Annotated in this window: 54 protein-coding genes and 1 pseudogene; 21 read left to right on the forward strand and 34 right to left on the reverse strand. The window is 52.1% G+C overall.

Annotated elements, in window-relative coordinates:
• Window positions 1–230: 230 nt before the first annotated feature.
• The 19 genes from DPQ22_RS02420 to DPQ22_RS02505 form a co-directional block, all read right to left on the reverse strand.
• Window positions 231–701 carry a hypothetical protein gene (locus DPQ22_RS02420; protein ID WP_150212997.1) on the reverse strand — a complete coding sequence of 157 codons (471 nt, stop codon included), beginning with the start codon at window positions 699–701 and terminating at the stop codon, window positions 231–233.
• Complete coding sequence (locus tag DPQ22_RS02425; protein ID WP_150212998.1) at window positions 698–1297, reverse strand: regulatory protein GemA; 600 nt, start codon at window positions 1295–1297, stop codon at window positions 698–700. The genes DPQ22_RS02420 and DPQ22_RS02425 overlap by 4 nt, the downstream gene beginning before the upstream one ends.
• Entirely contained in the window at window positions 1294–1434 is a 141-nt protein-coding gene (locus tag DPQ22_RS08760; protein ID WP_190323103.1) for a hypothetical protein, read from the reverse strand. The genes DPQ22_RS02425 and DPQ22_RS08760 overlap by 4 nt, the downstream gene beginning before the upstream one ends.
• Window positions 1431–1652 carry a hypothetical protein gene (locus DPQ22_RS02430; protein WP_150212999.1) on the reverse strand — a complete coding sequence of 74 codons (222 nt, stop codon included), beginning with the start codon at window positions 1650–1652 and terminating at the stop codon, window positions 1431–1433. Before DPQ22_RS02430 ends, DPQ22_RS08760 begins: the two co-directional genes overlap by 4 nt.
• Entirely contained in the window at window positions 1636–2079 is a 444-nt protein-coding gene (locus DPQ22_RS02435; RefSeq protein ID WP_150213000.1) for a hypothetical protein, read from the reverse strand. Before DPQ22_RS02435 ends, DPQ22_RS02430 begins: the two co-directional genes overlap by 17 nt.
• Window positions 2006–2545 (reverse strand): hypothetical protein, encoded by a 540-nt coding sequence (locus tag DPQ22_RS02440; protein ID WP_150213001.1) that lies wholly within the window; start codon window positions 2543–2545, stop codon window positions 2006–2008. The genes DPQ22_RS02435 and DPQ22_RS02440 overlap by 74 nt, the downstream gene beginning before the upstream one ends.
• The gene (locus DPQ22_RS02445; RefSeq protein WP_150213002.1) at window positions 2529–3026 is read right to left on the reverse strand and encodes a class I SAM-dependent methyltransferase; all 498 of its coding nucleotides are present in this window, start codon (window positions 3024–3026) and stop codon (window positions 2529–2531) included. Before DPQ22_RS02445 ends, DPQ22_RS02440 begins: the two co-directional genes overlap by 17 nt.
• A gap of 3 nt (window positions 3027–3029) precedes the next feature.
• Window positions 3030–3800, reverse strand: a complete 771-nt coding sequence (locus DPQ22_RS02450; RefSeq protein WP_150213003.1) for a DUF5131 family protein — start codon at window positions 3798–3800, stop codon at window positions 3030–3032.
• Window positions 3801–3847: 47 nt separating this feature from the next.
• Window positions 3848–4246, reverse strand: coding sequence for a hypothetical protein (locus tag DPQ22_RS02455; protein ID WP_150213004.1), 399 nt, complete (start codon window positions 4244–4246; stop codon window positions 3848–3850).
• A 25-nt stretch (window positions 4247–4271) separates the two neighbouring features.
• Entirely contained in the window at window positions 4272–4589 is a 318-nt protein-coding gene (locus DPQ22_RS02460; RefSeq protein WP_150213005.1) for a hypothetical protein, read from the reverse strand.
• Window positions 4586–4885 carry a hypothetical protein gene (locus DPQ22_RS02465; RefSeq protein WP_150213006.1) on the reverse strand — a complete coding sequence of 100 codons (300 nt, stop codon included), beginning with the start codon at window positions 4883–4885 and terminating at the stop codon, window positions 4586–4588. The genes DPQ22_RS02460 and DPQ22_RS02465 overlap by 4 nt, the downstream gene beginning before the upstream one ends.
• 63 nt (window positions 4886–4948) lie before the next feature.
• Entirely contained in the window at window positions 4949–5554 is a 606-nt protein-coding gene (locus tag DPQ22_RS02470; protein WP_246681442.1) for a DUF3164 family protein, read from the reverse strand.
• 106 nt (window positions 5555–5660) lie between these two features.
• Window positions 5661–5900 (reverse strand): hypothetical protein, encoded by a 240-nt coding sequence (locus DPQ22_RS02475; protein WP_150213007.1) that lies wholly within the window; start codon window positions 5898–5900, stop codon window positions 5661–5663.
• A 12-nt stretch (window positions 5901–5912) separates the two neighbouring features.
• Window positions 5913–6227 (reverse strand): hypothetical protein, encoded by a 315-nt coding sequence (locus DPQ22_RS02480; protein WP_150213008.1) that lies wholly within the window; start codon window positions 6225–6227, stop codon window positions 5913–5915.
• Window positions 6214–6597, reverse strand: a complete 384-nt coding sequence (locus DPQ22_RS02485) for a LysR family transcriptional regulator (protein WP_150213009.1) — start codon at window positions 6595–6597, stop codon at window positions 6214–6216. The genes DPQ22_RS02480 and DPQ22_RS02485 overlap by 14 nt, the downstream gene beginning before the upstream one ends.
• A complete protein-coding gene (locus tag DPQ22_RS02490) occupies window positions 6590–7156 on the reverse strand; it encodes a hypothetical protein (protein WP_150213010.1) in 567 nt (188 codons plus the stop codon). Before DPQ22_RS02490 ends, DPQ22_RS02485 begins: the two co-directional genes overlap by 8 nt.
• On the reverse strand, window positions 7156–7926 hold the full coding sequence (locus DPQ22_RS02495; RefSeq protein WP_150213011.1) for an AAA family ATPase: 771 nt from the start codon (window positions 7924–7926) through the stop codon (window positions 7156–7158). The genes DPQ22_RS02490 and DPQ22_RS02495 overlap by 1 nt, the downstream gene beginning before the upstream one ends.
• Window positions 7927–7953: 27 nt before the next feature.
• Entirely contained in the window at window positions 7954–10152 is a 2199-nt protein-coding gene (locus DPQ22_RS02500; RefSeq protein ID WP_150213012.1) for a DDE-type integrase/transposase/recombinase, read from the reverse strand.
• A 13-nt stretch (window positions 10153–10165) separates the two neighbouring features.
• Window positions 10166–10489 (reverse strand): helix-turn-helix domain-containing protein, encoded by a 324-nt coding sequence (locus tag DPQ22_RS02505; protein WP_150213013.1) that lies wholly within the window; start codon window positions 10487–10489, stop codon window positions 10166–10168.
• A 148-nt stretch (window positions 10490–10637) separates the two neighbouring features.
• Between DPQ22_RS02505 and DPQ22_RS02510 the strand changes: the two genes are divergently transcribed.
• The 10 genes and pseudogenes from DPQ22_RS02510 (at window position 10638) to DPQ22_RS02550 (ending at window position 18788) form a co-directional block, all read left to right on the forward strand.
• Window positions 10638–11426, forward strand: coding sequence for a helix-turn-helix domain-containing protein (locus DPQ22_RS02510; protein WP_150213014.1), 789 nt, complete (start codon window positions 10638–10640; stop codon window positions 11424–11426).
• A 3-nt stretch (window positions 11427–11429) separates the two neighbouring features.
• A complete protein-coding gene (locus DPQ22_RS02515) occupies window positions 11430–12149 on the forward strand; it encodes a hypothetical protein (RefSeq protein ID WP_150213015.1) in 720 nt (239 codons plus the stop codon).
• A 482-nt stretch (window positions 12150–12631) separates the two neighbouring features.
• Window positions 12632–12880, forward strand: a pseudogene (locus tag DPQ22_RS02520) (phage protein Gp36 family protein); the annotation flags it as partial.
• The gene (locus DPQ22_RS02525) at window positions 12880–13458 is read left to right on the forward strand and encodes a hypothetical protein (protein WP_150213017.1); all 579 of its coding nucleotides are present in this window, start codon (window positions 12880–12882) and stop codon (window positions 13456–13458) included. The pseudogene DPQ22_RS02520 and the gene DPQ22_RS02525, both read left to right, overlap by 1 nt.
• On the forward strand, window positions 13442–13633 hold the full coding sequence (locus tag DPQ22_RS02530) for a DUF2635 domain-containing protein (protein WP_210244010.1): 192 nt from the start codon (window positions 13442–13444) through the stop codon (window positions 13631–13633). Before DPQ22_RS02525 ends, DPQ22_RS02530 begins: the two co-directional genes overlap by 17 nt.
• The gene (locus tag DPQ22_RS02535) at window positions 13626–15122 is read left to right on the forward strand and encodes a phage tail sheath subtilisin-like domain-containing protein (protein WP_150213018.1); all 1497 of its coding nucleotides are present in this window, start codon (window positions 13626–13628) and stop codon (window positions 15120–15122) included. Before DPQ22_RS02530 ends, DPQ22_RS02535 begins: the two co-directional genes overlap by 8 nt.
• A gap of 120 nt (window positions 15123–15242) precedes the next feature.
• Entirely contained in the window at window positions 15243–15611 is a 369-nt protein-coding gene (locus DPQ22_RS02540) for a phage tail tube protein (protein WP_150213019.1), read from the forward strand.
• Between the two features lie 18 nt (window positions 15612–15629).
• A complete protein-coding gene (locus DPQ22_RS02545; protein ID WP_150213020.1) occupies window positions 15630–16073 on the forward strand; it encodes a hypothetical protein in 444 nt (147 codons plus the stop codon).
• Window positions 16074–16078: 5 nt separating this feature from the next.
• Complete coding sequence (locus tag DPQ22_RS08765; RefSeq protein WP_190323104.1) at window positions 16079–16222, forward strand: hypothetical protein; 144 nt, start codon at window positions 16079–16081, stop codon at window positions 16220–16222.
• 118 nt (window positions 16223–16340) lie between these two features.
• Window positions 16341–18788 carry a phage tail tape measure protein gene (locus DPQ22_RS02550; protein WP_150213021.1) on the forward strand — a complete coding sequence of 816 codons (2448 nt, stop codon included), beginning with the start codon at window positions 16341–16343 and terminating at the stop codon, window positions 18786–18788.
• Here DPQ22_RS02550 and DPQ22_RS02555 read toward each other — a convergent pair.
• The gene (locus tag DPQ22_RS02555; protein ID WP_150213022.1) at window positions 18785–18988 is read right to left on the reverse strand and encodes a helix-turn-helix domain-containing protein; all 204 of its coding nucleotides are present in this window, start codon (window positions 18986–18988) and stop codon (window positions 18785–18787) included. The genes DPQ22_RS02550 and DPQ22_RS02555 overlap by 4 nt on opposite strands.
• A 545-nt stretch (window positions 18989–19533) precedes the next feature.
• Between DPQ22_RS02555 and DPQ22_RS02560 the strand changes: the two genes are divergently transcribed.
• The 4 genes from DPQ22_RS02560 (at window position 19534) to DPQ22_RS02575 (ending at window position 22972) form a co-directional block, all read left to right on the forward strand.
• Window positions 19534–20787 (forward strand): DNA circularization N-terminal domain-containing protein, encoded by a 1254-nt coding sequence (locus DPQ22_RS02560; protein WP_150213023.1) that lies wholly within the window; start codon window positions 19534–19536, stop codon window positions 20785–20787.
• Window positions 20784–21125, forward strand: coding sequence for a hypothetical protein (locus DPQ22_RS02565; RefSeq protein ID WP_150213024.1), 342 nt, complete (start codon window positions 20784–20786; stop codon window positions 21123–21125). The genes DPQ22_RS02560 and DPQ22_RS02565 overlap by 4 nt, the downstream gene beginning before the upstream one ends.
• Window positions 21122–22330 carry a phage baseplate assembly protein gene (locus tag DPQ22_RS02570; RefSeq protein WP_150213025.1) on the forward strand — a complete coding sequence of 403 codons (1209 nt, stop codon included), beginning with the start codon at window positions 21122–21124 and terminating at the stop codon, window positions 22328–22330. Before DPQ22_RS02565 ends, DPQ22_RS02570 begins: the two co-directional genes overlap by 4 nt.
• Before the next feature lie 84 nt (window positions 22331–22414).
• A complete protein-coding gene (locus DPQ22_RS02575) occupies window positions 22415–22972 on the forward strand; it encodes a phage baseplate assembly protein domain-containing protein (protein ID WP_150213026.1) in 558 nt (185 codons plus the stop codon).
• Here DPQ22_RS02575 and DPQ22_RS02580 read toward each other — a convergent pair whose 3' ends face one another.
• Window positions 22973–23530, reverse strand: a complete 558-nt coding sequence (locus tag DPQ22_RS02580) for a hypothetical protein (protein ID WP_150213027.1) — start codon at window positions 23528–23530, stop codon at window positions 22973–22975.
• Between the two features lie 281 nt (window positions 23531–23811).
• Here DPQ22_RS02580 and DPQ22_RS02585 point away from each other — a divergent pair, with 281 nt between their 5' ends.
• The gene (locus tag DPQ22_RS02585) at window positions 23812–24102 is read left to right on the forward strand and encodes an antA/AntB antirepressor family protein (protein ID WP_150213028.1); all 291 of its coding nucleotides are present in this window, start codon (window positions 23812–23814) and stop codon (window positions 24100–24102) included.
• Between the two features lie 525 nt (window positions 24103–24627).
• Here DPQ22_RS02585 and DPQ22_RS02590 read toward each other — a convergent pair.
• From DPQ22_RS02590 to DPQ22_RS02620, 7 genes are all read right to left on the reverse strand, one after another.
• On the reverse strand, window positions 24628–26694 hold the full coding sequence (locus DPQ22_RS02590) for an AIPR family protein (protein WP_150213029.1): 2067 nt from the start codon (window positions 26692–26694) through the stop codon (window positions 24628–24630).
• A gap of 54 nt (window positions 26695–26748) precedes the next feature.
• Window positions 26749–27603, reverse strand: a complete 855-nt coding sequence (locus tag DPQ22_RS02595; RefSeq protein ID WP_190323105.1) for a PD-(D/E)XK motif protein — start codon at window positions 27601–27603, stop codon at window positions 26749–26751.
• Entirely contained in the window at window positions 27593–30355 is a 2763-nt protein-coding gene (locus DPQ22_RS02600; RefSeq protein WP_150213031.1) for a Z1 domain-containing protein, read from the reverse strand. The genes DPQ22_RS02595 and DPQ22_RS02600 overlap by 11 nt, the downstream gene beginning before the upstream one ends.
• Window positions 30348–31820, reverse strand: a complete 1473-nt coding sequence (locus tag DPQ22_RS02605) for an ATP-binding protein (RefSeq protein WP_150213032.1) — start codon at window positions 31818–31820, stop codon at window positions 30348–30350. The genes DPQ22_RS02600 and DPQ22_RS02605 overlap by 8 nt, the downstream gene beginning before the upstream one ends.
• Window positions 31821–32258 carry a very short patch repair endonuclease gene (locus tag DPQ22_RS02610; RefSeq protein WP_150213033.1) on the reverse strand — a complete coding sequence of 146 codons (438 nt, stop codon included), beginning with the start codon at window positions 32256–32258 and terminating at the stop codon, window positions 31821–31823.
• Window positions 32251–33792, reverse strand: coding sequence for a DNA cytosine methyltransferase (locus DPQ22_RS02615; protein ID WP_150213034.1), 1542 nt, complete (start codon window positions 33790–33792; stop codon window positions 32251–32253). Before DPQ22_RS02615 ends, DPQ22_RS02610 begins: the two co-directional genes overlap by 8 nt.
• Window positions 33793–34220: 428 nt before the next feature.
• Window positions 34221–34490 (reverse strand): hypothetical protein, encoded by a 270-nt coding sequence (locus tag DPQ22_RS02620; protein ID WP_150213035.1) that lies wholly within the window; start codon window positions 34488–34490, stop codon window positions 34221–34223.
• 387 nt (window positions 34491–34877) lie between these two features.
• On the opposite strand from DPQ22_RS02620, the gene alr reads away from it, so the two are divergent.
• The 5 genes from alr to DPQ22_RS02645 all read left to right on the forward strand — a co-directional run bounded on the left by alr (window position 34878) and on the right by DPQ22_RS02645 (window position 46940).
• Window positions 34878–36131, forward strand: a complete 1254-nt coding sequence (gene alr, locus DPQ22_RS02625) for an alanine racemase (RefSeq protein ID WP_150213036.1) — start codon at window positions 34878–34880, stop codon at window positions 36129–36131.
• A 528-nt stretch (window positions 36132–36659) separates the two neighbouring features.
• The gene (locus DPQ22_RS02630; RefSeq protein ID WP_150213037.1) at window positions 36660–38621 is read left to right on the forward strand and encodes an autotransporter assembly complex protein TamA; all 1962 of its coding nucleotides are present in this window, start codon (window positions 36660–36662) and stop codon (window positions 38619–38621) included.
• Between the two features lie 34 nt (window positions 38622–38655).
• Window positions 38656–44244, forward strand: coding sequence for a translocation/assembly module TamB domain-containing protein (locus DPQ22_RS02635; RefSeq protein ID WP_190323106.1), 5589 nt, complete (start codon window positions 38656–38658; stop codon window positions 44242–44244).
• 189 nt (window positions 44245–44433) lie between these two features.
• Window positions 44434–45753: a glycosyltransferase family 4 protein gene (locus DPQ22_RS02640; protein ID WP_150213039.1), complete on the forward strand. Its 1320-nt coding sequence runs from the start codon at window positions 44434–44436 to the stop codon at window positions 45751–45753.
• A gap of 23 nt (window positions 45754–45776) precedes the next feature.
• The gene (locus DPQ22_RS02645) at window positions 45777–46940 is read left to right on the forward strand and encodes a glycosyltransferase family 8 protein (protein ID WP_190323107.1); all 1164 of its coding nucleotides are present in this window, start codon (window positions 45777–45779) and stop codon (window positions 46938–46940) included.
• Between the two features lie 362 nt (window positions 46941–47302).
• Here DPQ22_RS02645 and DPQ22_RS02650 read toward each other — a convergent pair whose 3' ends face one another.
• Complete coding sequence (locus DPQ22_RS02650) at window positions 47303–48211, reverse strand: 2,3,4,5-tetrahydropyridine-2,6-dicarboxylate N-succinyltransferase (RefSeq protein ID WP_150213041.1); 909 nt, start codon at window positions 48209–48211, stop codon at window positions 47303–47305.
• 370 nt (window positions 48212–48581) lie between these two features.
• On the opposite strand from DPQ22_RS02650, the gene DPQ22_RS02655 reads away from it, so the two are divergent.
• Window positions 48582–49364: an LOG family protein gene (locus tag DPQ22_RS02655; protein ID WP_150213047.1), complete on the forward strand. Its 783-nt coding sequence runs from the start codon at window positions 48582–48584 to the stop codon at window positions 49362–49364.
• A 106-nt stretch (window positions 49365–49470) separates the two neighbouring features.
• Here the strand turns inward: DPQ22_RS02655 and DPQ22_RS02660 are convergent, their stop codons facing one another.
• From DPQ22_RS02660 to DPQ22_RS02675, 5 genes are all read right to left on the reverse strand, one after another.
• Entirely contained in the window at window positions 49471–49728 is a 258-nt protein-coding gene (locus DPQ22_RS02660) for a hypothetical protein (RefSeq protein WP_150213042.1), read from the reverse strand.
• 9 nt (window positions 49729–49737) lie between these two features.
• Window positions 49738–50241: a hypothetical protein gene (locus DPQ22_RS02665; protein ID WP_150213043.1), complete on the reverse strand. Its 504-nt coding sequence runs from the start codon at window positions 50239–50241 to the stop codon at window positions 49738–49740.
• Between the two features lie 495 nt (window positions 50242–50736).
• A complete protein-coding gene (gene rhuM / locus DPQ22_RS09105) occupies window positions 50737–51060 on the reverse strand; it encodes a RhuM family protein (RefSeq protein WP_246681440.1) in 324 nt (107 codons plus the stop codon).
• Window positions 51036–51818 (reverse strand): RhuM family protein, encoded by a 783-nt coding sequence (gene rhuM, locus DPQ22_RS02670; protein WP_246681441.1) that lies wholly within the window; start codon window positions 51816–51818, stop codon window positions 51036–51038. Before rhuM (DPQ22_RS02670) ends, rhuM (DPQ22_RS09105) begins: the two co-directional genes overlap by 25 nt.
• A gap of 63 nt (window positions 51819–51881) precedes the next feature.
• Window positions 51882–52520: HEPN domain-containing protein (locus DPQ22_RS02675; protein ID WP_150213044.1), on the reverse strand; the 639-nt coding region annotated here is incomplete at its 5' end.

Below are 52520 nucleotides of genomic sequence, written 5' to 3' on the forward strand. Positions count from 1 at the left end.
GGCGTATCAATCGCCGCTATAGCCAAAATCTTGGGGGTGGCAGCAAACTCGGCCAAAATTTGCCGTTGCCGCAGCGCCTTCGCGCCGCTCACGCGCGGGGCAATTTTCTGCAAAATATCGGCAGTAACAATCGGCATGGCAAACCTCGGCATAAAAAAAGCACCTGCTGCAAACAGGTGCCATTCTATAATTTTGCCTATCACTGCATAACGGGCATTATGCCCTCTGTATCACAGTTTTTGCAGATAATCCTCTATCTCTATTTGCCCGGGCAGTGCCTGTCTTCTCCGGCCGGCGCGGCGCGGTCGGCAGCTCCCGTTCTTTATTTTGCGCACTTGACGCTGCGATATGGTTAGCGCCAAGGCAATATCGCGCTGGCTATAATGCAAAGCCTGCAATTCATGCACCATATAATCCAGCCCTTCCAGGCTGAACATATTACGCGGCACTTCCAGCGTTGCACCGCCAAAAGCAGCGCATAGCTTTTGTGCATTATCGCGGCCGATCACGTTAAAGTCACTGTCATCGGCAATTTTACGCGGAACATAAATGCGGCAGCCCGGCCAATAATAGACAAGTTGCTTTGCTGTGTATATGCCGCATATCTCTGCCACTTCCCGCATTGTCTTGGTTAAACAATTCAGCGGTATTTCCGGTTTTTCAACATGAATAGCCGCAATTTGTCGTGCCAATGCTTTCATTTCTGTCCTCCTCTGATTTGCTTCCGTATCAGCTCCCCCAGCCGGGCAATTTCATCATTCAGCCTGGTTGCAATTACTTTTGGCGCTTCATATATGCCCAAAATCCGCCTTTGCGCCGCCAATACCCGGCGCTGCAGCGCTTCTGTCCGCGCTTTGCCGTGAGGCGCGTCTACCGCCCAATCAACGCCTGCCTCGCGGGCGCAAATGGCCTTGATCGCCTCAATAATCTTTGCCACCTCTGCCCCGTCCGTCAGAAATTGCGTGTGCTCCAAGCCAGTCTGACGCTTGGCAAAAGCAATCAGCGCCTTGTCATCACGATTGCGCAAAACGCCCAGATTATAGCCATTCAACCACATTGCCCGCAGCAGGCCGGCATATTTGCCGCTCACAGTGGCACTTCTCGGCCGGGCCGGCTTGGCCATGCCCGGCAGCCGGCGCAGCGCCAAAATCACCTTATGCGCCTGCTCGTAATTCATAGCGGCGCAGCTCTCTTTGCCGCATTCGCGCGCCATAAAAGCCCGCCGCGTATCTTCGTCCATGCCCGCCCGTTTTGCTTCCACATGGATAGCCGCAATCTGCCGGTTCAGTGCCTTCATTTTTGTTTCCCCAAGGCATAAAGAAAAACCGCAACCCCAAAGCCGTAATCATAGGGAGAAGAGCAGCCCAGATACCGCACAAAGAAAAACATGGGGATCGCTGTCGCCAGCGCTATCAGAGTTTTTTCCAGTGTCATGCCTCTTCTCCAGTCCATTCGGCGATAATATCTGCCTGCAATTCACTCACTAAAGTGCTTAGTGCGCCGATAATGAGCAACTGGTCAGAGCGTTCCAGCGCGCGGAATTCCGCCGGCATAAGCCGCACCCCGCCATCAGGGTGTCGGAAAATGTTCAGGTGATAGAGCAAATCTTCATGCGGCCTGCCTATCGGCCTTATATTATTCACCTGTTCCATTTTCCTTCTCCCTTTCCTTGCCGGCATTAAGACTGTCGAACAAACGGCGCATAGGCCCCTGCATTTTCAAATCAAGGCCGTCCAACAAAGCTTCTAGTTCCTTTCTGGTCAGAACCTTTTTTTCTTTTGGCTTTGCCGGCGGCAGCTTTTGCGGGCGAACAGCTCGCGCTGCCGCGGCGCGCTGACTTGCTGCAACCTCTTTCACTTCAGCCGATATTTCCTCTACAGACGGTGCAAATCCTCTATTCTTGCGCGGCACTTCAGCCCGCAAAAAGCGCATCACCGCTTCTTCTACTGCCTCTACCGGATAAGGTGCCAAGGCCATACCGGCACCGTTCATAAAAATCTCGTAATCAATAGCCTCTGTCTGATGGTAAGCGTTGAGGATAAGGACGATGGCATTCAGTTTCCGCCGATCTATCGCCATTATCTGCCTCTCGCTGTATTAGCCTTGCCGCGGCATCACTTGCCCGGCCGCGCATATATTTACCGCCATGCTCGGCCTGTTTCGCCTTTGCCGCCGCCGCTTGTGCCTGTGCTTTGCTGGCGGCTACCCAATTTTCGTCAAACCCCCGCCAGCCCTGGCTGGTCATGTGGTCAATACAGGTAGTGACAGACCAGCCAAACATCTTTCTGGCAGCGGCAAAATGCTTGACCAGGCCTTCTGCCGCGCGGCGTGTCAGCGGCATTTTTTTTGCCTTACGGTGGCTGATAAGGTCATCGGCGTCTTGGGCCGACATCATTGTTAGCAAATATTCCCGCACATCATCATTTTTGCCGGCTTTTGCCGGCAGAGCCACTTTTCCGGCAATAGGCGCGAGCACGCCGTCATGCACTAATCGGTCAATATCGGCATTTTCCGCCGGCGCCGGGCCTTTATAAAGCTGCTCCATTGCGACCCCCTTTCATGAATAATAGCCAATGGAACGGGTATTTAATCCGCCCCATATGGCCGATAATTGGCTTTTGCGGCGCCAGCGGCAGGATTTTGCGCAACGGAATATCCTTTTCCGACCATTTAAATACAAGCACACCGTGGATTTTGAGAACGCGGAAGCATTCGGCAAAGCCGCGCCGCAAATCGTCTTGCCAAAGGTTTTTGTCCTGCCGGCCATATTTGAGCGCAAGCCACGATCGCGGCCCGGCCTTAACCAGATGCGGCGGATCAAACAAGACCAAATAAAAGCTTTCATCGGCAAAAGGCATTGCCCGAAAATCCATTTGCACATCGGGATCAATAGTCAGTGTCCGGCCATCGCAAAGCGTATGGCTCTCCCGCCTTATATCGGCAAAAAGCACATCAGGATTGTCTTTGTCAGCGTGCATCATGCGCGCCCCGCAACAAGCATCAAGTATTGGTGGCAAATGCGTCATTGCTTATTCCCCCACCGGCTGGAGCGGAAAATCATGGTGCAAGACACCGTCCAGCAGCCCTTTTTGCTGGCCTTCAGGGATATGCTTCCCCCATTGTTTAAAGAAAAACGGTATGCCCGCTTGCGCGCATTTATCGCGCAAATCACGCGCCCATGCGGCTTCCATCGGCCGCGCATTCAAGCCGCTTTCTCCGCCGACAATAACCCAGTCAATGCCGGATAAATCCGCATCGGCAACGGGGCCAAGAAGCGGCTCAAATGAGATAAAATGCCGTGCCCCAGAGCATTTACGCAGTGCTTTTGTTCTACAAAGCGTTTCACTATTCTCTATGCTCGTCCCAAGCCAAACATTCAGCAAAAACGGGAAAGCAGGCGGGTATGTATAAAACAAAACTTCGGTCATGCGCTCTGGGCGCTTTGTTAATATTTGATATATATGCTGCGGCGTTGCCGCCATTATCGCCCAAATATCGGCAATAAAATTCACTGGCACATCGGGGTGAAAAAGGTCAGACATGGAATTGACAAATATCCGGCGCGGTTTTTTCCACTTGAGCGGAACAGATAATGACTTTTTGTTGCAGCGGATTTTGCCTGTCCATTTGGCGCGGCCGCCGCTTTTGCGGGTCAGGCCGGCATATTTGCGGCTGCCCATTGCCGCAAGGCGGGAGGCCATCTGCATAGCATAGCAGTTTGTGCAGCCGGGCGACACAATACTGCACCCGGCCACCGGGTTCCAAACCGCGTCTGTCCATTCAATGTTAGTTCGTGCCATTGTCATTCTCCAACTGCCATTTGATAAGCAGGCCCCGATATTCGCCGTCACAGTCTGCTTTTTTTGCAAAAAAAATCTGCCATCTGTCCTTGCGCGTTCCGACCAGGCTTCGCCCGGAACCCGTCAGCCATAGCAAAGCGTGCAATAGCAAAATTGTCACCTACAGGCTCTCCGTAACCAGTCGGATTATCTGCTTGATAGATGATTATGTCGCGTATGTAAGCGCCAGAGGTCGGGATATAGCCAATCAAGATTTTAATAGGCGTGACACTTGTGCAGATTGCTTCCCCCAGCTTACGGCAGGACTTGGTGCGCTGTCCGGTATAAAGCTGCAACCTGTCTCCCGCCCTAGCATGAGAGCGTTTGCCGAGACGCCTTATCGTCTGGCATTTCTCACCACTCGCCACCAAATCGGCGAATTGCTCTTTAAAATTGTAAACGACCATTGCCGCTTCCCTTTTCTTTGACATTTCAATGGAGGTGCGGACGCCCCAGCTTTGCCCCTTGTTGCTGTTTTTCAGCGTCCAAATAATGGAGCAAGCCGTTCGCCATAACGATGGCGATAAGCGCTTTTTCAGCCAGTGCCAGCTCAAAGATTTTTCCTTGATAGGTTTCATGTAAGAGGAGGTGGATAGTATCTTTTATTGAACGCACCAACGCCGCTTCAAAACCTTCATCTTCACAATCCTTTAAAAATACAGGCATCAAATCGGCCTGCATTTGCGCCCGCACCTCGTGCATTTTCGCGCAAATCATGCGCAATTTTTCCTCTGTCTGCTCTTTGTTCATTTTTGCGCCTCAAGGTTTATGCCGCCTGCGCCCGAAACAGATGACCAAACACCGCTTAAACGGAAACGGTATATGTCCTCTATTGTATAAGCGGCAGCCTTTTTCCGATATTTCAGCATTACAGTCAGCCCATCTTTGCGAGGATAAAAGCGGATAGCGGATATTTTAAACTCCCAGCCATCGGCTAAGAGAGCGGCATGCTTAGGTTGCAGCACTTCAATATTCGCCACCACCCATATTTTTGCTCTCTCGGCCGGAAATTTGGGCTGTTTGATAGGCCGTTTTGCCTTACGCATTTTTCATCTCCTGCAACTTCCTCTAAGAGGGCGTTTTCCTGCCCTTATTAGGGGCAGGCAATCTCACAGCTTCGCCAAATCAATGCTGATGGCTTTCCAACTGTCTTTAATACCGGCGCGCTCATAAAAGCGGATATATTCGCGGGACAACACCACCCGCATAGCATCGCGGATTGCCTGCATGGCGCGCTGCCAGCGCTCATCGTCAATATCCAGGCGCAACAGCATGAATATTTCGGAGCGATTGACCTTGCCTTCTTTATCTGTGTTGAAAGCGCGGGTGATAATGGCGCGAACTTCAGGGCGGCTGTCAGCCGTCCATTCATTCATGCACTCGTCCAGCAAGGCTTTCGCCACCTGCAATTCGCTTCCGAAATCAATGACATCAGCAACTTGCACCACCACTTTTTGCAGGCCATCATAGCTCATATATGTGCGGTTGCCTTTGCGTCCGCCTTTGGTTGCGCCATATTCCTGCTCAATTAGGGCATCAAAGCTGCCTAAATATTCAGCTACATGGCCTTTGAAACGACCAATCTGGGCAGACAGGTCTTTGGCATAAAAAATCTCGCGGCGGACAACCTCATCTTCTAACTTGTGCTGCGGCTTTACTATTTCCAAGGGAACCATACGGCCTTCCGCGTCCACCATATATTGCCTGCCATTCATGGTCACAACGCCTTTGACGGCGGCTTCACAGCTTGCCTCTTCCCGCGCCTTACTGATAAGCGCGCGCGCCTCTGCCATTCCTATTGCTGCTTTTTGCTGTTCCATTTCATTTCACCTTTCTGGCTGCGTATTCAATTTTCCAATTTTCTGATGCCGGAATTTTGCATTTCGCTGCATCTTCGGCGGCGTCATAATCAATTCTCCTGCCTCTTTGTTTTTTCCGCATATTTTTCTGCATGAGCGATAGGCGCAGCGCCTCTTTCGCATCGGCGGCAGAAAGACGATCAGCATTGCGCCAGCCGACTGCACAGTCTCTGAATCGATAGGTGATTGAATAAACCTTCATACTACGCTCTCCTCACTCTGCCGCCAGCACCGGCCGCGCCACGATAGGGAACAGCACGACATTCTCGGAAAGCAAGCTCGCCTGCATCTGTGCCACTGTCCGCTTTGCCGGCAGCGGCAGCGCGGCGTCCAGCCGGGCAAGAGCGCGGTCAAGCTGTCCTCTTGTCAGCGCCAAATCGCCAGCCTGCTGTCGTAAAATCTGAACAGTTCCTAAAATCGCCTCCCGCAATATTCGTATTTCCTGCGGGGTAAAAAAAGTTCCCGTGGTTTCAAACTGCAACATCTCATCAGCAAATTCGTCTAATGCCTGCACTTTATTCTTCGTCATAGCCCGTCTCATTACCTTCTCCCATCATGCGCACCGCTTCGGGGTTAAATTTACAAATCCGGCAAGCCTGCCAATGCTTTACCTCGGCCCGGTTACTAGTCGGGCAGCGGCGCTCGCGGAACAGCCGGCATTCTATCGCCGTTAATTCCTTACCCAGATGCGGGCAGAGCATTATTGCGTTGAGGCGCTCCATAATCGCCGCCCGCATTTTGCCAGTGCCGCCCACATATTTGCCGGCCAAGGCAGTGCTGACCGCCCCGCGCGAATAGCCGATTTTATCAGCCACGGCCTTGATACTGCCCAGCTTCTCAATGCCGGCGCGCAACAGGCTCAAAGCCTCATTATCAAGCTGCTTCCATGCCTTAGCCATTGCTGCCCGCCCCTTCATTCAGATCGACAAGCCGCCCTTTGCTCCATACAGGCGCGCGCGGCCCTGTATCTTTAATCAAACGGTAGATTTTAAAACCGTTGGAAGTTTCAGCCTGCCCAGCCTGTCGCTGCGGCAGCTCTGTTAAATAACCACTGCCCGCCAATTTGCGGATATAGGCCTGAATATTGTCATACGGGGTCGCTTCTTCCCCCGTGCAAGCCAAGATAGCCAGATCAGAGACAGTAAATCTCCGTATCAGGCGGATAGCGCGCCAAATACGCTGCCTTTGTGTGTCAGCATAAATTTTCGGCCTACCTATCGTCCCTTTTGGCCCGCTTTTCAGCATTTCGCCTTTGTCCAAAAAAGCAGAACCCGGTGCCGTGAGACTAAAACCCCCCTTATCTTCCCGGCTTAAAAAGCCGCGTAAGATAAGCTTGCTTGCTGCCTTCGCAATATATTTACGACCGATAGGCAAATGCTCTGCCAAAGCGTCAAGGCTCAAATGCCCCTTGCCAACCGCGCCCAAAACGGCAATCTGATGCGTTGCTATTCCGGCCATCACACAATCTCCGGCACATATATTGGCTGCCCGCTTTTGCGGTCATTCACCAGCAATTTGCCGGCCATATCGGCAAGCTGCATCGGCTTCTCCGGCGTGTAATCACCGCGTTTGCCGGCACGCTCAATATTGGCAATCGCCTCTTTAATTTCGCGATTATAGCCATGGGTGATTTGATGGATAAAAGCGCTCAAATCCTCGCCTACCGGCACTTCGCATATCTCACGCATAAAGCGTTGGACATCGATAAGCTCGCCCTGTTCAAACCGCACATATTGCGCGATACGGCTTGCTACTTGCGGCAACATGGTCAGATTATCGCGGATCTTGCCCATGCCGACCAAAACAAAGACAATGTCGCCCATATCGCTAAAATCGCGAATGCTCTCCATAATCCGCTTATTGCTGCTGATGTGGTCAGCCTCATCAATGATGATGCAAAAGGTCTTGCGCCGCGCTGCCATCATGCTTTGCCGTGCCAGCATTGCTTCCATGCTCTGCTCAAACCGGCTGGCATAGCTGTGCGCCGGCTGAATGCGGAATTCATTCAGCAAATCAGCGAGGAACCAGCCCGGCGTCCATTCCTTCTTGGCGCGCAGATAGATGCTCTCATTCTGCACCGCCCAGCGGTAAAGCGTGGTGGTTTTGCCTAAGCCCGGTTTCCCGTCTACCACCATCAGGCAGGCTTCCTGCGCGCCGCGCCGCTCTAAAGCAGTCAAGGCTTCGGCAAAGCGGTTTGCGTTTTCCGTATTGACAAAGACATTCTTCATTTCTATCCTGACCTTTCCTCTGTGCTCTCAAGCGGCAGCGCTTGCCCTTGCTATCTCCACTAATGCTTGCAGGTTTACGCCATTGCTTGAGAGCCAATCTTTCATGGCATGGGTTGCCAGCAAATCTTCCCTGATATTCGCTCTGTCCTGTGCCGTTGCCCGTTCCGGGTTGGCGATAAGCCACAGCGCATAATCAATATCTCCCTTAAAATTCGGCCGGGCATTTGGGTCGGCGGCCACATTTTCTGCCCGCGGCGCCGGCAAAACCTTAACCGCTTCCAGCGCCGGCACGGGCGACACGATTTGCGGCAGCGGCCGCGTGGTATGCGCCGCAATCACCATGGTGCGCAATTCGGCATCAATCACATCGGCCTTCCTGCCCACCCGGGCGCGCCGGCCTTTATGGCGCTTTTCGGCCGCTTTCTCGGCTGCCGTCATCGGCACCATGCGCGTCTTATGCCCGGCAAAAGCCGCTTTGCCGATAAGCGCGCCCGGCCGCCGCTCACCGTCTATCATGGTGATAGCGCGGCAAATAACGCTGTCGGCATTAGTCGGGTCATAAGCGATAATCACCTCTTCGCCGTGATAGCTCTCCAGATCGCCGCAGAAATACTGGTTATCAAACAACTCAACCACGCCGCGGCGGGTTCGCCTAATTTCCCAAATCAGCCGCAATTCCGCCAGTTCTGCCGCGTCCACTATATCGGCCGTCCAACCTTGCGCTTCCGCCAGCCGCCACGCTTCATTGGGGCTTAAATGCCGCTTTTTGCCCGTTTCCGGGTCTATAATAGCGTCCAGCGAGCGGTGCGGCCGGGCATTATAATCGGCAATCATATCGGCACAGGCTTCCATAAAAGCTGCCCAGCTCGGCAAAGTGGCTGATATGCCGGTCTCGGCCAGCTCTTTACGCGTTACCTTATGCACGGCCTGCGCCGCTTCCTTGTCCATATCGCCGCCCAAATAAGTCGGCATTGTCCGGGCAAGGTTCGTCCAATGCCGGTTAAACCGTTCAATCAAGCCCTTGGCCTGCGAATTGTAAGGCAAAGCGTGCATCGGGGTGATACTTAGCCGCTCCAGAAGCCCGGTTAAGCTGTCTTCCATCGCCGCGTTTTTGTAGCCCGGCCCATTGTCGGTATAAAATATCGCCGGTATGCCGGCCTTGCTCACCGCCATTAACAACGCGTCCGCCACCGCATTGGCACTCTCATCAAGCGCCGCGCTCCAGCCCACTACCCGCCGGGTTTTTGCGTCAATAATGGTCGTTAGCTCGGGGCGGAAAGGCCGCCCATGCGCCGGGTGCGCAATTTCCGCATTAAAGGTCTTGCCGTCAGCCTGATACATTTCTGCCGGCATCATGTCGCTTGTGTCGCGGCTTATATAGCTCTGCATCTTCTTCAGCTCCCGCGGCCCCATGCGCCCCTTATTGCGTTCAAGCATGGTCATTTTGCCCATTGCCGTTCTTATCTGCCCAATGCTTGGCAGCTTCGCCCGTGGCTGTTCCTGCCGCCACATATCCAGCGCCTGTTGCATGCTCGGCTTGCTCGGCAAGCCGTAAAAGCGATAAAAAGCCCGTATCCAGTGCGGCACCCCGCCGGCCTGTCTTTTGGCCGGTGCCAGTGCAGCAATGGCGCAGCCGCTCTGGCGATAGCGCTTTATCCAGCGCATAACCGTGCGGGCGCTCAAGGGCGCGCTGTCCTCGCGGCTCTTATCATTGGCTTTAGCCGCCATACGCACCATTTGCTCTGTTGCCGTGCCGGCGCTCAAACCTGCCAGAAACTGCTCAATCATCACGCTCACCGCAATATCCTGCCACACTGCCTGCCGTTCAATTTCGCGCACCAGCACCAGCCGCGCTTCCATCACTTCCCGCTGCCGGGCTGTCAAATCCGCCGTGTTCTGCAGCGGCGCAATTTCTTTGCCCCCTGCCCCGGCTTGCGTCAGAACCGAAAGCGCGGTCATGTTTTCTGACGCTTCTTTTTGTCCAAGCCGCAAAAACTCTGCCTGTAAGGCTTCCTGTGCGTGCAAAGGCAATAATGAAAAGTGATATTCCCAGCCGCCGCCGCCTTCCCGCCCGGCGCGTATCCGCGCCAGAGCCGATTGCCGCCAACCTTCCCGCAATGCCAATTTTTTGATACCGAAGCGCGTTGTAGGCATATCAGCAATCACCAACCGCGCCACTGCTTCGGCAATCTCGGCATCTGTGTAATATTGCTGAAAGGCGCTCATCTCTTATTACCCGTCAAATAGCCATTTTTTGCTTTTCATTAACCATCACGCCAGCACTATTCACAGCGTCAGATTTTTTCTCTTTTAAAAATTTCTTATAAGCGTTAGAAATGACGCGGGGTTTTCTGGCCAAATATCGCTGTGGCCATAAATCCTCTGGCCTCTGCTCGATGAAGGCGGCAATAATTTCTTGAGCCTTACGGTGAGTGACGTGCTTCACTCGGCGGCAAGTCGAATCTGATAAGCAGTTCTCTCGTGCGAGTTCAGTCAAATTCGAACCACGGCGATGCACCTCTGCTTTGATTGCTTCCCAATCAAGAATGGGGGCATTTCGCATTCTGCATACCCTTCAAGGTGGCTAAAATGCCGCCTTTTAAACGGCATTAAAATAACATTCATTGTCCCCAATTAGGGATAACGAATGTTAAATTATGTAAAGTATACTTATCTGTCAAGTGGAGTTATCTTTCTTTTAGGAGAAGGCTGTGGAAAATATCGCAAAGCGGCTTATTGAGGAGAGAAATAGGATTGGCTTTAATCAAACAGCTTTCGCACGATTGCTAGGTATATCGCGGATTGCCCTAAGAAATATTGAGGCGGGAGAAAGCGTTTTTAAAATCGATGTTTTGCAAGCAGCCGCTGCCGTTGGTGTCGATATCCAGTATGTAATCACAGGCATTCACTCACAAAACACTTCTGATATAGAAGAAAAAATCGGTTATGAGCGCCAAGCTGTTAATATACATGGCAATATTAGCGGTGTTGGTATCATGACGGGCGGAAATGTGCGTATCGTCCAGACAAATATTCATAAGACGACCACGAAAGCTATCCCTAACCCCGGGAAAGAGCATATCAGCGAAGAGCAATGTGTTACACTAAGGCATCTGGTAGATAATGTAGTAGAGGCTGAACAAGCCCTAAAAAAAAGCCCTAAGACTTACAATGCGATCTGGAGCAGCGTAAATCGCCATTGTGGGGTTTCTACTTATCGCATGATAAAATCGGAAGATTTTGAAAAAGCTAGAAAATACCTTACAATGTGGATAGGGCGTTTAATGCGCTCAAAGTCTGCTCCTGTAAAAACAGGTGATGCTTGGCGGAAACGGCATTATACTTATATAAAGGTAAATTCTAAATCACCAAGCGATGAATCTGCTGTCAAAGCTTATATGAAGCGTAAATTCAAAGCTGAAAGCCTCACAGAACTTGATAATGACCAGCTTGAAGCGGTTTATAGGTATGTCGCAGGCAGGAAAAGCGCCAGAAAGTGAATTATGAAAAGTGTTAAAATAAGCGCCATTGCTACAGTTATTGCCTTGGCGTCACCTATCGCGTATGCACAGCAAGCTTTCAAGCTTAACACATCTGATTTCCTTGGTATTTATAAAAATCTAATCGGAAAATCGGTGGAAATAACTGACTGTCAGGCAAAAAGCATGGAGACACACTCTCAAGGTAGCCTAGAGTGTGTTTATGGTGAAGGTCTCGGACGCTTTATTATTTATGTTCCTACAGATAAAGTTCCGAACGACCAGCTCGCTTTCGGCCAGCGATATTGCACAGATACAGTTATTAGACGGCCCGAATGCAAAGCTACAATCCAGGGCCTAGCTGTAAAATTCCGCTTCCCGGGTGATCGTATTGACGCCGAAATTCGTGCGTCTTCTATTGAATGGCACTCGGAAGGTCTGCCGCGCCAAAAAATAACAACGGCCGATTTTATTAAAACCTATCGGCAATATGGCGGTAAGCCTGTTGAGATAACAGATTGCCACTTTGCCAAAGGCAGCAGTCCGTTCTGCAAAATTAAGGGGGATCTATGGATAGACACGGATCTAGTCCCGGAAGCAGAGCTTGCCACCGCCCTTAAATGCGCAAAAGCCTATAAATGCGTGGTATCCATATCAGGCTGGCCCATGGCTATGGACACAGCCGGCATTCGGGCAACTTCTATAGTTATCACTCAGCAGGAAGAGAAAAAGAGCTGGTGGTGAGTCACACTATATATTGTGTCAACCACAATATTAGGCGCGCAACCTTATCCATCTCTCTGTTTAAATCATCAGTCAGCGCTCAATTTCTATCACCTTGTTTATATTTACTTTTTCAAGGTTGCAACTTAGCCTGCTCTTTTTGTGCTAAAGTTGCAACCTCAAATGCTAATTTGCAAATTCATTTGTCAAAATGCGCTAAAACTTTTGGCAAAACATCTGACCAGCAACGCAAAGCCCTCATGCGCTTGGCTGCATAAACCCTGGGGAAACCATAATGAACAGGTTTGATTTCATTCTGCACGCGTTTTGAGCAGCTATTGGGCACATTCCGCGCAGCTTTGAGCACTTTTGCACAGGCGAATGCTTATGCTGTTTTTGGCAATTTTTTCTCAAAATCTCTTTTTTATTATTAAATATCAATATCATATTATTTGACAAATATTCCCTCACTTTTTGACAAATGATCCAGCCCCTTACAGCAACAGCCGCCGGCGGATCTTGTCCGCGCCGCTTGCATCATCGCCCGTTATGATCTGGCCAAATCCGGCCGCAGCGGGCCAACAGAAACAATGGCAGAGGAATTTAAAGGTGTCATAAAATGGCTGCAAGATGTGCAAAAGGGTATCGCGCAGCTTGATGCGCCGAAAGCCGGCCTTGCCGGAGAAAGCAGCGGCAGCCGTTTTTCTGACAGAGAGCCGATTTTTACGCCCGACAATTTGCGGTGGTCATAATGGTTGCGTCTTATAATACGCCGATCCGCCGCATGTCTCCCGTTATTGAAGAGCGGTTGCGGCTGGTTTTTCCCAAAAAACTGTTCCAGATAGACCGCGCCCCGGCCATTATGACGGTGAAGGAATATGAGCGCATTACCCGGCAATCACCATTTATCGGCCTTGCCTTCCTGTCAATTCAGGTTGGTGCTGCCAGCGGCCGGGAAATGCTTTGCCAATATCACTGGCGGCTTATCTGCGTGCTCAAAGCCACAGGCAGACTGGATCGCCGCTTTAAAGGCGATGCGCGCGATATGGGCATGGACGATATAATGGACGTGGCTATCGCCTGCCTGCATGGCCATAGCTTCAATGAGCTTGGCGCTTGTGAGGTGACAAGCGCCGATAGCGTCTTTCTGGAAAGCAAAGCAGCAGAATTTGCTGATGAAGATACGATAATGGCACATATCAATTTTGTTATTTCATCAACCTTGTCGGCCGCAGATCTGCGGCTGACAGATCCGGAAGATTTTAAAGGCCTGAATGTGTCATGGCTGGTGAATGGTGAAAAAGGAAGTGAAAATGCAGAAAAAGCTTAAACCTGCCGGCAGCCTTCCGGTGCTGATGGAAGATGGTGAGATGTTCCCCGCTGCCGGGGCGGAAGTGGAAATGTCGCAATATTACCGCCGCCGGCTCAAAGACGGCGATCTGGTGGAAATAACGGGCGGTGCCGCGCGGCCGGCTCGGACAGAGAAGGATAAGAATAATGGCTGATTTTACTTTTGACGAAATCCCGCTGGACTGGGTTGAGCCGGGCACTTATTTAGAGGCGCGGCCCAATTACGCACAACTTGGCCTGCTGCCTTACCCGGTCAAAAATCTGATTATCGGCCAGATTTTATCGACAGGCTCTTTAAAAGAGGGCGAGATTGTTGAAGTGGTTAATGCCGATGACGCTATTGCGCTTTTCGGCGCCGGCTCCAGCGGGGCGGAAATGGTCAAGGCGTTTAGAGCGGGCAACAGCACCCAGCCTCTTTATGTAACAGGTCTGCTTGATGATGTCTCCGGCGTTGCCGCTACCGGCAGCCTGGCATTTAACGGCACAGTCAGCGCAGCTTCCGTGCTGCGTTTTAAAATTGGCGGCCGGTCGGTCAAGATTTCGGTAGCGGCTAAAGATGATATGCCGGCTATCGCTACCAAACTTGCGGCGGCGATTAGCCAAGATGATGCTATGCCGGTAAAGGCAACGGCAGCGATCGGCACGGTGAGCCTAACCGCCAAATATACCGGAGAGCTGGGCAATGATATAGATTTCCGCGTAGATAGCGCCGCGGCGCCCTTGCCGCAGGGGCTTGATGTTACTATCACTCCCATGGCCGATGGCGCCGGCAATCCCGACATTAACAAAGTGCTGGATAGCTTGGCGCAAAACTGGTTTACCTCACTATCAGTGCCGTGGACGGACAAAACCAATATGGAAGCGCTGGCCCTGTGGCTGGACGAACAGTTCAAAGCCATGAGCAAGCGCGATTGTCTGGGCTTTGTCGCCAAGCGGGCCGGCTTTAGTGAGGCAGTGGCATGGGGCAAGCTCACCAATTGCGCCTTCCTCTCCGCCGCGCCGCTGAAAGCCTCACCGACATCGAGCTGGGCACTGGCTGCCAGCCTGCAAGGTATTGCCGCCAAACATTTGGCCGATGACCCGGCGCGGCAATTGCGCACTCTGATGCTGCCCAATGTGCAGGCGCCGGATAGCGCTGACCAGTGGACAGAGCAGGAACGCGATTTGCTTCTGCGTAGTGGCTGCTCCTCACTCACCTGCACGGCCGAGGGTGCAGTCACCATCAGCCGTATTATTACGACTTACAAGCATAATAATTTGGGCACGGCCGATCGCGCCTGGCTGGACATTATGACATCAGCGACAGTCAGCCGTATCCGTTATGATTGGGCGGCTTTTATCACCCTTAATTATCCGCGCTGCAAGCTGGCTGACGATGACGATGTGGCTGCTTTTGCCGGCCGGCTGGATAGTAACGGTCTGCCCGATAATGCGGTGGTGACCCCCGGCCGCATGAAGGCAAGCTGGGCCGGGCGCTGCGCTCTTTACGCCAATCAAGCATGGATTATCGACGTGGATCAGACGATCCGCGACAGCATTTTTGAACGCTCGCCGAGCGATAAAAACCGTATGCAAAGCCGTCAGCGCATTAACATTATCGGCAATTTGATGGTTTTTGCCGGCAGTCTGGAATTCCGGGCTTAGTAATTTGCGCTCACGGCAGCAGGGCAAGCCCTGCGCCTGCGCGGGCGCGCCAAATGATTGGCGGCGGCCATTTGGCCTTGCGGGGCAAGTGCCCCGATACAAACAGAAAGGATTGTAATAATGGCACAAACAGTCGGCATTGTGGATATTTATTGGCGCGGCCAATATATCGCCACGGAAAAAGGCGGCACTCTCCGCCTTGGCGGTTTGAAGAACAATGCGGTCACTTACGGCCGCCGCGTTGATCGGGCGCAGGAATATCAGGGCGCGGAAATCAACGCCACCACCAATTTGCGGCGCGGACAAAGCTTTGCCAGCCTGTTTGATGTTGATGAGGGCGAGCTGCAAGTGCTCTGCGATACGGGGCAGACTTATGTCTTTGAAGACGCCTTTTACGAAGGCGATCGGCCGCAAATTACCGGGGGCGAAGGCGGCAAGCTGGCGCTTAAATGGGCGGCCAGCGCCGGCAAGGAAGTTTTGAAAAATTAAGGAAGTAAGGAGCAGGAAATGAAGGAAGTAATTATGGACGCAGAGCTGGTGACAGCAGCCGGGATTGAGCCGCAGGCAGATATTGTCATTGATGAAACAGCGGCTGCCGGTGCGGCGGTGGTTGATGAGGCAGCGGGTGATGAGGCTTTGCCGGCGCGGGCAATCCGCAATGCCAACGGCACAATCACCTTGCCTTTGCGCTTTCCCGTATCTGTTAAAGTAAAAAAAGCCAATGGCACAATCGCCGAAGAAAAATATGACCGGCTGACTTTCCATTACCTGACCGGCGCGGACGTGCGGGCGATTATGACCGCGCCGAAAGACATGGCCAATATCACCACTTTCAGTCGTGCTACCAAAATCAACCAGGCGGTTATGAATGTGCTGTTTGACCAGCTCCATGTGGCCGACATCAATGACGGTGTAAAAATCATGGCTTTTTTTACCGAGGGGAAGGCCTGAAAAATATGATGGTGCTGATGGGCGCACTCGCTGAGATTGCGTCCTTCAGCGCCGCCGAGATTGAAGGCATGACGCTTACGAAAATGCAATTTTGGGCAGAATGCCTGAATCTTTATCATGAAGAAGTAAGGCAGCAAAACGGGGCATAGCCCCGGCTAAGGCCGACCGGCCGCCGGCGGCTTCAGCGCCGCCCCCGCGGAGGCGAGGCGAAGCCTCTGCCGGTGTTATCATAGATGCGCGCAAGGTGTGCAACGCAAGGAGATCATAATGGCCGGCAACAGGGATATGAAGCTCAATATCCTTGTGAATTTGAAAGATCAGGTATCCGGCGGTCTGAATAAAATTACGGCCAATATACGCAAAATAGGCGCTGCGGCCGGCATTATTGCCGGCATCAGCTTTATGGCACCGCTTAATGAGGCCGCCGCTTTTCAGCAACAGCTTTTAGATATTGCCGGCACGGCAGAATTGTCGGGCAAACAGGCCTTTGCCTTTGTTGATCAGGCTAAAACGCGCTATGAGGCCATGGCGCTGGAAATCGCGCAATCGTCCCGCACCATAGCCGAAGGTGCCGGCAGCATGATTGCTGCCGGCATTAGCCGGGCGGACGTAGATGCCTCTATCCGCGATATTGGCAAGGCCGCTACCGCTGCCAATGCCGATTTTGCCGATATGAGCCGTGTCGCTACCAGCATGATGATGAACTTGAAGCTGCCGGCCAACCAGGTAAAAGACGCATTAGGCGCTCTGGTGGTGGCCGGCAAAGACGGTTCATTCGAACTTAAGGACATGGCGCGCGAATTTCCCAACCTCACAAGTGGCATGGCCAATCTGGGCATAAAAGGCCGCGAAGCGGTCAATACCCTATCGAGCATGGCGCAAATCGCCATGAAATCCGCCTCAATGCCCAGCCAGGCGGCCACTAATCTCGGCGATTTTATTTCGCAGATCCAAAGCCCGCGGGTGGCAAAATCTATGGCCAAAATGGGTGTAGATATTCAGGCCGTAATGATGGACGCTTCGGCCAAGGGCATTAACCCGCTCGAGGCGGCGCTGCAAAAAGTCAGTCAGGTCGCGGGCGTCAGTGGTGAAACCATTAGCAAATATATGAAAGAGGCGGAAGGCCGCGGCCTCAAAGGCGCGGAAGCAATGGGCTTTGTCCGTGAGCAGTTGGAGCGGATCGGCGCCGGCGGCAATCTTTCTAAAATATTCGGCAATCAACAGAGCCGCGATTTTGTCATCGCCATGCTCGGCAATATGGACGAATATCTGAAAATCAAGAAACACGTGGCCGAGGCCACCGGTGCCAATACAGAGAAGGATTCTGCCACCCAGATAAAGGGCCTCAATCGCCAATTAGTGATTTTTAGCGAGATCGGCACACAGGCGGCGCGCGAAGTGGGCTTTGCTTTTGGCGCCTGGTTGCCAATGATCAATGACCTGTTCGGCGGCTTGTTGAAAAAATTCCGGCAATGGGACGCTGACAGCGGCGGTATGCTCAAAAAAGCGCTGTCGCTCGGTGCCGGCATTACCCTGCTGGCGGCCGGGCTGGGCGCAATCAGCCTTGTTTTGCCGATTGTCACCGCCGGCTTTAGTGCCCTGGCCGGGATTTTCGGCGCGTTGCTGTCGCCTGTCGGCCTGCTCATTGCCGCTCTGGCCGGTGCCGCTTATTTGATTTATGAGAATTGGGAAACAATCGCCCCCATGCTGGCCGGCTGGTGGGGCAGCATAAAAGAGAGCAGCCTTGCTGCCTGGGCGGGCATTAAAGGGGCATGGAGCAAGCTTGTCCCCTATATGAGCCAGCTTTGGAGCAAAATATCGCGTGATGCCGGGCGGGCATGGCAGGCGATAGTGCCTATAGCGGAGCGCGCCTGGGGAGCAATTAAAAACGCGGCGGCCAATATTTTTGCCGGCATAAACTGGGATAATGTCGGTGCAACCGTCTTGCGCGCTTATGAGGCCACCATTCGCGCACTTGGCAATGCCTGGGAGTGGCTCGGCCGCGTTTGGGAAGATGCCAGGCCTTATATGGAAGGCATCGGCCAGAGCCTCACCCGCACTTTCGGCACTATGGGCGGGGTGGTGCAGAATGTTCAGGGCATTGCCGGCGGCCTGCTCGATCTGGCCGGCGCTATCGCCAAATGGCTGGGTTTTGGCAATGATAAATCCGGCGTGCCGGAATTTCTGGGCGATATTATCGGCTTTTTGGGGCAGCTCGCGGCGCTGGGGCTGGAAGGTGTGGCAAATGCGCTGCAAATAATCAGCGGTGCCTTGCGCAGCCTTATAGATTTGCTCAACGGCAAAGCGCCTGACTGGGAGAATTACTTTCCAAAAGGGCTGGTTTCCTTTGTCAATAAGCTGGGCACCGGCATCAGCAATATCAGCAAGGCGATGCACAGCCTCACCGGCGAGACTTTTGTCGGGCGGGATATGGTAGAAGTAAAACCCGGCGATATGGCGCAAATCAATGCCCGGGCTGATGCCGGCCAGGCCGCGCTTCAGCAAATGCCCGGTTATGATACTAACCGAACCGCCGGTGATTTTTTCCGCCAGAATGGCGGCATTGACGGCCTGCCCATGCCGGCGCCGGTAAAGATTGACAATAAAGCCGAAATGACAGTCAAAGTTTTAGGCGGCCAAGCCGAAGTCAGCGGCCGCTTTAATGGCGAGCCGATCAACGCCGTTGACGGCGGCCGTATGATTGCCCGCCCTTAATCGCCATAGGGCTTTAACCCGGCGGCAATCGCCGCACAGGCAAGGGCAATAGCATGCGGAATTGCCGCCGGCTTGCCGTTGCCTGTTCGGCCACGCTCATAGTTTTCTACTGTTATCGTGGTCAAATGTAATGTTGCAGCGGCCTTTGCCTGGCTAAAACCCATTTCTTTGCGCCAAGACTTGAATTTTTCTTTATCCATTGCTATTATATCCAGATAAAGGAAGGTGAAGACTGATTGGCCTAATCGGTTCGGGGGTTTTACGCCCCGAACCTTTTAAGTTAGAATTTCAAAATCAATTCAATGTGCCAGCAAAGAATTTTCATTTGAAACCTAACATATTTAGGCTTTCTCAATAGTCTCACCTTCCTTTCTGCTTTGTAAGAGAACTATCTCTCTTACAAAAACAACTTACCTAAAATATTTAGGTAACGCAAGCGCAAATTTGCATTTTTTTCAGAAAATTTCTTTTTTGTTTGCGCGCGCCGGCGGCCAACCCGCGCGTGTTTTCTGCCTTATCCGCGCCTTGGCGCGGATAGGTTTTTGCCTGTGGCTGCGCCATAATCGGGGGCATAAGCCGGCGCGGTTTCCTCCCGCTTCTCGCGCCGGCTTTTCCACCTCACAAAAAGGCGCGCCTGATAATGCTTTATATTTTGAATGGGCTGATTATTTTGTCATTTTTAGCATGGGCCGGCTGCCTGTTCTGGGGTGCTGTGGCGTTTATTCGGGCAGACAGGCGGCGATAAATGGCACTACCACCCCCTTTGCCCGGCCTGATGCCGGCCAGCTTTCGCGGCATCGGCTTTTATGCGCCCGATGTCTCAAGCGAAGTAGGCCGCCGCATTGCCGCGCATTATTTTCCCGGGCTGGATATTGCCGCCTATGATGATCACGGCAAAAGCCCGGAAAAAATCACCATAGAGGGTATGTATGTGGGTGATGATTATATCGCTCACGGCAAGGCGCTTAAATCCGCCTTTGAGCAAAACGGCACCGGCACATTGATGCACCCGTGGTGGGGTGCTATCCGCGCGGTTATTGTCGAGCAGGCCACCGTCAGCTATTCGGCGGCCGAGCTGCGGGTGGTGCGTTTTTCCGCCACATTTGAAAAGGCCGAAGACAATATATTAGGCAAGCTGTTTGGTGCCCTCGGCTTGGGAACAGTGCCCAAATTACTGTCATCGGCTTTAACTCTGGCAAAACAGGCGCAATTTGCCATTAGCCTGGTAAGCGGCAACACATTGTCGCGCTTGTTATCGGACGCGGTCAGCCGCACTGCCGGCACATTTGCCGGCGCTATTGGCGGCCTTGCCGGCGCGCCCGGCACAATATTAAGCGGCTTTTTGCCAAAAGTGCTGCCCACTTCCGCCCCCGCCTTTGGCCAGATGATTGAGGGCGTGGCCAATAATCTGATCAAGGCCACGGTAAATACAGCCATATCGGCCGTGGCGCCGGCTGCCGGCGCGGTTGTGCCGGCGCCGCTTTTATCGGCCGATGCGGCGCTTGGCGCCGCTCTGGCTGTGGCCGACAGCCTGACAACCGCCAGTGCCCAGGCGGTGAGCACGGTAGATCGCGCTTTATTGGCTGCCGGCAGCGGCACTATGCTGGCCGCGGCGGGGCAGTTGGCGACAGATATTGCCCCAGTGAGCCGCAAAGCGGCGCTGGCCACGCGCAAGCAGATAGCTGACAGCCTCAATGCCTATTCAGACACCCTTCAAAGCCTGTTTGAAACGCCTTTGGCCGATGCCGCCAGCCGCCTTTATCGCGCCGCCGGCGCGGTCAAGCCGGCGGCAATAAATGATATTAACGAGACTATCGGCCGTTTGCCGGCCACTGTGTTGCTGGAGCTTGATCGCGGTGCCGATGCCTGGCTGATCGCCAATATGCTTTATGGCGACAAGCCGCAGGAGCTTGAGGACACCTATGCCGATCTTATCAGCCGCAACAGCCTGCGCCACCCGGCCGCCATTCCCGCCGGCAAAATAGAGGTGCTGCCATGATGCCGCAAGCTCCATTATCGGCGAAAGAAATAGCAAAAGAGTTTCGCCGGCGTCAATTTAAAGAATTTGATGAGGCTTTATGCGGACTGGACAGAGGCAAACAAAAAGCAGATTTTATCTTGCAGCACGACACTCTTTACCGCTCATATCTTTCAGCCGGGCAGGAACTTGCTGCTCACCGTCTGGCTTTGGAAATACTTATGCCGCAGCCGGAATTCGGTAAAAAGAATGCTGAATTTTCTAGAATATATTCGGGTGATGATTTAATCCAGCACATTGCCGATATGTTCCATGTTCTGCCGTGCCATGCAGCCGAGCGTTTGGAGGTGCTGCCATGAGAGCTATTCAGCTAAAGATTGATGGCCAAGTCTATGAACAGTGGACAAGCGCTGAGGTGTCAAGGGATTTGAAGAATTTCGCCGGCACTTTCCGCTTTACCTGCCGCGACAGCTTCCGCGCGCAAGCCACATTCCTTTACGCCTCTTCCATTCCACCGGTTTTTCAGCTCCGCCCGGGGGCAGAGGTGGAAATCACCGTGGAAGGTGAGCTGGTGCTTAAAGGCTTTATTGAAACAGTCAGCCCCAGTATTGATGAAAATGAAGCCAGCGTTACCATTAGCGGCAAGGACAAGGCGGGCGATCTGATTGATTGCGCGGCTTCGGAAAAGGGCGGCGATTTCAAAAACAGCAAGCTGGAAGATGTGGCAAAAAAGATTGCCGGGCCTTACGGGCTTTCGGTGCGGGCGGAGGTAGATACGGGTGAGATTTTCAGCCGATACGGGCTGGACATGGTGGAAACCGGGCTGGCGGCGCTGGAAAAGGGCGCCCGGCAAAGGCAGCTTTTGCTGCTGTCAGATGGCGTGGGCGGGCTGGTTATCACCCGCAGCGGTGCGCAACGCGCCCCAGCAGCACTGAAACTGCCTGGCAATGTCAAAAGCTCCAGCGGCACTTTTACGCATAAGGGGCGCTACAGCAAGACCATTGTCCGCGGCCAGGGCGAAAAGGCCGGCGGCAAAAGGCTGGACGGCAAAGCCGCGCCGCTCGGCGCCGGCAAAACTGTCAAGCCGGAAGATCGCAAGCCGGGCGATGGCAGCGCGACAAAAATTGAGGCGGCCGGCGTCTGTGCTATTGGTGAAGCGGTTGATGACGAAGTCAAGCGCTACCGGCCGCGCGTGCATCTGGCTGCCACCAAAAGCGATACAGCCGCTTGCAAATCAGAGGCCGACTGGCGCAGCCGTTCTTCCCGCGGCGCCGGCGAGGAAATGCGCTATGTGGTGGCGGGCTTTAAGGCTAATGGCAGCCTTTGGAAGGTTAATCAGATGGTTTATGTGTCTGACGCCTATCAGGTGCTGGAGCGTGATATGTTGATTTGTGGCACCAGCATGCGTGAGGACGATAGCGGTCAAACCACCGAAATCACTATTGTCAGCCCGGAAGCTTTTGATAATAAAGATGTCGGCGGCCGGCGCAAAAACAAAAAAGCAAAGGGCAAAACCGGCACAGGCGGCGCGCTGGACGGCACCGCCAGGCCGCTGGGCGGGTAAATTTCTTACGATTAGCCACGCGCGGGTAATCTTTATCGTGACGCGCGCCGGGTTGGCGGGCGGCGGCGCGCAAAAGGAAAAAATATGGATAATGAAACGGCCGGGAAAATCCGCGGCATGATCCGCCGGGTGGTGGTCACCAAAGTAGATGATAGTGGCGGCACCCAGACAGCCGCGGCCACAATCGGCCAGGGCGTGGAGTTGGCGGCGGTCGAAGTTTTGCAGCCTTTCGGCCTGGCCGGCCATGCACCGGTAGACGGCGCAACGGCTCTCTGCCTGATGGCCGGCGGCGATGAAGGTGACCCCGTGCTGCTCCCCATGGCCAACCCGTCAAAGCGCTTTGGCGGCTGCGCAGAAGGCGATGTCGCGCTTTATAATAGCGGCGGCGATTATGTAATGCTGCGCGCCGGCGGCACATTGGAAATAGTAATCGGCGCCGCTGCTGTTTTAGAGCTGCCCGCCGGCATGGTAATCAAAGCCCCTGCGGTGAAAATTGAAGGCGGCCGCCTAAAAGTGGATAAAGACATTATCTGCCATGGTGATGTGAGCGATAAAAAAGGCAGTATGCAAGAGATGCGCGATACTTATAACGGCCACAGCCACCCTTCAGATGGCACCCCACCAAATAACAAGATGGAGTGATTATTTCTTTTCTATAGCAGTAGTCACGGCGTTTGTGCCGTTTATATTGGCCTTGTAAGTAGTTATAATAAACCCTGTATTATCAGGAAATTTTTCTATTTTTGTCTCTTTTGCCACTGTGGCTTTTGCTATTTCTTGAGAGATATTGTGGCGCTCATTCATACTGAGTTTTGGGTCAACCAGCCCTACCATCGCCGCAGTGGCAAAGCCAAAACTAACAATATCCACATCGGCAATTTTTTCAGCTTTTGCCCAATTTTCCCAGCTTACGGTAAAAATATTTGCTTTATCGCCTTTTTTATCAGATGCCGCTAAAAAATGCACATTATCAAGCGCAACGCCGGCCATATTGATGCTGTAAAGGCAGCTATAAACACTGTCTTTGCTGCTCCCCGTTGTACAGAGTATTTTCTTTATGGCTAAATTCGGTGCTCCTGCTACGATCGCCTGTTTGCGAAAAGCGCTTACAACATTTTCAGGTAAGCCATTATACCCGGCTGCCCCCGCCGCACCCACCATAGCCAAAATCGCCGCTCCGGCCAGCAAAATTCTCCGCATTTGACTCTCCTCTAAAAATATTTGCGGTAGGCTATAAAAAACCACTTGCCAAGACAAGTGGAAAATGCAATAAAGGGGGCACTAAAAGCAGCAAGCGGAAACCGCACCCGTCAGACCAGCGGTTTTTTTGTGCCTTATGCACAGACAGCCAAAAATTTGGCCGGGTGGAGAAGCCTTAATATAATACCCGCAAGGGAAATAAGGCTCGGCGTCTTGTTGCGCTAGTTGACACCCGGCTGCCCGTTTGGGCAGCTTCAACACTAAACAGCAAGGAGGTCACTATGACCAATGCAATATTTATCCCCATCACCCAAAAGCAAATAGAGGGCGAGGCCGTGCAAACGGTGGACGCAAGGGCGCTGCATGAATTTCTTGGGGTGAAAGAAAAATTTGCGTCTTGGATTACCCGGCGCATTACTGATTTTGATTTTCAGGAAAATGCGGACTTTTTACCTTTTTCCGAAATTTCGGAAAAAGGGCTTTTCCGCCGTCCGCGGCAGGAATACGCTCTTTCGCTGGATATGGCAAAAGAGCTGGCAATGGCTGATTGCGATATATATTTAACAATATGAATATTTTTATTAAATTCCAACTCATCGCGCACCACACAACTGCTAAATAATATAACCCGCTGTTTTGCCATATGTCACCTTATTTTCTTGACAAGAAAACGCATGGCCGCTTTATTTGAAAGCCCTTTGAATGGGTTTTATAAATTCCAAAACCTATTGTCCGGCTACAGGGGGGGGCTTATTCTCTGAAGGGAGATAAGTCACGCCTATTTGAACCCTGCGTAAAGCTGCCTGGGAGGAATATGCAACGCAATTAAGCGCGTGTTCGGCCCTGACTAGTCAAGCCAATGTTCAAACACGTCTCCGGGCAGATTTCACAAGATAATTCTTCAGAGCGACACGGAATCAAAAAAGTTACTTCTGCCGATTGGCTCCATGAATGGGCCAGGGCGCACACTCTTTTTAGGCACGGCATAAATTCTTTGGGTGCGCGTTCCGCACCTGAAATCAAGATAAATGCAGAGAAATAAAGGCTCTTAGCCCTGCGTACCCAGAAAATAAAACCTGTTAGCTAAAGTAAGTAAATTAGAAATTTATTCCTTCGAGTTTTACTTTATTTAATATCTCGAGCAGAATCGTGGACTGTTTATCCGATGGAATTTTGCCTGGCATCTGAACCGCAATCTGAAGAATCCCAAGTTCCTTGGGTGTGAAAAGTTTTCGTTTTGTGCCTTCAAGTGCGATTGCCTTCCAGCGCTGCGCAGAAATTTCAAAAACCTTTTTCTGTGCTTCTATTCCGGTATCAATTTTCTGTACCTTGGCTGCATATTTTACGTCATGCTTCGCCTCATCTTTTGAAATCAGTGAATCAAGGAATTGCTCCGTCAGCAGAGCTTTCAGCTCTTTTATGCGACCTTGAAGCCTATCCCAGCAGGCTTCTTTTTTACACCACTCTGAAATGTTGGAAATACCAGCGGGCGGTTTCATTATATCATCATACACAAACTTGGCTGTGGTCAGCAGCGCATCTGTCGTTACTTCGTTAATATCCTGTGCATCCCACACCTTCAGAAAATCAAAAGATTTTCCCATACCGCACACCAGCTTTGAAATTATTGCCAGTGTATAAGCCACGATATTGGCGCGGTAGCCGCCATTATACCAAGTCTGGCCTGAAATCATCTTTTCAAGGCGTTTGAAAATAATGCCACGCGCTACCACACGCTTGAAATAAAACTCATTAAAGCCATCAGGTGATTTGGCCCACTCCCGGCCGATGCGCCGTGCATACTGGGCAAAGTTTTTCTGAGCGCCATAATTTACATGCGTTGGCTTTTCATCCCATACGTTTTCAAATTTCGCCATGTCAGTTTTAGAGAACATCTGCGAGGTTGGGAATTCAGCCAGAAATTTCTTCTTATCAGCCTTTGAAACCTTCGCCTGCGCGTCTGCATACTGACCTCTGGCGCGTTCATAAAACCATTTTGATTCTCTGATTGCCCCGCGTAGTACCGGAGCCCACAGGCGGCGTGAAAATTCCTCCATTCTGATATGGAACGGATGGTTGGAAAAGAAGTCAGCGGCATTAACTTTGTTCTGCGTATTGGCATATTCAGACATGCGTGGGATTACTTCTTCACCTTTTTCACTGTCCACCACTGACAGCTTCATCTGCACGAAAATTTTATCCAGTGATGCCTTATCCTTACGGTTCGTATGGAAAAGCGAGGCTGTAGTCTGCCCGCCGTTAACCACTTGAAGGTCTTTAATCTCTAGAATAAACATGCCTTCACCGTTCTTATCAATTACGACTTCACGCGCTGTTGCGGTAATGCCGTTATTGTATGCGAAAAACATGCTGGGGTCATTCATGATAGTGCTGCGAATGCCTTTGTTGACCTTGCCCCGCGCCTGAAGGAAGCAGCGCACGTTTTGTTCAAGCAGTCTGTCACCATATTTGCCGTACAGTTCGGCCAGGACACTGGCAGGCATCACCATAAGGAAAGATTCATACTCGGTTGAATCAATATGAGCAGGAAGGCACTGTATGCCTCTGCCAAAGATATCTGCAAAATTAATTACCAGTTCTTCTTTTGCGCCTCTGGAAGTGCTGATACGATGCAGGCGCGTAATATCCCAGATATTATAATTAAACGTCCATGCACCGTGTTTCTTTTCCTCAAAACCGGCAACCTTTTCACTTAGCTTGCGCTCGGTAATCAGGTAAAAATTTACCCGTGTACAGGTGGCAGCCCGCACCGAAATATCTCTGGCAAGACCGTAGCCCAGAGATGTTTCTTCCAGTTCGCGATAAAGAGCCTTTTCAGCGCTGGCAGTAAAGAAATTTTCTACCCGCTTAAAGAGCGCGTCAGCATCAGTTCTTGTCAAAGTTTCCAGTGTTTCGCGGTTAGCAAAATCAGTAATGAACAGGTCAAGGGAAATGCCATCATCATTATACCAGTACCCATCAACCCGCATACCCCGCGGAGCCTTGTACTGGCAGGCTTCGAAACCTTCTACCGCGCCGGAATCCTCAAGTTCGCGTGTTGTGGCCAGCGCAAATTCAGCCTCAAGAAAATCCTCCCTAGCCTCTGCGCCGGTTAAAAGATTTTGCCGGAAATCGTGGAAATATTCCTCTAAATTTATGCTCATAATTTACTTCTTGGCTTGAAGTCTTTTCTTAAAAAATTCTCAATGTTTGTGAATTTAATGAAATAGGAAACTTTCTGCAACTTCACAGGTTTTAACCTGTGAAACGCCAAAGCAAGGCAGGCCATAATCTGGAATATCAAACAGCCTGCCATCAGGTATTGCCAGCACTTCACCGGCCAGCCTGCTCCTGATTCTGTCCACCAGCGAATTAAGAGAAATGACGCTGCCGCCCTGAATATCCTGCATGAGAAAAATAACATATAGATAAAGGGCGTTCAAATGCGTTGTGAGCTGGCCTTCAGTGGAAATGCAAACCCCATCAGCAAATGAAACGTCAACAGATTTAATTTCCACCGCTTTAGAGCCAAAAATAAAATCATGTGGCGCACCTGGTGGGCCTTGCCATCTTTCAGCCGCTGTCTGCGCTGATACATGGCCTTTATCAATACATTCTTCAAGAAATGACAGTTCGGTGAACAAGCTTTGAAACTCCTGGCGTGTAAGAACACCTCTGCTGACCTTGCTTAAAAATGCCCGCCAGCGTTCCAGACGCTGATAAACCAGATTGAGCGCAGCCGAAAGGTCAGGAACAGTGCGTGTCTTTTCAATAATGTCATTACAGAGCGCATGGAAAATGTCAGCGCTTTCTGATGTTAAAAGCGTCAGCTGAAAATACATATGCCCTGAATCCGGCAGCCTGCGAATATCCGTTTTTATGCCGGAAAGTTCTATTTTACGCTGCCTTAATCCTTTCTCATCAAGCCCTGGCAATGCCAGCGCCAGCAGCGCTTTGCCGTTAGAATCCTTACCCCATGAAAAATCATGGTGATGTGTGTCATTAACCTGAATCAGCTTCAGGCCTGTCTGCGGAACCGCAATATCATTCCAGGGAAAACGATTATTCGTCATAATCTTCCTCGTTATCCAGGTCATCACTGCCGTCACGACGATTCTGCCTAATCCAGACTTTGTTTACAATATAGGGAATAGTGGTTTTATAATCTCCGTCCGGGAAGGCCAGGCCAATGGCAGGAACCTGTTGCAGCAGGATCTCCTGTGCCGCTGTTCTGGCAGGTTTATAAACCAGATCCAGCGCATGAATCATCAGCAGCGGGCGGCCGCGCACAAAGCGATAATATTTATCCGCCATGTTGCCGCCATCATTGGCAGCCATTTCCCGTGCCTGCCTGATCTTTTCCGGCGGCAGGCCGATAATTTCCGCGCCACGGCTGGCAACTCTCTGCTTATTGGTTACATAGTAGCCCGCTTCTTCAGGTGGCTGCCTGATTAGGCGGGTATTTTCTTCCGGCCCTGCCTTGCTGCCCACCGCACGCTCCTGGCATAAAATATAAGCGCTGCTGTCCAGTTCAAATTTAGACTGGCCCGGTTTTTCAATCTTCAGCGAATGGAAGGCAATATCTACCATCGGATATTTGCGGGAAATTGCCTTAAGGTAATCCAGCACCGCCATTTTATCACTCTGTATAGAGCGGTGATAACGGAATTCACGCAGAAAATCATGGGCCAGTTCCCAGTTGACGGATTCCCAGAATAGTGAGCTTGAGCCGTCCAGCACCCGCAGTGCGTCAGAATGCCGGGCTTCCAGTTTCCCATACAGTTTACGCACGGCCTCCTGATTGTTTGCGGTTGGTTCTTCTTCTGAAGGCAGAATATAGGTTTCTCTCAGATCTCCGCTGAAGGTAAGCTCCAGCGGACGTAATTCAGCATCGCGCATTTTATTGGCAGCGGTTACCGTCAATACCCCATGATGCGCCCGGACATAAAGACCAAACTCTTTTGGTGTCAGCCCGTCACGGCGCATCTGCTTGATGCGGGAGCGCAGCTCTTCTGTTGCCTCAGCAATATATTCATACCAGCCCTGCGAATCATCAGAGAGCCATACCTTGCATAAATCCTCATAGCCTGGGCGATAGCCAAACCAGCGACCCATCTGCATCAATGTGTCATACATTTTAGTATTGCGGTACATATAGCTGACAGTCAGCCCTTCCAGTGTCAGGCCGCGCGAGAGGCTCAAACCACCCACCGCAATGGCGGTAAGCGATTCTTTATTATCGGAGGCTTTTTTATAATCCAGCGCTTCATCGGATCGGCTGTTTACGATAACCGTTTTAACGGCCTCTGTTGCGTCAGCAAGAATGCGCTGCACATCAGGCCATTCTACCCCGCTGTCGGCATAAAAATCATCAAAAGCTGTTTTCAGTTCTTTTATGGTTTTATTCTGCAGCGCTGCTGAAACTGGCAGAGAATGGTTATAGCGCACCTCCCGCTTCAGAATTTCCAGATAAAAGGAGATAAAGTCCCTCACCTGCCTTTGCACATTAACGAAGCGCGACAGGTTCACCATCATAGTAGTATGTTTTGCCGCCTGCCCACGCAGCCGGCGGATAGCTTTAGCAAGCACAAAAACCCGGATTGCCTCATAGAGTGATGGCGGCAGTTCCTTTACGGAGTAGTCTTTTGTTTTATGGTTAATCGGGATATAAGGCTCTGCGTCTTCAATCGTTTCCAGTATTTTCCCGCTCTTTTCTTCGTCCAGAAATACCCGGTGAGCGCCGAAATAATCTGTTGGCGCGTCAAGGCAGTAAATGAAATCACGCGGGAATAGGTCATCCTTCAGCATTTCATTTTCAGAATCAGGGTTGATGAAGATATTGGCGTAAGGCGTTGCCGTATAACCAACATAGCAGTGTTTCTTGAACAACTTCAGGATGCGGCGTATTTCCTGGTTAGTTTTTGTGGGGTCTAAATCCTCCCTGTTGGTGTTGATGGAAGCATTGTCTGCTTCATCATCAATCATCAGCATAGGAATATCTGTAATCTGCTCGCCGCCAAAAGTGTTCCCATTTTTCAACCATGAAAAGAGGCTTTGCAGTGTTTTGACATTCTTTTTAATAACCACGATCACTGGCTGGCTGAAACCCTGGAGGCCGGCTCCCAACTGGTGAGCAATCCGCCTGGTAAAATCCTGGCTGGTATTGGTCAGCGAAACCGGGAATCTGCGGTTTTTATTCATCTGGCCCACGCCAGTCAGCCTGCGCCTGGCCTCAGGCGTGCTGTCACGTCCTGTAAAGCCCAGGTCGATGCGCTGCTGGGTCTGCCTGCGCAGATTATTGTGAATACCGGCAATGACGATAATAAATTTATATCCTGCATCAGCTGCCTTTGTAACGAGGCCAATATAATTTGCTGTTTTGCCGGATTGAACATGGCCGATAACCAGCCCCCGGCGGTTTTTTTCAGAGGCATCAGCCGGGTCTTTTAACAGGCCGAGGATCTTATCCGTTACATCCCCCAGCGTATTTACAACGCGCGGGTGCCATTCTTCTTTCAGGAGCAGTTTTTTATAATCGTCCCAGTAGTTGAAGGCTCTCTGGCGTTTCTGCGGCCAGTTTTCATCATGATCTGTGGTATTATCAATCAGCGAAACACCTTCTTTCATGCTGTGCACCAGCCTGGAGCACACATAATCCACAATCGCGTCAAGCTGTTCTGCGCTTAAACCAAATGGCGCAACAGATTTCTGTGCTGCTTCAATAATCTGATCCCGCTCCAGGTTATCGGCGCTCATCAGCTTTTTAACCAGAAGTTCCTTTATCGTGTCTGAAACCAAATTGGCTTCATTTGCTGCCTCAGGCATGGAATTTTTCCTTTATTAACTGTTCTGTTTCCTGCGGGTAATTACAGAACGGTTTTAGATTATTAACCGTTTTGCGGAACGCATCTGCCTCTGGCGGCTTTTCAGCTGAAAGAATTTTAAACAGCAGATCCAGCCGCTGTGCAATAGCAGCCCGTTCAAATGCCGCTGTATCATCGAAATTTTTTGGCGTTATCGAGTAATCAGAATAAATCGCTTCTACCGGAACAGCCTCTTCAATAACGGAAAGCACTTCCTGAAACAGCCGCTGCTGCTCTGGATCCAGCATCTGCCGGTATGAAGCAATGACAGGGTGCTCTTTATTGACCGAATAATGCACCCCGCCATGCTCGGCGCAGCGCGACCAGCATGGTTCAGGATTTTCATCAAACAGCTTTCTGCCGCGCCCGATATGCACACGGGTGCTTTGCTCGATAATACGGTTCAGCACCTGGCGCAGCGTGTCCTTGACCTGCGGCGGCGGGTATGCCCGTGATTTTTTAATATCAATCGTCCAGAGTTCGTCCAGCGCGTTAGGAAAATCAATTTTTACGCGCGCCAGCCTGGCCGCTTCACCCTTCGGTGCCAGCCGAAGCCAGTTGCCCCACGCCATCAGGCGCTTATTGCGATAAATATAAACGCCCTGATTGGTTACAAATTCGCTGCGGCTCTGGTAATAATCATACTCATGCGGAGACAGCTTGCTGTGGTGCGGCAGAATATAGGGCTGAATCCTGACCTCATGGCCGCGAATACGGCAGATTTCTTCCGGCAGTAACTGCGTTGCCCTGTTGGAAAGGCAGAAGGGGTCAAACGGCTCAAGAGCATGGCCATTCATTTTTATTACAAGTTTCCCGCTCCTGGCATCACCGGTCAGGAATCTGTGAAAAACCAGTGCGAGGTGGCGATCCACCATTTCCATTTTCTCATAAAGCAGGGTTTTGTCTGGTGCTGAATTATCGCAGAGCCTGTCCAGCTTTTCCCACAATACCATTGTGCCGGTTGCGCCTGATTCTGCAATACAGGGCAGCGCAGAAATTTCTGCCGGCTCAAGAATGCCAAGCACCCACTCATCTTTTTCAGAAACGATGTCTAAATCCCATGCCGCCGCTTCCAGCTTTTTGTTCTGGCTTGTGACGACTGTGAGCCTGCGGCATTGAGAAAAAGACGCCGTTTTAAGGCCAAGACCAAAGCGGCCAAGATCATCAGCTGTGCGTTCAGGGCGCAGGCGTTTCGAACCATATCGCATAGCGGCAATCAGCTCTTTGCGGTTCATGCCGCTGCCATTATCAATTATGCAGAGCCATGGCGAAGGGGATTCAAAATCAAAGCGGATACAAACTTCTGACGCGTGAGCCGCAATGCTGTTATCAATGATGTCCGCTATTGCTGTTTCGGGTGAATAGCCTATATCCCGCATGGATTCCGTAAGTGAAGAAGCCCGGGGCGGAAGGGAGTGGGGAATCATTTACGTGTCTCCGTTCATTTTCAGCAGGCGCTGCTGCAGAAGGCTCTGCACTTTCGTAAAAGTTTTGGCCGGGTTATTTTTTATTTCACACTCCCACACAACCAGCGGCAGCCAGCCGCTTCCTGCCAAGGATCGAATTTGCTCAGCGTCACGCTGGACAGTGCGCCGAAACTTATTATCCCAGAATTCATGGCGGGATTTTGGTGTATAGCAATATTTGCAGTTTTCATGCCTATGCCAGAAACAGCCATGCACGAAGATTGCTGTTTTGAATTTCGGCAGCACAATATCAGGTTTCCCAGGCAGATTTTTGCCCTGCAGGCGAAAGCGGAAGCCGCCCTTGTGCAGCATGGAGCGCATGGCGATTTCAGGGCCAGTATTTTTTCCCTGAATGCGCGACATATTCCAGCTGCGGCGTTCTTTAGCCAGTTTATCCATCAATCCTGACCCGTTTTAGAATGTCGTAAACAATTTCAGCAATCTGCACTGAAAGCAAGGGTGGTACAGCATTGCCCACCTGATGGTATTGCGATGTTCTGTTGCCTTCAAATTTGTAACTATCGGGAAAAGTCTGAAGCCGTGCTGCTTCTCTTACAGTCAGGCTGCGGCATTGTGATGGGTCATAATGAATGAAATAATGCCCGTCCTTGGAAATATGAGAGGTGATTGTAGTTGAAGGCCGGTCTTTTACCTGAACGCGGAATCTGTCGCCAAAATAATCCTTTGAAACACCATTCTGCACGTTGCGGTGTGCTGGCAGAAGCGTGGCAGGAAAATCAACGAGCTGTGCCGACTTTCCATTAGCCATTGCATAGGATGATGCAAATAAATAGCGATGAAGGTCGCTCAGCATATGGCCGCGGCCAGCGTGGCTGGTGACAACACCGTCACAGCCATTCCGGTACCACTTACTGTACACCTTTGGCTTGCCCTTGTATTTGAGCGTTTCAGCACCCGGTGTAAGTTCACCATTAGATAAAATACTCAACGCCTGATCAATTTTCTGAACGGTATGATAGAGGCCGTTGGCGCGGCCGCTGATATACCATTTTGAGCCAGTTACTTCAAAAAGCCGGTTTTTCCATGCTGTAAAGGAGTCAGCTTCCCTGGAAAGAGTGCTGCGAATGCGAGGCAGGTCGCTGATTGTATCTAAGACTGAAGGCGCTTCGTTTTTGCTCAAGCGCTCTGGCGTAATATCAATATCGTCACGAATGCCAAGAATCAGCACACGATGACGAGCTTGTGGAATGCCGTAATCTTCTGCCCTGACCAGAAAAGCGGTCGGATCAATTTCATCATTCTCATTATCATCGACCAGAGAAAACAAGTTATAGCCAAGGCCGTTTCTCCTGCCAGTCAGGGCAAGGCCCGGCTGGCGTAAATTATTCATTATAGGCTCAATTATTCGCTTGCCGCCATGCTGTGCAGAAAGCATCCCTTTGACGTTTTCCATCACAAAGACAGGTGGACGGTGGTCTGCAAGAATTTTCAAGTATTCCCGATAAAGAAAATGGCGCTCGTCATTCTCGAAGTCAGGATTAGAATTCATACGCGCTCTGCCAACCAGCGAATACGCCTGACATGGCGGGCCACCAACCAACACCCATTTTTTGCTGTCCTGAAGTTTGCTGGAAATCAGGGCTTTAACTTCCTTGTGCGGGGCCTTGCCAAGCTCAATGCAGCGCGCTTCATCGCGTGCCATAGCACGTTGACGCGGAAAATTTTCAAAAAGCTTATCGCGCGTAATCCCACCCTTCAAATAATGCCAGTAATCATCGGGAATATTATCAGCGCCGAACTGACGGTAAAAACTCCGCATCAACAACGTTGAATGTGCAGCGGGATCTTTTTCGATGGATAAGCTCAGATTAAAAGGGTTCTTTCCGTTTTCCTCATATGCAGCAAAGCCTTCTCCGAGCCCCCCCGGGCCTGCAAAAATATCTATTACTTTCAGGCTGTTACTTGAGGTCATTTATTATTTTTTCGGCGGTCGTTGCTGCTATCCATTTATCAACCTCACTGTTACGGAATCGCTATGCGCCCCCTTAAAGCCGGGGGGGCGGTCATTAGAGGCTGATAGCTCAACTGTTTTTGCCGGTTCCAGCCTGGCCGCCAATTCTTTTGACAGTGCCTATTACCGGCTTAGGCGGCAGGAATTTTGCCGATTGTTTACGGAGAATAGAGAGGATTGCAGGAAAAAACAAGCGAAGCAAACCTGGTTCGCATCACTATTGAGAAAGATTATGGCGTGTTTATTAAAAGGAGACAGAAGCCGGGCAGGGCAGAGCAGCGCGGCCGTTGCCGGCTGTTATGGCTGCTGCCGATAAGGTGATAAGCTTTTTTCAGCGGGGCAGGGCGGTAAAGCGGCGCGGCAAAAAGGGCAGGCTGCTCCGATTATGTTTAGCGTTTATTGGGGCTTTGTGCCAGGGCAGAGGCGGCTGCACTTTTGGCGGTGCGGCTTGATTTTGAACTGGCGAGAACCTTGCCTGCTGCCGAAGCAGCTCTTTTATGCGTCACTTCCGCATTGGCTTTTTTTGAATGATCCGGCCGCTGTGTAAGGGCAGAGCCTGCTGCCCTTTTTTCCAACCTGCTGGATTTTGAGCTGGCCAATATTTTAGCGGCTGATGAGGCTGCACGAGCGCCGGTTACTTCCTTATTGGATTTTGTCATTTTTTTCTCTTCAGAGGGATCAGATTTGTTGAGGGGCTAAGAATTCATAGCTCTAAAAGATAGTGTTGACAGAATAAAACTACGAAAATTCCAGCGGTAATGCTAAAATAGAGCATAATAAGCGTGTGTGAAGTTTAAAGCTGCTTATTTTACTGTATTTTTGTTGTGAGAGTTTGGCTGCCTGGTAAAAACGGCACCGCCTGCCCGGTGCAGAGCCGGGATATAAGGCTGAGCCGTTTGGCCGCCGCGCCCTGCGTAAAATACAAAAATATAAGCATAAATATAGCTATTGCGCAAAAATGCCATAAAAGCGGCATAATAGGAGCTGGACAAGTGTCAACCGGATTATTGGGCACAGCATAGCGCCGGCCGGCAAAAACAGAGAATATGATGGTGAATACGCGTATATTTGACGATAAAACCGGTGGCAGCGGGGTATTAACGGTTAATCTGGCTGCTTTGCAGCATAATTACAAAGCTTTGCAGGAGCGCGCCCGGGGGGCTGTCGTGGCGGCTGTGGTCAAGGCTGATGCTTATGGTTTAGGGGCGGCTGCTATTGCCTCGGCGCTTTATGAGGCGGGGTGCCGGCTGTTTTTTGTCGCTCAACCGGCGGAGGCCGCTATTGTCCAGGCGGCTTTGGCCGCCGCGCAAGCAGTGCCGGCCGGCCGGAGCAAAAAGCAGCAAAGCGGCAGTAAAGCGGCGGACAAAGACAAAGTCATAATCGCCATTTTAAACGGGGTGCTGCCGCATGAAGCTGCGGCCGCGGCGCGCGCCGGCTTTGTGCCGGTATTGAATTCTATTGATTCGGTGCGGGAATGGGCGGCGTTAAACCGGGCAGAGCGGCGCAAATTGCCGGCTATGCTGCAATGTGACAGCGGCATGGCGCGGCTGGGGCTGGATAAAAATGAGATAAAGGCACTGCTGGCTGCCCCTGAAATTCTGGCAGAAATGGAGGTAATAGCGCTTATTGGCCATTTATCCTGCGCTGATATTGAGCAAAGCCCGATAAATGCAGCGCAAGCGGCGCGTTTTTTGGCTGATGCGGAAAATTTGGCTAAAGCGCTGCATTACCGCCCGCCGCTAAGCCTTTCCGCCTCCAGCGGTTTGGCTCTGGGTGCGGAGTTTTATCTGGATATTGTGCGCCCGGGGCTGGCGCTTTACGGCCTGGTGGAGGGTGGGAACCGGGCCGGAAAACTGGAAGCAAGCCTGCGCCCTGTGATCACGCTTGAAGCCGGAATTTTGCGCCTTGGCCAGGTGCAAAAAGGCGAAACTATTGGCTATGGCGCCACTTATAAAGCAACAAAATCATTGCCGACAGCAACTCTCTCGGCCGGCTATGCCGATGGCTGGCCGCGCAGCCTGAGCAATAAAGGCGCTGTATTTTATCGCGGTGTGCGTCTGCCGCTTATTGGCCGTATTTCTATGGATTGCATGGTGGCAGATTTAAGCCCGCTGCTCGATGCAGGGCAGGCAATGCCCGCGCGCGGCGATTGGGTGGAGCTGATTGGCGAACATCAATCACCGCATGATATAGCGCAGGCAGCGGGAACCATTGCTTATGAAATTTTAACTTCTCTCGGCCGCCGTTACCAGCGCCGATATTGTTTTATGCCGCCAGATAGGGTGCAAGACAATCAGTGAACGGCGTTCCCCCTTTTTCATTTTTCGGCGGGGCTTTTATTGTATTAAGGCGCAGTTTTACCCGGTTACAAGCCGCCTGTCCGGCAATAATGCCGGTTTTGATTAACCGGTTTTTGTTAGATTTTGTTAAGTTTCTGCCTCTTTAGATAAAAGAATCATGCTAGAGAAACGGGTGAAAAACGGCAAGGCTGCGGTTTGGATTTGGTTTTGGCAAATTGTGCCGGCGCATGGCGTGCCGCGGTAAAAAACAGAGAGCCGGGAGGGAGCGGAAAGATAAATTTTGCAGTTCTGGCCTGTTTTGCGGCATTAGATAAAATTGTGCATAAGCGAAGGACAGCGGCGCAGCGCAAAAGGGCGATTGCGGCACGGAGCCGGTGTGCCTGTTGGCAAAAACCGGCGGCTTGGGGGCGAAAGAGCCGGGAAAGCAGCAATTATTCCGGCCTGAGCCGCGGCAATAATTGCTGCTTTGACAATTCAGCCCCGCTTGCCCGCCGTGCTGCCGCTGCTTGTGTCGCCTTTGGCCTGGCAATGAGTTTTATTACCCCGCTTTTGCCGCTGCCTGCCGCTGCCTTTACGCTTTTTGGTGTGCATATCTGGGGTAAAAAGCCCGATAAAGCAGTCAATATTATTGGAGAGGCGAAATATTATAGCCTCAGTTTTGCCCCTTTTGCTCAGCGCGAAAATGTGCCGGAAGCCAAAGCCCGGGCTGTAGCGGCGCGCTCTGCCCTTAGTATAAAACTGGCTAAAGCCAATTCACTGCTATGGGCCGAGCGCAAAAAACCGGTTGCCGGCTCTGGCGGGGTTCTGGCCAAAGCGCGCGGCGATTATAATCGCCTGCTGGCCGCCTTTTATGCCGCCGGACGCTATGGATCGGTTATCAGTATCACCATTAACGGGCAGGAAGCGGCCAATATTCCCTATGGCACGGAATTGCCTGAGCATAATGAAATTGTCATCAGGGTTGATAGCGGGGCGCAATATTATTTTGACAAAGCGGAACTTGGCCGTATTGGCTCTTCACCTTTGGCCGGAGAGGCAAAATTGCAAAAAAAGGCGGCTGTGGAGCAGAAAGAAATCGGCTATGTGCGGGGAGAGCCGGCGCAATCCGGCGTAATATTGGCGGCACAGGCGCAGGCAATTGAAGAATGGCGGCAGCAAGGCTATGCCAAGGCTAAAATTGCCGAGCGCCGGGTGATTGCCGATCATGCCGCCAAAAGCGTTGATGCCTTGATTGAGGTGGAGCCGGGGCGGCAGGCGCATTTTGGCGCTCTGACTGTGCGCAATATTTCGGCGCCGCCGCATATGGATTCTGCCTATATTGCCTGGTTGACCGGGCTGAAAGAAGGGGAAATTTATAGCCCCGGCGCTTTGGCCAAGGCGAAGGCGCGTCTGAACCGGCTGGAAGTTTTTCGCTCTGTTACCTTGAGCGAGGCAGAGACTATTGCGCCAAACGGCCTGCTGCCGTTAAGTCTGATCGTGCAGGAGCGCCCCTTGCGCCGTTTTGGCGGCGGCGGTGCTTATTCCACTATTGACGGTCTGGGGCTTTCTGCCTATTGGCTGCACCGCAACCTGTTTGGCCATGGCGAGCGGCTGCGATTTGAGGCAAGTGCTGCCAATATTGCCGGCGATCGCAATAAATCTTCTACTGACCCCAAGGATTACAGCTATAATCTTGGCGGCACTTTTATTCGCCCCGGCATTATCACCCCGGATACGGATTATGTCGCCTCACTGCGGGCGGAAAGAGAGGTGCTGGATAATTATACGGCCAAAGGGGTTTATTTCAGCAATGGCTTTAATCATAGTTTTAATGCCCGATTATCCGGCTATATTTATGCCGATGCGGCGCAAATGCGGATAAAGGACAATATATGGGGGCACCGTAATTTCACCATTACCGGCCTGTCCGGCGGTTTGCTTTATGACAGTCGCGATAATAAAAATGATGCTGCCCGGGGCTATTACGGCCAAATTGCCGCCCAGCCTTTTTATGAGGCGGAATACGGCAATATGATTGGCAAAATGACAGCGGAAGGCCGCAGCTATTTTGCTTTTGACAAAAAGAATCGCCTTGTTTTTGCTGTGCGCGGCAAAATCGGCACGATTAGCGGAGCACCCATTGCCGAGCTGCCTTCCAATATGTTGTTTTTTATTGGCGGCGGCGGCTCTGTTCGCGGTTATGCCTATCGCTCTATCGGCATTTATAAAAAGGGCGATAAAATTATCGGCGGCCGCTCCATGCTGGAAGGCTCGGCCGAATTGCGCGCGGCACTATATGGCGCTATTGGTGTTGTCGGCTTTATTGATGCCGGTATAGTCGGCCAGGATTCTGCCCCTGATTTTGACCAGAATGCCAAATTGGGCGCGGGGCTTGGCTTACGCTATAAGACAGGTATGGGGCCTTTGCGTCTTGATGTGGCGCTGCCGCTTAACCGCGAACGGGGTGATTCACGCTATGGGCTTTATATTGGTATTGGCCAGGCTTTTTAGGCGGCATAATGGTGCTGTAAACGGGAGAGGGCAAATGAGGAAAAGGTGCAGCTTTTGGCGGCAGTTTCGGCCGATAAAGCGGGGTAATTTGCGCCTGTCGGCGTTCGCGCTTTGTCTGAGCCTGATTTTCGGCCCTGCTGCGGCTGTTACCGGTTTGGCCGCCGCAGCGCCGGCGCCAATGCCGCTATTGGAAGGGGCTGCCGGCGGCACTGGTCACAGCAGTGAAGATGCAGAGAAATCATGGTTTTTATCTTTTATTGAATCGCGGCTGTCAACGCCGGATCGGCGTATCCGTATGGCGCAGATTGAAGGGGTTTTGTCCGGCAAGGCTTCTATCGGTCTGATTACCATTGCCGATCGTCAGGGCATATGGCTGAAAATTCACTCGGCAAAGCTTGACTGGAATCGCCTGGCTTTATTGCGCGGGCGGGTCTCTATTAACTCTTTAACTGCCGATAGTGTTGAAATTTTGCGCCGGCCGGCAGCAACAGAAGAAAAGCCGCTATCGCTAAAAGTAAACAGCGATTTTTCTCTGCCGCACCTGCCTTTGGGCATAAAAATTGAGGCGTTGGCAATTAGCAGATTATTGCTGGGGGAAGAGTTGACCGGTCAGGCAGCGAGCCTGTCGCTGACAGGAAGACTGAGCCTTTCCGGCGGGCGGCTGGAGGCTGATATAGCGGCGGCCAGGCTGGACAATGCGGCTGGTCGGGCCAGACTGGTGCTGCGCTATGACAATGCCACCGGCGATATGGCTTTGGACAGTTCTATAAATGAGCCGGAAAACGGCCTTTTGGCCAATATACTGAATATAGAAGAGCGGCCGTCTTTATCTTTCAGCGCGCGCGGCGGCGGCACAGGCGGTTTGTTAAAGTTTGATATATATATGGAAGCAGCGTCTCGCCCGATTATGGACGCTGTGCTGAATGTTTCTCCCGCTGCCGGGCATAAACGGGCAGAGGAAGCCGGCAAATATGCACCTGACAATATGGGGCAGGCAGGTGACCGGTTTATGTTTAATGTTACGGCAGCCGGCGCCCCTGCCGCCATTATGCCGGCCGCCTGGCGGCCGTTTTGGGGCACAAAAACTGCTTTAACCCTGCGCGGGGCTTTAAAGGCCGGCGGCGGTTTGCGCCTGGACGAATTTTTGCTGAATGGAGATTTTATCCATTTATCGGCTCAGGCGGAGATAATGGCTGACGGTTTTTTGCGCCGTTTATTGGTGGACGGCGCTCTTGGCGGCGCAGCCGTCCGGGCCGCCGGGCCACCGGGGCAGGACGCGGGTGCGGCGGTAATTTTGCCGGTTAAGGGCGGTGCCTCCAGTCTGCAATCTCTGCGCCTGAATATTGATTATGGTGCTGTGGGAGCAGAAACATGGGCCGGGCGGCTTTATGTGCATAATTGGCAAAATGAGGCGGCGTATATTGAAAATATTACGCTGATTATGGGCGGAGTGGCCGAGAATCTTGATAATGCGGTTGCTCGCCATATTTCTGCCACCCTGACCGGCGGGCTGCAAAATATGGCGCTGACGCCAACAGGCGGCGATGTTACAACTATGTCGCAAATAGATATAGGGCTGGCGGCCGATTGGCGCGCCGGGCAGCCGCTAATGGTGCAAAAAGCCGATATAGCCGGCCAGGGGTTGCTATTTGCGGCTAAAGGCGCGGTAGAGAGCGGCCAATTTACCGGGACAATGCGTTTTGCTGCTGCCAATATTGCCGATTTTGCCAAAATCTGGGGGCAAAAACTGGCCGGCAGCGCCGATATGCGCTTGCAGGGTGTTTTTGGCTTGAAGAATGGTGCTTTTAATATTGATATTGCCGGCAGTGCCAGCCGTTTGCACGCCGCCAATGCCGGGTTGAACGGGCTTTTGCGCAGTGATATTACGGTTTCCGGCGGCTTGAAGCGTGATAATACCGGGGTGAGCGCGCGCAATTTGCGCCTCGGCAATGCGCAATTCCAGCTTTATGCCAATGGCGATTGGCATGAAGATGCGGCCAATATGGATTTTGGCCTGAATCTTGCAGATATGGCGCTATTAGTGCCGTTTGTAAACATTATGGCGGAGCAGGCCCTGGCCGCGCCGGCGGATCAGGCAGCGCAGCCTGAAAATACCGCGCGCAAGGGCGGTGCCGCGGGGAACGCCGGCAATATAGCGGGCGGATTGGCGAGCAAAGCGGGTGCAGGCGATAAAGCAGGCGGCGCTCTGGTGCTGCGCGGGGCGGCGCGCGGCCATAACCGGCTGATTGCCGTGGCCTTGCAGGCCGGTATTGCTGAGGGCAGGTGGAATGGCCGCGCTTTGCACAATATCCGGCTTGGCCTTAATGCTCTATTGGATAATAGCTCACTGCCCAAGGTTTATCGCAGCGCTGCTATTACCGGTGAAGGGGTGGTTGATGGCGATCCTATGCAGCTTGGCGCTGCTCTGTATCAGGCTGATAAGAGCTGGCGGCTGGATAATTTTCGGCTGGTTCTGGGTGAAGCTCTGCTTAACGGTTTTTTGCATAAACAGCAGCAGGGCCTTAGGCGCGGCGCAATCAGGCTGAAGGCTGATAATATTGCGCCGCTGGCCGCGCTGGCCTTTATGCAAGGCACAGGCAAAGCCGATATTGATATTCGCCTGCAGGCTGAACCGGCGGCGGGCGGCGGGCGGCGGGCGGTGCCGCCGGCGCAAAACCTGACTTTTCGCCTTATGGTGGAAGGGCTTGCTCTTGATTATCCTTCTATCGGCCCGGCAGCAGCCAAACAGGCGGCGGCCCGGCCCCTTATGCTGGTGCGGAATTTGCAGGGAGAAGGTGCTGTGCGTGATATTTTTGCCTTGCCGCGTGTCTCTGGTCGGCTGGAAGGCCAAATGCTGCATTACGGCCCTTATAGCATTGAGCATTTGGCGATAAACAGCCGCAATGACGGGCAGGATTCGGCTATGACTGTTGCGGCTGTGGCAAGAGACGGCTTAAGCATAGTGGGCAAAGGTGTTATTGCACCGCTAGCGCCGGTGAGCCAGGCAGCCAATGAGCAAAGCGGGCAAAATGCAGCGAATTGGCAGTTTTTGCTGCAAGGCTTGACAGTGCGCGGCGGCCAAACAGGCGCGGCGGCCGGCTTTGCTGGCGATATTATCCGGCGCGGGGGAAAAACCGGCGCCGGTGAGCAGGTGGAGCAGCAGAGTCTGGGGCTTTATAGCGCGCAAGAGGCGCGTTTTATTTTCAGCAAAAACCGGTTGCTGGGCGTGGAAGGGCTGGTATTGCGTTTTAGCCGGCCTTCAATACCCGGCCCGGCCGGCGCGCGCAGCATTATTATGCGCCGGGCACAGAGGCAAGGCGTTGCCCGGCAAGCAATAAGCCCTGGCAATGTGAGCGGAATGCAGGCGCCATCAGCTTTTATCAGGCTGGACGGTCGCCTGAGTGATAAAGCGGATTGGGTAGTATCGGCACAAAATCTGCCGCTGGCTTTGGCCAATATTCTGCGTCCGGAACTGGGTTTGCGCGGTGTTTTAAACGGCACGGCACATATAAAACAAGATATAAAATCTGCTCCTATTGTGGATTTTAATGTCACTATTAAAGAGGCAAGCAGTTTTGTTCTGGCGCAAGCCGGCCTTGCGCCGATTTATGCACAGGCACAAGGGCAAACGAAAAATTCCGTGCTGGATTTTACTGCTGTGCTGGCCTCAAGCGAGCCGGATAAAAATAACCGCGCCGGCACAGGTAAACAGGTCGGCCCGGCCCTGCGCGGCTCCGGCAAAATTTTTCTGGCCGCCCGTAAATTGCAGGTTAATGCGGCCATTGACAATATGCCGCTTGGCCTGTTGCCGGAGATAATTCATCACCCTGTTGTGACAGCGCAAAACTGGCGCGGCTTCATTACGGCGCATGCGGTTATAGACGGCAGCTTTGACGCGCCGCAACTGCGCTTTGCGGCGGCGGCAGAGCATGTGACTGCACCCTTATTGGCGGCCGGCAAAATAGCCCCGCTGGCTATCCGGGCAGAAGGCCGGGCAGATAAACAGGCTGTGCAACTGGACAGGCTGGTGCTGCATGAAGCCGGCAAAATACCCGCGCGTGAACCGGCGGCCATGCGCGGGGCGCGCGCGGCAGAATTGACCGGTAAAGATCTGCGGGCAGTAATGCCTGGATTAGCAGGCGACAGGCATGAGGGAAGCGGGGCAAAATTGGATAGGCCAGCCTCTGGCGGTGCCCCGCAAACACCAGCGATCGGGTTGGCGGGAGCGCCCGAATTAGCGAGCAGCGGGCGTGCCGGAAATATGTATTTTACCGCTTCCGGCCGGCTGCCTTTGAACGGCGCCGGGTTAAATTTGCGGGCGGAGGGCAGCCTGCCGCTGGCTTTGGCCAATGGTTTTTTGCAGGCGCAGGGCATGCAACTGGGCGGCATGCTGATTGTGAACAGCGTGTTTTCCGGCTCACTGCAACAGCCGCAAATGCAGGGCCGGTTTGCCGTGCGCCGCGGGCAGTTTTTTGCTGTTCCGGTTAATTTGCGCTTGCAGCCGATAGAAATTACCGGTCATTTACAGGGCAGTAATATTGTTTTTGATAAAGCGGTTCTTCAATCTGCCAATGGCGGGGCTATTATGCTGGGCGGCTCGCTGGGGGTAAACAGGCAGGCCGGCTTTCCTCTGCGCCTACAGTTGAATTTTGACCGGTTTCAATATAATGACGGCTCGACAATGGCCGTGAAGCTGGGCGGCGCTTTAACCATTGGCGGCGCTGTTTTGCAGGGTGCGGATATAGGTGGCGCCATTAACATTGCCAAAGCTGAAATCCGTGTTCCCGATAATATAGGCCGCACGATTATGCTGGAAATTGAAAATAAGCGCACAAGCGGCCCGGTTGCCCTGACACAAAAACGCGCCGGCAGGATAGATAACAAAACACCAAAGGCAGCGGCCGCTGCGGCGGCACAGGCACGGCTTTTACCGCGGCTGAATATTCAGGTTTCTGCTCCCAATCAGATTTTTGTGCGCGGCCGCGGGCTTTCCGCGGAAATGGGCGGCCGGCTACATTTGCTGGGGCGGGTTGATGATATGCGCCCTAATGGCGGCTTTAACCTGATTCGCGGGCGGCTTGATATTTTGACGCAGCGGCTCACTTTTCGCCAGGGGCAGGTGAATCTTGCCGGCAGTCTGAACCCGGATTTAAATTTTGTTGCGGTTTCCAGCAATGATGATGTAACGGTTACCGTAAAGCTTGCCGGCACGCCGAAAGATTTGAAAATAACTCTGTCTTCCACCCCGGATTTGCCGCAAGATGAAATTTTGGCGCGGCTGGTTTTTAACCGCTCCTTAAGTGAATTATCGCCTTTGCAAGTGGCGCAACTGGTTGACGCGGCGGCTGAGCTGACCGGGGCAAGCCAGGGCTCGGTTCTGGGCAAATTGCGCGCCGGCGCCGGGCTGGATAATCTCGATATTACCACTGATGCCGCCGGCAATGCCGGGCTGGCCGCCGGGCGCTATCTTGTGGATAAACTCTATATGGGGGTAGAGACTTCAAGCAGCGGCGCAAGCCGAGGCACGGTCAATCTGGATATATCCAAAAATCTGAAGGCCAAAGGCGCGATGGACTCGGATTCCAATTCCAGTGTCGGCGTATTTTATGAGCGCGATTATTAAGGCCGGGCTTTTATTAAAAGCGCCAAGAGAAAAAAACGCCTGCTTCTGATTTTAAGAGTTTATTAAAATTGCTTTGACTCTCACCAATAGCTGCGTTAAAGCCAAACGGCTGCTAATGGGCGGCATAAGTCAGGCTCAGCCTGGCGGCTGGGCTTCTCGGCTGATGTTCATAAATTTTGGGAATGTTGCATGCGTATATTGTTTGACGGGCGTTATTTTTGCCGTCACCTTGATGAGAAGGTCGGCGGTCGCTCCGGCATATTTTTTGTAACGTTCAATCTTTTGCAGGAATTTTGCCGGCGGGAAGGGGTATCTGTTACATTACATATAGATAGCTGGGCTAATAAAGAGCAGATTGCCGCGGCGCTGGAGCGGGATTTCGACATTGATGCGGCGAATCTGGATTTTCTGGCGGAAGATGTGCAACCCAATAACGCTTTTGAGCGTTTTTATAAGCGTCTTTTTGCTTATAAGGAAAAGAAAAAGCGCAAAAAGCAATTTGTCGGCCGCTCTTTGATGAATATTGTGCTGTTTATACCCAAGAAAATCCGCAAACTTATCTGGTCTTATAATAAAAAGGCCTATGCAGCGGCTGTGTCCGGGCATGACGCCTATTTTTCTCCGGCTTTTTATTTCTCTAACTATATTGAGAAAAATCCGGCGTTGAAGAAATTTATCATTCTGCATGATGTTATTCCGCTGGTGCTGGAAGGTTATAATATTGCCGGCGGTGGCTGGCTTGGCAAAGTTTGCCGTAATATCAGTGCCGAGGACACGGCTTTTGCGGTTTCCGCTTATACCAAAAAAGATTTTCAGAAATTTGTCGGGCCGGAGCGCCTGAATGATGATAATTGCTATGTAACGCCGCTGGCGGCCTCGGATAATTTTTATCAGGAGACAGACGAGAGAAAAATAGCGCAAATGCGGGAGAAATATCATATCCCCGCCGGCAAAAAATATATTTTGTCTCTATGCACGGTGGAGCCGCGCAAAAATTTAAAATTCGCCGTGCGCAATTTTATCAAATTTTTGTGGGAGACCGGAGCAGACGATATTGTCTTTGCTCTGGGTGGCGGCCATTGGGACGATTTTATCAAGGAAATGGAAGCGGATCTGGCTAATCTCGGCAAATGCCGTGACAAGGTAATCCGCCTCGGTTATATTGACGATAAAGATATGGCGGCACTTTATTCCGGCGCGCTGTGTTTTATTTATCCCAGCCTTTATGAAGGTTTTGGCCTGCCGCCGCTGGAAGCGATGCAATGCGGCACGCCGGTCATTACTTCCAATGTTTCTTCTCTGCCGGAAGTTGTAGGCTCGGCCGCTCTTACCATTAACCCGGAATCTGATGTCGAATGTGTTGACGCTTTTACCAAAATCTATAGCAATGCCGCTTTGCGCTGTGAGCTTTCTGCTAAAGGGCTGGAGCGCGCCGCGCAATTTTCATGGGCGAAAACGGCCGATAGCATGCTGGCAGTTATGCGGGAAAAAATCAATAATAGAATGTGAATGCGAGGGTAAAGAGGAAACTGTTGTCTGTCCCCAGTGTCAAAAAGGTGAAATCCCCGCCGGTCGTGCCGAAGCGGCGGGAAGTGCCGGTGGTTTTTTGCGGTGATGCCCATTACGGCCCTTATTTGCCGGTGGCCGTGCAATCCCTTATTGATCATGCTTCTGATCGCTGTCATTATCAGATTATTATTCTGGATTGCGGCATAGAGCAGGATATTACTGCGGCCTTGCAGCGGCAGATCCGCCAATGTGAAAATTTTTCCCTGCATATTAAAAATATGGCTGCGTATTTGCAGCGCTATAATAGTATTTTTCGGGAGAGGCATTATTTCACTCAGGCTATTTATGGTCGCCTGCTGATCCCGCAATTATGCCGCGGCTATGATAAAGTAATTTATGCCGATATTGATATGATATTTAACCGTGATATTGCTGAATTGATGGCTATTGATCTGGGCGGAAATTATATCGCCGCCGTGCCGGACGCCTTGCTGGCAATAGAGCGGCTTGCCGGTGAGCGCAATGCGCTTTATATCGAGAATATTGCCGGCCTTTCGCCGCGCGATATTTATGTGAATTCCGGCCTGCTGGTTTTTAATGCCCGGCTCTGGCGCAAAGACAGGCTGATAAATAAAATATTACGCTTTATCGAGGGCAAAAAACTGCTTTTGCCGGATCAGGACGCTATTAACGCGGTATGCAAAGGCAGGATACACTATCTGCCGCAGGCATGGAACTGCCTGAACCGCTATTATCTCGATCGCTGGCTTACCAAGAGCGGGCGCGAGCAGCAGAAACACCCCGCTATTGCGCCGATTCTGGCAGAGTGGCAGGCGGCGCAGGCGGATAAAAGATCGGTTTATCATTATAACGGCCCGCTTAAGCCATGGGGGCGGGCGGCGGCCGACAAAGCGGCTTTATGGTGGCATTATGCGGCCAAAACGGAGCTTTATCCGTGCTATATTTATAATCTGGCCGCAGCGCCGGCGCTTGATGAAGCCGGCAATCGCCGCACGGTTTATAAATTCCTTGGCCTGGCCGTTTGGGCGGTAAAACAGCGCGGCAGGGAATCGCTTTATTTACTGGCCGGAAAATTACGCCTTGCCAAAAAAGTCACGCGCAAAAATGCTGTTTATATTTATGTTTTCGGCTTGAAGCTGTTTGCCATAAATCGCCGGCAAGGCTGAAAGGCGGGCCGCCCGGCTGCGGCAATCGCCGCCCTGCCGACATTGCGCCCGGCGGTGCTCTGCCTTTGCTGCTTTTACCGGCGGTGAAGAGCGGTGGGCTTGCCCCGGGTATAAACAGCGGCAAGCTTCGCCCGGCTTTAACGCTCCGCTCGGGCGCTTCTAACCTCGCCGGCACCAGGCTTCGGCGCACACGGCCACGGCGCAAGGGCACAATCAGCCGCAATCCTTTTGCCGGCTTTGGCGCACCGGCGGTTGCGGCCTTTGCCAAAGGCATAAGAGCAGTCGGCGAGCTGGCGGGCGGCGCCGGCAGACAGGGAGCGGCCTGCGGGTCAAAGGCACCAGGCGCGGCGTGTTTTGCTGCCTTAAGCGCGCAGCAGGTCGTTAATAGCAGTTTTGGCCCGCGTTTTGGCATCTACCCTTTTGACAATAACAGCGCAATAAAGTTGCGGCGCCGGCCGCCCGCCCGGCATTGTGCTGCCTGCAGGTTGGCGGGCGGCGCCGGCAGACAGGGAGCTGCCTGCGCTTTCACTGGGCAGGCTGCCGGCGACAACAACCGAAAAAGGCGGCACTTCACCATAAAAAATTTCGCCGCTGGCGCGGTCAACAATTTTGGTGGATTGACCAATATAAACACCCATGCCCAAAACCGAACCTTCGCGGATAATGCAACCTTCCACCACTTCCGAGCGCGCGCCGATAAAGCAATTATCCTCAATAATAGTTGGCCCGGCCTGGAGCGGCTCTAACACGCCGCCAATGCCTGCCCCGCCGGATAAATGCACTGAGCTGCCAATCTGGGCGCAGGAGCCGACTGTTGCCCAGGTATCAACCATTGTGCCTTCACCAATATAGGCACCGAGATTAACAAAAGACGGCATGAGCACGACATTGGGAGCAATATAGGCAGAATGGCGGATAATAGCCCCGGGCACGGCGCGAAAGCCGGCCTGGGCAAATTCTTTTTCTCCCCATCTGCAAAATTTTGACGGCACTTTATCCCACCAGTTCCCTCCTTGCGGCGCGCCGCTCATTAAAGCATTATTATGCAGGCGGAAGGAGAGCAGCACCGCCTTTTTCAGCCATTGCCGCACCTGCCATTTGCCGTCTGGCCGGCGGGCGGCCACACGCTCAAGCCCTTTATCCAGCAAGTCAAGCGCAGTTTCCACTGCTTCGCGCACTTCTCCTTTTGTTGCGGGGGTGATAGTATCGCGCTCATCAAAGGCGCGTTCAATAATTTGCTGCAAAGGCTTGTTTGTCTCTTGTGGCAACATTACACTCTCCCTTAATGAGCCGCCGGCGCGTTTAGAGAAATTGGGTGACGGCGGCAGCGCGGTTTCTGTTTTATGCCGAAATTACGGCAAAAAGCAAGATAATTGGATTGGGTCGGATAGATGGAAGGGCAGCATGGCAGCCGATAAAAAATATCGTAAACAGATAACCGCCTGTCCGGCCGCGCCGGCCGGGCCTGGTTTGGAAAATGGCGATTGCCGGCGGGAAAGCGTGTCTGGGCGCAAGGCAGCTTCGTCTGACGGGGCTTTACGCGCTAAAACGGAGCGGCCTGATGATAAAGCGCGTCTGGTTGGGCAGGCGGGGCGCGTAACAGATAAAGCGCATGGGTTGGACAGGCTAGCCTGTAGCGACATGCGCACAGATAAAGCGCAACTGGAATCCCGCACCTATCGCCTGGCCTATCAGGATCTGGATTTTTTGGAACGCCATGCTTTGCGGCCGCAGCGGCTGGCGCTGGAATTTATGAAAGCCGATATGATTATGCGCGAAAGGGGGATAAAATCCACTATTGTGGTTTTTGGCGGGGCGCGCATTCCCGCACCGGGGCAGGAGTCGGGCACGGCAGCTAGCGCCGGGCAGGCGAAAAATCTGTCTGCTTTGACGCATTATTATGACGAAGCGCGGCGTTTTGCCCGGATTTGCTCAAAATATGCCGCGACAACGGAATATCGCGAATTTATTATCGCTACGGGCGGCGGGCCGGGGATAATGGAAGCCGGCAATCGCGGCGCTTTTGATGTTGGCGCCCCCAATATCGGCCTGAATATTGTCTTGCCGCATGAGCAGGCACCCAACCCTTATATTACGCCGGAATTATGCTTCCGCTTTCATTATTTTGCCATGCGCAAAATGCACTTTATGCTGCGCGCCAAAGCCTTGCTGGCTTTTCCCGGCGGGTTTGGCACAATGGACGAGCTGTTTGAAGTGCTGACCCTGGTGCAGACCAGCCGTATGAAACCGGTGCCGATTGTGCTGTTTGGCGAGCAATTCTGGCGGCAGGCTTTTAATGTGGAATTTCTGGCTGAGCAAGGCATGATAGCGCCGGAAAACAAGACGCTGTTTGTTTATGCCGATAAGGCCGAGGCGGCATGGCGGCATATTGCCCGCTATTATCACCTGCCGGAAAAGCCGTAACCTGCCCGCCTTTCAGGTCAGGTTTTGGCAGGATTATAGCGCCCCGGCAATGTCGCCGGGTCGTGAAATAAAGGGCAGAGGCGGGGTAGGTTGTGCTGCGCCTTCATCACCCGGCTGCTTTTCTGCCAAAAGGCAGCCGGCGCAGAATTTTTTTCAGCAATAACTGCCGGTGCAGGCGTTTATCTTCTTCAACAAGCAGGGGGAGTATTTGCGGCCAGGCGCGCAACAGCGCCTGCAAAGCGCTATCATTGCCGCCGTCTCTATTATGCGGCCATAGAGCCGTTTTCTGTGTGCCGTCAATAAGAGTGTCAGCGCCGAACCCGGCATTGAAGTGATTGATTTTTGTTGCGTTCAGGACTGCCATCGCCCAAAACTATATATCATCACTTGTCGGGCAGAGCTTCATAAATTTTTCTTCATCAAACATATTATCTGCCAAAGAAGCAGGCGGATACAAAACACCGCCGACCCCAGTGAAAAAATTTAAATAAGAAGGCGGGCGATTGCCAGGTTTATTATACCATTCCCAGTTATTATAGGGAGCAATCCCGGTTATGCCTTTTGCTTTGGTCAGGCGGATACGGTGGCAGCGGTGGGCGTGTATCATATGAGGCTGGTTTTCCCAGGCTTTATAGAGCAATTCAATAAAATTGTCAGGATATAAAATATCATCATCTGCCGTAATTATGAGCGCATCGGGCCAGGCTTTGCGGGCAGGGATAAGCTTTGTATAAGATTTTATATTATGATACCAGCCGATTGACAGCCCTTCCCGCTTTAATTGCAGCAGGGAAGCGGGGAGGCCGTCTTCCCCTTGAGGAAATTGCTCCTCAGCCAGATATAAAATAACGGCATCAGCCTTTTTGCTTTGCCGCAACAGGCTGTTAATGGCTTGATGGACGGTGAAAATCCTTGCCGGATATGAGGTCAGGGATACAAGCAGTTTAGGCGGGGGGGGAATGGGGCAGTGTCATTTTATAAATCCCTCATTTTTTGACCGTTGCGCAAGCGGAGCGGGTGGGGCACAGAGTAGGTAAGTGAGCATTATGCCCGGCTGTCATTTATGGCTTTTCTTCGCGGCTTGGGCAAGGAATATCAATCACTGGCAAGCTTGTGTATTATAGCCTGCTCTTATTATCTGCCGGAAAAGCCGTAACCTGCCCGCCTTTCAGGTCAAGCCTTGGCAGGATTATAGCGCCCCGGCAATGCAGCCGCGCCGCAATTTATTTGCAGACAGGTGTATTTTAAGTTCGGCGCCGATTGCCGCTTTATCACGGCGTAATGCCTTGATGGACGGCTATATTAGTGACTAACAGGCCATAAAAAAACCTTTTCGTGACAGCAGGGAGCGGGCGGTGTTTTGTTCAGTTTTTTATTTTGGCCGCTTTGGCAGCGCCTTAATCTCTTTGGTCAATTTTGCAATATTCGCATCAGCTTCCCGGCGCCGGTCGGCTACACGCCGGCGGTTGAAGCGGTCATATTCTATTTGTGCTTTTTCTCGGGCCTTATCAGCGCTCACTGTCCCGCCTTTGCGCAAAACGGCTCTATTCAGGCTTGTTAATTGTTTTTCCAGTAGATTTGAAGCGTCTTGCATGATAACTTGCATGACAATAAGGCGGCGCATATCAAGCTGATCTTCAAATATATCCAGTAAAATAGTAGTCAGCCTGTTCAGCTCCTTAATTTCGGTTTGCACGCTTCGCGCGCCCCTTCGGTTTCTGTCAGATAATTTTTTGCAATAACGGCATCGGCTTTTCGAATATTATCATGCGGCCATGTCTGTAATCCCATATTGTCCGCTTTGCCGTCTGCCCGTTCATAAACAATTTCTGACGATGTTCGGGAAACAACGGCATAAATCAGTTTCGCCTGTATTTGCTGGAAAAAGGTGCGGGATTGCTGCTCTGACCTGTTATAATCCTGACACATGGCGCAAATGCTGCGCAGTTCGCGATAGATATTTGCCTCATCAGCGCGAATATCACGAATGATGTCACGCAGCTCTTTAATGCGGTCAAAATTCTCCGGCTGTTTAAGGCGGGGAGCGTCAACAACAAAACCTTTTGTGGCAAACTGCACCAGAATACCGGTTGCCCAGCGGCGAAATAAAGTCGCCTGCGCTGACGAAACATGATAGCCAACGGAAATGATCATATCAAGATTATAGGAATCTATATAACGATTTACCTGCCGCTCACCTTCTTGCCGAACTTGTGCAAATTTTGCACTGGTTGTGTCTTTATCACGCTCCCCTTCAACATATATGTTGGCTATATGCTTGGTTATAACCGAGCGATCAACATCAAATAATTCGGCTATTTGTGCCTGGCTCAGCCATAGCGTGTCGCCCGCATAGCGCATATCAAGGCGCAGGCCTTTATCTGTCCCGTAAATGAGGAAATAATCACCGCTTGTTTTATCCTGATTCAGGCGGACAGCTTCAATATTTTTCATGAGACTCCTCACTATTCATGCCACCTTGCCTTGCTGTTTCGCTCCCAGCCGGTGCAGGCCGGGCTAGCGGTCGGCCTGCCCCATTTCGCGCAAATGCGCTGCACAAATTTGCTTTACCCGTTCCTGCAAGGTTTCAATACGGCTAAACAGCCATTGCAGTTGCAAGGCGGTAATCTTGTAATGCGGCGAATAGCGCCCCTCAACATAAGCGCGGCGCAGCAGCTCAAAACAACGCTTATAGGCGCGCTTGTCTTCCGGCCAGACAGTGGCCAGTTCCGGCGCCAGCGCATTGGCTGCCCGCCGCAGCTTGCCGATATTATGCAGCTTGGGGCTGTAAAGTGTTAGTGTCAGCAGCAGGCAATGATAAATAGCTTCCGTAGCTTGATGCGCTTCAAAAGCGGCATTGCGTAAATATTCATCGGCATCTTTTTCACCTTTTCCCGCGTCAAATGCCGTATTCTGCGCCTTGGCAAGACAAATTTGCGCGATTTCCAGTCTTATCAAAGATTTCTTATAGCCGCTGCTGAAATATCCCTCCGCCTCTTCATGCTGTTGCTTTGCGGTCATAGCGCCGGGGGTGGCCAGCGGGTAGCCCGGCTCAGCATAAAGCTCTATGCCATCGCGCAAAATATCAAGAAAAAACGGCCGCCCAAGCTTAAGCCGGGCATTGACATCGCGATAGCTATGCACAATAAACTCGAC

The organism is Candidatus Tokpelaia sp. (assembly GCF_008636115.1).
Lineage (GTDB): Bacteria > Pseudomonadota > Alphaproteobacteria > Rhizobiales > Rhizobiaceae > QLZD01.

Coding starts and splice junctions, on each gene's coding strand:
- DPQ22_RS02420 (WP_150212997.1), bottom strand. CDS start 701: ATGAAAGCATTGGCACGACAAATTGCGGCTATTCATGTTGAAAAACCG.
- DPQ22_RS02425 (WP_150212998.1), bottom strand. CDS start 1,297: ATGAAGGCACTGAACCGGCAGATTGCGGCTATCCATGTGGAAGCAAAA.
- DPQ22_RS08760 (WP_190323103.1), bottom strand. CDS start 1,434: ATGACACTGGAAAAAACTCTGATAGCGCTGGCGACAGCGATCCCCATG.
- DPQ22_RS02430 (WP_150212999.1), bottom strand. CDS start 1,652: ATGGAACAGGTGAATAATATAAGGCCGATAGGCAGGCCGCATGAAGAT.
- DPQ22_RS02435 (WP_150213000.1), bottom strand. CDS start 2,079: ATGGCGATAGATCGGCGGAAACTGAATGCCATCGTCCTTATCCTCAAC.
- DPQ22_RS02440 (WP_150213001.1), bottom strand. CDS start 2,545: ATGGAGCAGCTTTATAAAGGCCCGGCGCCGGCGGAAAATGCCGATATT.
- DPQ22_RS02445 (WP_150213002.1), bottom strand. CDS start 3,026: ATGACGCATTTGCCACCAATACTTGATGCTTGTTGCGGGGCGCGCATG.
- DPQ22_RS02450 (WP_150213003.1), bottom strand. CDS start 3,800: ATGGCACGAACTAACATTGAATGGACAGACGCGGTTTGGAACCCGGTG.
- DPQ22_RS02455 (WP_150213004.1), bottom strand. CDS start 4,246: ATGGTCGTTTACAATTTTAAAGAGCAATTCGCCGATTTGGTGGCGAGT.
- DPQ22_RS02460 (WP_150213005.1), bottom strand. CDS start 4,589: ATGAACAAAGAGCAGACAGAGGAAAAATTGCGCATGATTTGCGCGAAA.
- DPQ22_RS02465 (WP_150213006.1), bottom strand. CDS start 4,885: ATGCGTAAGGCAAAACGGCCTATCAAACAGCCCAAATTTCCGGCCGAG.
- DPQ22_RS02470 (WP_246681442.1), bottom strand. CDS start 5,554: ATGAATGGCAGGCAATATATGGTGGACGCGGAAGGCCGTATGGTTCCC.
- DPQ22_RS02475 (WP_150213007.1), bottom strand. CDS start 5,900: ATGAAGGTTTATTCAATCACCTATCGATTCAGAGACTGTGCAGTCGGC.
- DPQ22_RS02480 (WP_150213008.1), bottom strand. CDS start 6,227: ATGACGAAGAATAAAGTGCAGGCATTAGACGAATTTGCTGATGAGATG.
- DPQ22_RS02485 (WP_150213009.1), bottom strand. CDS start 6,597: ATGGCTAAGGCATGGAAGCAGCTTGATAATGAGGCTTTGAGCCTGTTG.
- DPQ22_RS02490 (WP_150213010.1), bottom strand. CDS start 7,156: ATGGCCGGAATAGCAACGCATCAGATTGCCGTTTTGGGCGCGGTTGGC.
- DPQ22_RS02495 (WP_150213011.1), bottom strand. CDS start 7,926: ATGAAGAATGTCTTTGTCAATACGGAAAACGCAAACCGCTTTGCCGAA.
- DPQ22_RS02500 (WP_150213012.1), bottom strand. CDS start 10,152: ATGAGCGCCTTTCAGCAATATTACACAGATGCCGAGATTGCCGAAGCA.
- DPQ22_RS02505 (WP_150213013.1), bottom strand. CDS start 10,489: ATGCGAAATGCCCCCATTCTTGATTGGGAAGCAATCAAAGCAGAGGTG.
- DPQ22_RS02515 (WP_150213015.1), top strand. CDS start 11,430: ATGAAAAGTGTTAAAATAAGCGCCATTGCTACAGTTATTGCCTTGGCG.
- DPQ22_RS02525 (WP_150213017.1), top strand. CDS start 12,880: ATGGTTGCGTCTTATAATACGCCGATCCGCCGCATGTCTCCCGTTATT.
- DPQ22_RS02530 (WP_210244010.1), top strand. CDS start 13,442: ATGCAGAAAAAGCTTAAACCTGCCGGCAGCCTTCCGGTGCTGATGGAA.
- DPQ22_RS02535 (WP_150213018.1), top strand. CDS start 13,626: ATGGCTGATTTTACTTTTGACGAAATCCCGCTGGACTGGGTTGAGCCG.
- DPQ22_RS02540 (WP_150213019.1), top strand. CDS start 15,243: ATGGCACAAACAGTCGGCATTGTGGATATTTATTGGCGCGGCCAATAT.
- DPQ22_RS02545 (WP_150213020.1), top strand. CDS start 15,630: ATGAAGGAAGTAATTATGGACGCAGAGCTGGTGACAGCAGCCGGGATT.
- DPQ22_RS08765 (WP_190323104.1), top strand. CDS start 16,079: ATGATGGTGCTGATGGGCGCACTCGCTGAGATTGCGTCCTTCAGCGCC.
- DPQ22_RS02550 (WP_150213021.1), top strand. CDS start 16,341: ATGGCCGGCAACAGGGATATGAAGCTCAATATCCTTGTGAATTTGAAA.
- DPQ22_RS02555 (WP_150213022.1), bottom strand. CDS start 18,988: ATGGATAAAGAAAAATTCAAGTCTTGGCGCAAAGAAATGGGTTTTAGC.
- DPQ22_RS02560 (WP_150213023.1), top strand. CDS start 19,534: ATGGCACTACCACCCCCTTTGCCCGGCCTGATGCCGGCCAGCTTTCGC.
- DPQ22_RS02565 (WP_150213024.1), top strand. CDS start 20,784: ATGATGCCGCAAGCTCCATTATCGGCGAAAGAAATAGCAAAAGAGTTT.
- DPQ22_RS02570 (WP_150213025.1), top strand. CDS start 21,122: ATGAGAGCTATTCAGCTAAAGATTGATGGCCAAGTCTATGAACAGTGG.
- DPQ22_RS02575 (WP_150213026.1), top strand. CDS start 22,415: ATGGATAATGAAACGGCCGGGAAAATCCGCGGCATGATCCGCCGGGTG.
- DPQ22_RS02580 (WP_150213027.1), bottom strand. CDS start 23,530: ATGCGGAGAATTTTGCTGGCCGGAGCGGCGATTTTGGCTATGGTGGGT.
- DPQ22_RS02585 (WP_150213028.1), top strand. CDS start 23,812: ATGACCAATGCAATATTTATCCCCATCACCCAAAAGCAAATAGAGGGC.
- DPQ22_RS02590 (WP_150213029.1), bottom strand. CDS start 26,694: ATGAGCATAAATTTAGAGGAATATTTCCACGATTTCCGGCAAAATCTT.
- DPQ22_RS02595 (WP_190323105.1), bottom strand. CDS start 27,603: ATGACGAATAATCGTTTTCCCTGGAATGATATTGCGGTTCCGCAGACA.
- DPQ22_RS02600 (WP_150213031.1), bottom strand. CDS start 30,355: ATGCCTGAGGCAGCAAATGAAGCCAATTTGGTTTCAGACACGATAAAG.
- DPQ22_RS02605 (WP_150213032.1), bottom strand. CDS start 31,820: ATGATTCCCCACTCCCTTCCGCCCCGGGCTTCTTCACTTACGGAATCC.
- DPQ22_RS02610 (WP_150213033.1), bottom strand. CDS start 32,258: ATGGATAAACTGGCTAAAGAACGCCGCAGCTGGAATATGTCGCGCATT.
- DPQ22_RS02615 (WP_150213034.1), bottom strand. CDS start 33,792: ATGACCTCAAGTAACAGCCTGAAAGTAATAGATATTTTTGCAGGCCCG.
- DPQ22_RS02620 (WP_150213035.1), bottom strand. CDS start 34,490: ATGACAAAATCCAATAAGGAAGTAACCGGCGCTCGTGCAGCCTCATCA.
- alr (WP_150213036.1), top strand. CDS start 34,878: ATGATGGTGAATACGCGTATATTTGACGATAAAACCGGTGGCAGCGGG.
- DPQ22_RS02630 (WP_150213037.1), top strand. CDS start 36,660: ATGAGTTTTATTACCCCGCTTTTGCCGCTGCCTGCCGCTGCCTTTACG.
- DPQ22_RS02635 (WP_190323106.1), top strand. CDS start 38,656: ATGAGGAAAAGGTGCAGCTTTTGGCGGCAGTTTCGGCCGATAAAGCGG.
- DPQ22_RS02640 (WP_150213039.1), top strand. CDS start 44,434: ATGCGTATATTGTTTGACGGGCGTTATTTTTGCCGTCACCTTGATGAG.
- DPQ22_RS02650 (WP_150213041.1), bottom strand. CDS start 48,211: ATGTTGCCACAAGAGACAAACAAGCCTTTGCAGCAAATTATTGAACGC.
- DPQ22_RS02655 (WP_150213047.1), top strand. CDS start 48,582: ATGCGCACAGATAAAGCGCAACTGGAATCCCGCACCTATCGCCTGGCC.
- DPQ22_RS02660 (WP_150213042.1), bottom strand. CDS start 49,728: ATGGCAGTCCTGAACGCAACAAAAATCAATCACTTCAATGCCGGGTTC.
- rhuM (WP_246681441.1), bottom strand. CDS start 51,818: ATGAAAAATATTGAAGCTGTCCGCCTGAATCAGGATAAAACAAGCGGT.